Consider the following 45928-nt stretch of genomic DNA (forward strand, 5'->3'; position numbering starts at 1 on the left):
GCATCTGAGAATGGCGCAGCACTGTGCCAACGCTCTTGCTCTCGCGCAATTCCTACAAAAGCACCCCGCCGTCAGCTGGGTTCGGTATCCGGGATTGGAAGACGACCCGGAATACGATCGCGCACGCAAGTATCTGTCCCGCGGCAGCTGCGGCGTGATCAGCTTCGGCCTCAAGGCGGGGCGGCAGGCCGCCCAGGACTTCATGCAAAAGCTCACCATCGCCGCCATCGAAACGCATGTTGCCGATGCGCGCAGCTGCTGCCTGCACCCGGCAAGCACCACGCATCGTCAGCTAAGCGACGAGGAGCTTGTCGCCTGCGGCATCGCCCCCGAGCTGGTACGTCTATCCTGCGGCATCGAATCGGCCGAGGACTTGATTGCCGATGTTGCCCAGGCGCTTGATGCGATTGCGGCGTAGGAGGTTGAGCCATGCCCATCAAGATACCCAACACACTGCCCGCCGTTGAAGTTCTCAACCGGGAAAATATCTTCATCATGCGCGAAGCGCGCGCGCAAACCCAGGACATCCGTCCGCTGCGAATTGCTCTTGTGAATCTCATGCCCGACAAGATCACAACGGAGACGCAATTTGCGCGGCTTCTGAGCAATACGCCGTTGCAAATCGAGCTTGAGCTCATTCACATGAGTTCGCACGTCTCGAAAAACACCGCGCACAGCCACCTCAAGAGCTTTTACCGCACCTTTGCAGATGTGCGTGATCAAAAATTCGACGGCATGGTGATCACGGGAGCGCCCGTCGAACGCATGGCCTTTGAAGACATCGACTATTGGTCCGAACTCACGGAGCTGATGGATTGGAGCAAAACGCACGTCTACAGCACGTTGCACATCTGCTGGGCCGCGCAGGCAGGCCTCTATCATCATTTCGGCATTCGCAAGGTTCTGCTTGAACAGAAACTCTCGGGCGTGTTCGCCCACGAAGTGGTACGTAAAAGCAATATGCTCTTTCGCGGCTGCGACGACTTGTTTTTCTTGCCGCACTCGCGTCACACGACCATCGACGAAAAGGCGGTTCGCTCCGATTCGCGACTCAAGGTGCTCGCACAGTCCGACAAAGCCGGCATTTTTGCCGTTGCCACCGACAAAGGCCGTCAGATTTTCTTTACGGGACACGCTGAATACGATCTCGAAACGCTCGACGCTGAATATCGCCGCGACATCAAGGCGGGACTTCCCGTACCGGTCCCCGAAAACTACTATGTCAACAGCGATCCGACCGCCGGTCCGCGCATGACATGGAGAGCGCACGCTCACCTGATCTTTGCCAACTGGCTTAACTACTTCGTGTATCAGGAAACGCCGTACGATCTGCAGGAGATCGGCTAGAGCTCAATCACAAGCCGATCAGACGCTGCGGATGCGTGTAGATGTTGGCGCGCTTGTCGCGGCAAAACGCCGCCAAAGTGAGATTGCAGCGTTGCGCCACTTCAACGGCCAAGGCCGTGGGCGCCGACACAGCAAAGAGAATTTCCACGCCGCAGGCGGCCGCCTTCTGCACCATTTCGTAGGAGGCGCGGGAACTCACAAAAAGCGCGCCGTCGAGTTCTTTCGTACGCGCTCGGCAGCCGAGAAGCTTATCGAGCGCCACATGCCGGCCGACATCTTCGCGTCCGAACGCGACCGTACCGTCGTGTCGCAACCAGACAGCCGCGTGCGTGCCGCCCGTGAGACTTCGGAGCTCTTCGGTCTGAGCGATACCGGCCAGACCCGCGCCGTAGTGCTTTAAATCAAAGCGCTGTGTAAAGGAAAGCGCCTTGAGCGGGCGCATGACCCCCTCGAGACTTTCGGTGCCGCAGATGCCGCAGCCGGTGCGGCCGGCCATCGTACGGCGATGTTCCTTGAGCTTCCAAAATGATTCCGACGAAACCGTCAGATGAACTTCGTAGCCGCGCCCGCAGCCGGGCTGCACTTCGATGTCGTAGACATCGGAAACGTCCTGCACAATGCCTTCGGCCAATGAAAAACCGAGCGCAAAGTCTTCGAGGTGCTGCGGCGTGACCATCATCACCGTGTGCGAAATGCCGTTGTAGACGAGCGCCGCAGGCACTTCGTCAATGACGAAGTCCGACTTGCGCGAGCCGTCCAAACTGAGAACACTCACCGCCTGCGCGCCCGTCGGTGCGGTCAGCTTTTCGCCATCAGCAGGAAGCTGCATGTCGTTCATGGGTCGACTCCGCGCTTTTTAGGCGTTACCGGCCTTCGAGGCATCTTTCTGAGCCTGCCCGCGCGTTTGTGCGTAGGCAACCATCAGCTCGGCACAGCGCCAAGATTCGAACTCCGGATCAAAGTCTTCGCTTTCGGCACCGAACACCGTGGCCACGGTCGAGTCACAGGCACTGCAAACATGCAGGCGGTGCTTGTCGTCGCCTTCGAGATGCACGTACTGCAATTCGGACGTCGCTTCATCGCCGCACACCGCACAGCGGATACGTTCAAACTGCCAGTCCGCACCGCAGCAGGCACAGTACAGACGCTTGACGTTGCCGCGGTTTTGCGTGGCGCCGACCGCCGCCATAGAAGCACGCGTACCGCAGACCGGGCACGTAATGCTGCGCTTGAAGTGCACCGTATCGGGCACCATGCGGTCAAAGGCACGGCTGGCCTCAGTCGCGGCATCGTCAAGAAAAACGCGCATGGCAAAAGCCGTGACGGGCACGAAATAGAGTTCGGCAAGCGTCAGATCCATGCCGGCCTCTTCAATGCGATCCCACAATGCGTCGGGGTACTTGGCAAGAGCGTCAAGCGTGTCCTGTGTAAAAAACGCTTCCGGCTCGGGAATGTTGAGGCACGGATCGCCCGAGGGAATACTTTCGTCTGCCACCGCACGAATCGCAGCAAAGACGCGCAAAAACTCTTCCCGCGGAACGTGAATGAAGCGGCTTGCAAAGAGTGGCTTTTTGCCGTGCAGCGCGTCTTGCATTTCTTCGGGCGTCCACTCCACCTCCGGCACCGTCACCTCGGCTTTCAGGCGCGCGGCTTCGTGCAGCATCGCCAAAAACTGGTCTTCGGCGGGATTGATGTTGTATTTGGCAAACAAACGATCGAGTTTTTTCAAGCTAAGCATGGTGTTTCGGTCGTCGCCGACCGCAGTGCATCTCTAGAAAAAAGTGCGTGGGCGCTGCGACACGCTCACGCACAGTCTTGTGGCGGATTATGCGGCAAAAACGATGGTTTTGCGCTTACTTTCCGCCTTTTTTGTCGGGCTCTTCGGTGACATTCTTGCCGAGCGCAAGCTCTTCATTGGCCCAATAGCCCCAGTGATAGGCGGCGTCGGACTCGGAAACCTTGCCATCGCCGAACATCAGACGGATCGTGCCGCGATAGGGCTGGAAGATACCCGCGCCGAGGTAAATGTGTGCGATGCCCACGAACACCGTCAGGAAAAAGAAGATGTCGTGCACAAGTTTGGCAACGAGAACCGTTTCGGGTGCAAAGTCAACCTTGCCGGAGCCGTCAGGCAAGAGTCCCGTGTTAAGCCACAAGATCATGCCGGAGACAGCCATGAAGACACCGAAGATCACAAGCGCGCCGTCAGCCAGACGCTGCGCTGACTTCACGTGGTGCTGCGGCGGCATATGCACTTTGGAAGGTGCAAAGAGGTACAGCGGGAACTTCACGGCCCAGGCCACGTCGTCCTTGTCCCACTTGCCGAAGATGTCTTCCTTGAAAAGATGCACGAAACCCTTGGGGCTCTTGAGAATGGCAAAGAGCGGCACCAGGATGAAGGGTACGGCGAGCACACGGTGCAGCATACGCATGGCGTACGTGAAGTCGCCGCCCATGATGCCGCCGCCGAGCGAGGGCACGAACACAAACAAACCGGTGAACGCAAGCAGGATGCAGGCGATCGCAGCCACCCCGTGCGTGACACGAGTCAAAAGCGAATGACGCTGAATGTAGCGGGTCATGTTCTTTACTCCTAGTGGGATCTATTGAGAGTCGCGCTTGAGAGCCGCCACTTCGCGATCGGCCTTTTCGCGCTGCTCCGGCGTCCAGTGCTTCTTGGCTTCTTCGATCGTCATTTCTTCTCGACGATAGCCGCGTGCGGCAACCAGAGAAACAGCCAGACCGGCGACCACCGCGGCGGTACCCACGGCCGTGACCGTGCGCATTGCCGTTCCCATGGTGATCACGTCTTTCTTCACGGGGTTGGTCGGCAAGCCGTAGGCTTCATGCCCGTGCTTGCAGACGGTAAGGGTGTGCAGACCGCCCATTTCGTTGACACCGTAGAGTTCGGCCTTTTCAAAACCCTTCTTCTTGAGGAATTCGACACGCTTGAGACCCTTTTCGATCATTTCCTCGCGCGGTCCGAAGCAAAGCGCCTCGGGCTGGCAGGTCTTGACGCAAGCCGGGATGCCGCCCTCTTCGAGACGATCCAGACACAGCGTGCACTTGTCGATGCGCTTGTCCGTCGGACGAAAACGCGGCACGTCAAAGGGACAAGCCGACTGGCAATAAGTGCAGCCGTTGCACTTGTCGGTATCAAACGCCACCACGCCCTTGTCGGTCTTGTAGAGCGCGCCCGACGAGCAGATTTCCACACAAGCGGCGTCCGTGCAGTGGAAGCACGAGCGGCGGCCGATGGCGAAATTCAAGGGCTGAAACTTGTTGCCGGATTCATGTTCGGCAAACGTCATGATCAGACGCGTGTCGCCGTTCAAATCCGCAGGCGACTGGTAGCTGCCGGTAAACGGAACCGAGTTGAGTCCCGTGGGAGCGGGCAGTCCGTTCCATTGCTTGCAGGCCACCTGACAACCCTTGCAGCCCGTGCAGTGCGAAGCGTCAAACAAGATGGCGACTTCTTTACTCTTAGCCATTATTTTCTCCTTGTCTCACGGGTCAGGCGACGGGTTCCAGATTCACCAGGAACGCCTTGTATTCCGGAATCCACGAATTCGGATCGCCGACGTTGGGGGTAAGGTCGTTGACATTGTCACCGGTAGCAAACTTCGTCGCCCACGAGAAGTGGTGCGGCATGCCCACAACGTGCGTCACCTTGCCGTCGATCATCATCGGCTTCATGCGCTTGGTTACCATGGCAGCAACCTTCACGTCGCCGCGGTTGTTCCATACGCGTACCATCTGACCGTTCTGGATACCCTTTTCCTTGGCGAGCTCTTCGCTGATTTCGATGAAGTTGCACGGAATCAGTTCATTGAGCCACGGGATATTTCTCGTCTGCGTGCCGCTCTGCCAGTGTTCGACCACAGAGTAGGTCGTCACCACGTACGGATAATCCTTGGCATTGCCTCGCTTGACGGAGGGATCTTTGGTAAAGAGCGCGCACGGGTTGCCTCCCGCGCCGTTGAGAAGATTCTTCACCGGCGTTTCATGCGGTTCGAAATGTTCAGGCAACGGACCGTCTCCCATCGGATAGGCAAAGAGTCGGGCCTGCTGTTCCCACGTCATGAAGAACGCGTTGCGATCGGGCGGAGCGGCTGTCACGAAGTCACCCACGTCGTTTTGCAACCACTTGCCGTCCTTCCATTCGACGAGCACGCGATCGGGATTCCACGGTTTGCCGTTTTCGTCGGCCGAAGCGCGGTTGTAGAGAATGCGGCGGTTGGCGGGCCACGCAAACGACCACTGTGGGAAGAGACCGAGCCCCGTCGGATCGTCCTTGCTGCGGCGCGTCATTGGCTGCTTCATCGGATCCATCTTGGTGGCTTCATTGTTGTAGTAGCCCGAGAAAATCCAGATGCCGCAGGCGGTGCTGCCGTCAGCCTGAAGCGAACCGTAGCTCGGAATCAGCTTGCGGGTCTTGACGTCGTAGCCGTTCATCGCCCAGCACAGCGCACGGATGTCTGGCTTGCCGTCGATCGTGTAATCCATGTTGGTCTTGAGGATCTGATCGGGACAGGCTCCGCCTTCCTTTTCATACAGCGCACGGATTTCGCGCCACAGCAGCAACAGCTGATCGAAGTCAGGCTTGGCCTCTCCGGGCGGCTCGACGGATTTCTCTCGCCACTGGATCCAGCGGCCGGAGTTGTTGATCGAACCCGTCTTTTCATAGATCAGCGCAGCGGGCAGGAAATAGCACTCGGTCTTCACTTCTTCGGGCTTCATGTCGGGAGCGCGCCAGAAATCAGCCGTTTCCGTAAAGAACCAGTCGGTCACCACAAGCCAGTCGAGCTTGGCCATGGAATTGCGGGCGTGCTTGGCGTTGGGCGTGGAGTGCGCCGGATTCATGCCCCAGCAGAAGTAGCCCTTGATTCTCTCGTCGCGCATCTGATTGAACGTCATGATGGTCGAGTAGTGCGCATAGTCATAGCGCGGGCTGATCTTGGGCAGCAGGTCGTAGCAATAGTCGTTTTCGACCGTTGCATTGTCGCCGAACCATTCCTTTAAGGCCGAGACCCAGAACTTGGGCTTGTTGCTGTAGTAACCGGCGGCATACGTTTCCACCGACAGGTAGTCGGCAAGCGTCGGGTGGCTCTTGCCCGTAGGCCAGGAGAGGTAACCCGGAGCCTGATGCACGGAAGCACCCACGTCGGTCGAGCCCTGCACGTTGGGTTCGCCGCGCAGCGCGTTGATGCCGCCGCCGGCGATGCCGACGTTGCCCAACAAAAGCTGCACGACACACATGATGCGGCAGTTCTGAGAGCCGTAGGTGTGCTGCGTCTGGCCGAGCGCGTAAAGGATCGAACCGGCCTTGTCAGGACGGCCCGTTGCGGCATAGGTCTGCCAGATCTTAAGAAGCACGTCATGGTCCATGCCAGTGATGCGTTCGACCATTTCGGGCGTATAGCGGGCGTAGTGAGCCTTCATGACGTTCAAAACGCAGCGTGGATCCTGCAGCGTTTCATCGCGCTTGAGCACCTTGAGAGCCGGCGTCTTGAATTTCGGCGTACCCGGCTTATTGACCCAAGCAAAGGCCGTGCCTTCGGCCGTGTTCCACAGCTGCTTCTTGTCAGAGTCGTAACCCCAGGATTCGTTGTCGTACTTTTGCTTCACCGGATCCCAGCCCGAGAAGAGACCCGTATCGGGATCGAACTTGTAGTCGTCGCGAAGCAGGCAGGCAGCGTTCGTGTAGCTGAGGATATAGTCCTTGTGATAGAGCTCGTTTTGCAGGATGTAGTTGATCATCCCGCCGAAAAACGCAATGTCGGTGCCCGGACGCAACCGACCATAGATGTCGGCCTGGGCCGCCGAACGAGAATAACGCGGATCGACCACGATCCAGGTGGCACCGCGGTCCTGTGCGCGTTCCACCCAACGCGAACTCAGCGGGTGGTTTTCGACATTGTTGGAGCCGATCGTCAGAATGACGTCGGAGTTGGCGAAATCGCACCAGTGGCTCGTCATGGAACCGCGGCCGAAACTCGGAGCGAGGCCCGCAACGGTCGAGGAGTGACACACGCGCGTCTGGTTGTCAATCGCAACGATGCCGAGCGAACGGGCGAACTTCTGAACGAGCCAACCTTCCTCGTTGTTGAGCTGGGCAGCACCCAGACTTGCGATGCCGTCGCAGCGGTTGACCGTCACGCCGTCTTCGGTTTCCACGAAGCTCGCATCACGGGTCTTTTTAACATGACGAGCGATTTCCTTAGCAGCCTGATCCCACGAAATGCGTTCCCACTTCGTCGAGCCAGGACGGCGCACCATAGGATAGATCACGCGGTCGGGATGAGCAGACACCGTACGATCGGGATTGACGATATTGCGAAGGCCCCACATGGCGGCGCCCTTCGGGCACAGACCGCCGAGGTTGACCGGATGATCCGGATCGCCTTCGAGATTGATGAGTTCGCCGTTGCGCGACGAGCAAATCGTGCCGCAGCCGCCGGAGCAGTAGCAGCAGATGTTCGTGACTTCCTTGACGCTTTCAAGCTTGTAAGGCTTTTTCAGACAGTCGGCTTCGGCTCGTGCTGAGCCGGAAGCAAAGGCGACAGCGCTGCCGCTTCCAGCAGCCAGAAGAGATCGCTTGAAAAAACTTCTGCGGGATAGTTCCATTGGGTTCTCCTAGTCTCGGTCTGCTGTCTGCGAACTGCCCCGAATCGTTGCTCTCGTCAATGCGCAACGCTGGGCGCACGTGCTGAATCAGTCTCATGCAGCAGATGGCCGAAAATTTATGACCCGAGCTGATTGTCTTTCTGCAAATTGCACGGGTTGCCCGTGAGTTTCTCGAACTCCGCCCATAGCGTCAATTCTCCGAAAGGCGAGCCAACTGATGCATTTTTCGTTATTACTTAAAGTAAATAACGATTGTTTTCTACCCTGCTCTACCTCTGTCGACTCCCGCGCTATGCCGCATTCATCAAGCCTCAGCGCTATTTCACCGAACAGTTCTTCTCGGAACTCGCCCACCGTTGGTAGTAGTTCTTTGCGTCACGTTTTCCCTCTCAACGGATAGGATCGCAACGTTGCGTAAGCCTGCAGAACTACTTCGAATGCGTTTGCAAAAGCGGCCTATTTGACCGGCAGGCCAAGCTTGAATTCCTGCCGCGCGGTAAACTTCGCACCTGTTGTTTCTTTCGCGGCCGGACTTCCCCGTGTCCGCATTACTTTCAATAGGATTGAAAACTCTCATGCGAGTCTTAACCGGCATCAACACCACGGGCACGCTTCACCTCGGAAACTACTGCGGTGCCATACGCCCCTGCGTGCAGGCTTCCAAACGCGACGACGTGGAAAGCTTCTTTTTCATGGCCGACTTGCATGCGCTCATCAAATGTCACGATCCCGACCGCATTGAAAAGAGCCGCATGCAGATTGCGGCAAGCTGGCTTGCCTGCGGCCTCGACCCCGAACGCGTGACGTTCTACCGTCAAAGCGACATCCCCGAAATTCCGCTGCTCAATTGGATGTTGAACTGCGTGTGCTCCAAGGGGCTCATGAACCGTGCGCACGCCTACAAGGCTTTCCTGGAAGCCAATCAGGACGCGGGCGAAGACCCCGACGCCGGCGTGTCCATGGGTCTTTTCTGCTACCCGGTTCTGATGGCCGCCGACATTCTGATGTTCAACGCCGACCGCGTCCCAGTGGGACGCGATCAGATTCAACACCTGGAAATGGCCCGCGATATGGCCACGCGCTTTAACAACATGTACGGCCGAGGCAAGGAATTCTTCGTGCTGCCCTTCGAGCAGATCGATGAAAACGTCGAAATTCTCCCGGGCCTCGACGGCCGCAAGATGAGTAAGAGCTACAACAACGTCATTCCGCTCTTTGATGGCGGCGAAAAGGCGCTGCGCGAAGCGATCGGCCGCATCGTCACCGACAGCAAGCTGCCCGGCGAACCAAAGGATCCGCAAAGCACGTCGCTCACGCGCATCTACGAAGCCTTTGCCACGCGCGAAGAGTACGACGCTTTCTGTCAGGAACTGCGCGACGGTCTGGGCTGGGGCGAAGCCAAGAAAAAGCTCATCGACAAGATCAACGGCGAAATCGGTCCGATGCGCGAAAAGTACGAATACTACGTTTCGCACCCGGCCGAACTCGAAGCCATTTTGCTGGCGGGCGCTGCCAAGGCTCGCAAGATTGCCTCGCCCTTTATCGAAGAGCTTCGCCACGCCGTGGGGCTTCGCAGCTTCACGATGTTGCGCAACGAAGAAGCCAAGGCCGAAGTGAAAACCACCGCCAAACCGCTCGGCGTGGTCAAACAATACCGCGAAACCGACGGTCTCTTTTACTTCAAGATCACTGAAGGCGCCGAAACGCTTCTGACCTCCGTCGGCTTTGAGAGCGGTCGCGACGCCGGCATGGCCGTGGGCAAACTCAAGGCTCAGGGACTCGCCGACACCAACAACGTTGTGTTGTCTGCCGGCGTGACGATCGAACAGGTCAATGCCGTTCTGTCTGCCATGCGAGCGGCCGATGAGGAAAAGAAAAAGGCCAAGGCAGCCAAGAAGTAAGACATTCAGGCAAAAAAGATCCTGCCCCTTGCTGCTGCAAGCCCCGGCAGGATCACGACCCAGGGAAAAACTTGTTTCCCGCAGTCTGCAGGGCACTCCGTCGGAGTGCCCTTTTACTTACCTCATTCAGCGACGGCAACCATCACGGACGAAGCCTTGATCACGGCGTAAGCTTCGCCGCCGACTTTAAGGCCCAGGCTCTGAGCAGAAGCCGTGGTGATCGAGGAAACGATCTTTTCCTTGGCTTCGGTTTCAATCGTCACTTCGGTGGTCACAGGACCTTCCTTGATGGCGATGATGGTGCCCTTGAGGCAGTTGCGAGCGGAAATTTTCATGATGTAACTCCTTAAAAAAATCAAGTTGAAAATTTCCAGCGAAGTTATATCGCATGTTTCTTTTCTCCGTCCTGACCGTCAGGATTGCATCATGCAGAAGCGTTATACCTTAAATGAATAACGAATGCAATACGCCGTCAGACGGAGTTTGTATCGCAATGCTCAATTGCGTTTGACGATAGGCGCCGCATCCCTCAGTTTGAGCACGCAGTGGTACACCACCAAAAGCGCCAGCACAATAAGCGCTGCGGCCACGACGAACTGCAAACCATGAATCATCCAAACAAACGTGCCGTCCATCCAGGCACCGATGATGCGAATCACTGCCTGAACAAGTGCGGTCATCGTCACGGCAAACATGATGGTCATGGGAGCGTAGAGCATCCAGCCCTTGCGCCCGGTGGACTTCAGGAACACCGCCAAACCCGTGAGCACCAAAGCCGAGAGCAGCTGGTTGGCAGAACCGAAGAGCGGCCAAACACTCATGTAACCGGCGATGCAAAGCGCGTAACCGGCCAAAAGTGTGAGGCACGTCGAAAATACCGTGTTCGTAAAAAGCTTCTGTACGGCCGTCTTTTCCTTGCCGGGTTCAGGCATGAAAAGTTCCTGCAGTGACATACGGCCGATGCGAGCCACAGCGTCCACCGAGGTGAGCGCCAAAGCCGAGACGCACATTGTGAGGATGCAGGCCGCGATCTGATGCGGCACGCCGAAGATTTCGGTCAGAAAAGCCGCCACAGACCCCGAGAAAGTCTGAAAAGGCGTACCCGACGGCAAAACGCCGTTCGAAGCCGCAGCGCAGACCACGATAAGCGAAACGACACCCAGCACCACCTCTACACACATAGAGCCGTAGCCGACCAGACGCATGTCTTTTTCACTCGAAATCATCTTGGAGCTGGTACCGGAACTCACCAGCGAGTGAAAGCCCGAAACGGCGCCGCAGGCAATTGTCACGAAAAGAATCGGGAAAAGATCAAGCCCTTTGACGGTGAATCCGGCAAAAGCAGGCATGTTGAGCGTCGGATTCTGAATGCATACGCCGATTACGGCCGCAATAATCATGCCGATCAGAAGAAACATCGACAGATAGTCACGCGGTTGCTTCAAAAGCCACATCGGCATGACGGAAGCGGCAAAGAGGTAGGCAAACACCACGTAGCGCCACGTCACGGCGTCGGCGTAGACCGGGAAATAGATGCCCGCCGTCACCATGACGACCATGAGTACGATGCCCACGCCAAGCTGCACGCCGGAGCTCGGCTTACAGTACTTGAGATACAGCCCGAAGCCGACAGCCACGAACATATAGAGCAACGAAATCGAGGCAGCAGCCGCATTGGGCATGATCTGCGAGCCGTCTTTGGCAAAACCGTTGAAGGTATTGGCCACCATGTCACAGAAAGCAGCGATCACCAAAAGCGTGAAGAGCCAGCAGAAAAGCAAGAAGAGCTGACGGCCCGTGCGGCCCACGTAGGATTCAATGATCATGCCGACGGACTTGCCGCCGTTTTTGACGGACGCGTAAAGCGCCGTGAAGTCCTGGACGGCCCCGAAGAAGATACCGCCGACAATCATCCACAGCAGCGCGGGCGCCCAGCCGAACATCGCCGCAATGATGGGACCGGTCACGGGACCGGCACCCGTAATTGACGTGAATTGGTGAGCAAACACCGTCCAGCGTGAAGCCGGCGAAAAGTCTTTGCCGTCGTTTTTCTCAACGGCCGGCGTCGGGCGGTTCGGATCAATGCCCCACGTCTTTTCAAGCCAGCGCGCGTATCCGAAATAACCTACGGCCAACGCCACGATGGCAATCATCATGATTCCGAGTCCGGTCATGATTTACTCCCTAAACTCTGTTGTTATTTTCTTTGACACCTTTTTTCTGAAAGTTCCGGCGCCAAGCGCTTATCTTACGCCGAACAAAGAATTACACTTTGTCGCATCGTTCATATTCTTCTGAGGTTTTTCCCATGGCTTTTCGCTCTCCTTCCTTCGATGCCGTTCAAGAAGTATCCATCGGCAACGTTGTTCTGGGTCGCGCTCCCGTCAAGATCATCTCAAGCGTCTGCGCCGCGACGGCCGAAGAAATGATTGAGCAGGCCAAGGCGATCGAAGCCTCCGGCGCAGACATCATCGAGTGGCGCGCCGACTACTTTGCTGATGGCACCTCGTGGCAGGAAGCTGTCGCCGCCATGAAAGCCGTCGTCACCAAACCCGTCATCTACACATTCCGCAGTCAATCCGAGGGCGGCGTGCGCACCGAACCGATGTCGAGTACAACCTGGCGAAAGAAGGTGTTGGCTGCTATTGATTCAAAACTGTTTGATGCTGTTGACATCGAATTCGATCGCGGTCGCGCTGAGTTTTTGGTTGAAGCGGCGCGCAAGGCCGGCATTGCCTCGGTCGTGAGCTGGCACAGCTTTGTGCCGGGTGAATACGATGAAGAATTGGGTTATTTCGGCAAGCTCGAACAGATGTCCTACACAGGAGCCGATGTGCTCAAGATCGTTGCCATGCCCGACAAAGGCATCGACATCGCCCGCTTTATCGAAGAAGTTTCTGTCATTCGCGCCGAGTTCAACGCCCCGCAGCCGCTTATTGCCATGTGCATGGGTAAGACCGGGGCCGTCACGCGCGTGGGTGCCGCCGCCTTCGGCTCCTGCGCCACCTTCGCAAGCGTTGTGAAGTCGTCGGCTCCGGGCCAGCTTGACGTGGAAACCACCCGCAAGCTCCTTGATCTGTTTGCGGAAGACAACGCCGAGTAAGTTTGCGTTCTGCTTTTGATTTGAGCAAAGAGGCGCCCAAAAGTTACGGCGTCCCTTTGTCGTTCATTCCTATAATCTTTTGATTTGTTAGCGCATGCTTGGAAAGCACCGGCGCTGAAATTTATTTCGTTTTACTGATCCTGAAAATGAAGACCTACGATTTTGCCTACGGCCGCGGCCGCAAAGAGTTTTCCATTGACGAAAGCCTTGTCATCAAGGAAGTCCGCACCGAAGAATTCACGCCGATGAGTGACATCAAGCAAGGCGTGCTTGATGCTATCTACAACCCGATCGGATGTGAACCTATCGACAAGATCATCAAGCCGGGCGATACGGTGGCCTTCATCTGCAACGATCCGACGCGCGTGGCAAACAGCTACGACTTCATGCCGGTGCTCGTCAATGAATTCAACAAGCTCGGCGTCAAGGACGAAGACATGCACATCGTCTTCTCTCTGGGCACGCACCGCGACATGACGCATGAGGAAATGGTCGAAGCCGTAGGCGAAGAAGTTTCCTCGCGCCTGAAGATGTACAACAGCACCGCCACCAAGGACGAAGACTTCGAATACTTCGGCACGACGAGCCGCGGCACTCCCGTGTGGATCAACAAGCATCTGTGCCACGTCGATCACGTCATTCTGACGGGCACCATCGTGCACCACTACTTCTCGGGCTACGGCGGCGGCCGCAAGGCCATTTTGCCGGGTTGCGCCGCCATGGAAACGGTGCGCGTCAATCACAGCTTCATGCTCGACAAGAATGCCGGACTCGGCCGCACCGTCGGCAATCCTTGCTATGAAGACCAGATGGAAGGCGTCGCGCTCTTTGCCAAGGGTCGTTCGCTGTTCCTCTTCAACGCCATTCTCAATGCCAAGCACGAATTCTTGCGCATGTTCGCGGGCGACTACATCGCCGCTCACAAGGAAGCCTGCAAATTCGTCGATGAAGTCTACGGGTGCGTGATCCCGAAGCTCGCCGACCTCGTAATCGCCTCCTGCGGCGGCTTCCCGAAGGACATCAACGTCTACCAGATGCAAAAGACGATGGACAACGCCATGTGCGCCGTTCGCGAAGGCGGCGTAGTGGTTCTTTTGGCCGACTGCGAGGAAGGCTCGGGTTCCAAGGTGCTCGAAGAGACCTTCCGCCGTCTGAAGACTCCGGAAGCCATCAAGGCCGAACTCGAAGCCAACTTCCGCATCGGCGCCAACAAGGCTTTTGCCATCACGCGCCCGATCTCGCACGCCCGCTACATCCTCGTGACGCGTCTCGATCGTCAGCTTGCCAAGGACATGCTCTTTACGGGCGCCGTCGACACCGTCGAGGAGGCGCTTGAAATCGCCAAGCAATATGTAGGTGACAAGCCTTCGATCATTCTGATGCCCGAAGGCAGCCTCACGGTGCCGCGCGTCGAGTAACACGGCCTCGCAGTTTATTGCCTGATCCTCTTTTTCGGCCCGTGCCGAGACTTCTCCAAAGTCCGCACGGGCTATTCTTTCGGAAAAGAAATTTCTCCGCCTTTGTGTCATGACAGAAAAGAGTACGCCCTGCATTCGATTCGACACCGATCGACCCAAGCGCATCGGCCTGCCCGAGGCAGTCTTTTGCGAAGGCAAGCCCCGCCGCGCGCTGCACACGCTGTTGCAGCGGTTTGCCCAAGAAAAGAACACTCCGATTCTCTTTACGCGCCTATCGCAAGACGTTTTCTATTCTTTTGAAGAGGAAATCACCCGCGCCTACGACTACGACGCGCTCAGCCGCACAGCGTGGAACGCACGGATGCCGCAACGCCCCGAGGGCCGTGCTGCGATCGTTTCGGCGGGCACTGCCGACGGCGCCGTCGCGCGCGAAGTCTCGCGCACCCTAACCTATCTGGGCTGGACGTGCGAGCGATTCGAAGACTGCGGCGTAGCCGGCTTGTGGCGCATCCAAAGCGTAATCGACGAGATCAACAAGGCCGACGTAGTTGTGGTGGCTGCGGGGCTCGACGCGGCACTTGCCAGCGTCCTGGGCGGTTTGACGAGCCGTCCGCTCATTGCGGTTCCCACCTCCGTGGGGTACGGCGTTGCCGAGGGAGGTCACGCGGCCTTAAGCAGTATGCTTTCGTCCTGCGCTCCCGGCCTTGCCGTCATGAACATCGACAACGGCTACGGCGCAGCCTGCGCGGCCGCTCGCATTCTTAACGCCATTTATCCTCCAAAAAACTGACAATGCCTCTTAGCACTACTGTACTGAGCCGCCCCGTTCTGACGGTACGCGTACACGCCGGTCTGAACGCAGCCAGCCTTCTTGCCGGTCTTTTTACCGTTGGCGGCATAGGTCTTTTTTCAAGCGCCGACGAGCTTTTGAAATTGCACTTTCCCAAGACGCAGGCCTCACTTGAAGTCGCGCCCGTCTCCGTCAACGGCATCAGCGGCGTGACGGCGCGTTTCGAGGCTCCTGCCGAAGGGCATGTGCATCGCACTCCTGGCGACATTCTTCATTACTACGCCTCGACCTCGAACCTGTCGGAAGCCGCTTTCGAAGTCGCCCGCCGCATTTGGCACAACGTGGCCACAGCCGAAGCCCGCGTACACAACAGTCCGCTTGAATCGGTGCACTTTCACGAAGTGGGCCGAATGACCAATATTCTGGCGGTGGGCCTGATTGCCGAAATGTTCACGTCGATCAATCCGGCGGCTTTTGTAGCCTCTCCCTTGCCGCTAGCCGACGGTACGGTGCGTTGCGCGCACGGTGCAGTCCCCAATCCGGCACCTGCTACTTTAGCTCAGCTCGAAGGTGTAGCCGTACGTCCCTACAACGGTACGGGCGAAACGGTGACCCCCACCGGAGTGGCTATTCTCAAGGGACTCGGCGCGCAATTCGGTCCCTGGCCCGAAATGTACGTCAAGCGACAGGTCACCGCCTTTGCTCCCGGAAAAACGTTTGAAGGAGCCAACGGTTTGGTGTTTGCTCTCGGGCAGCCGCTTTAACGCGCTTTCCGGCAACGACAAAGACGGCGCATTGACTTTGGGTCTTTGCGCCGTTTTTGCGTTGTCAGTTAACCGTCATCAGAACGGCAGCTTCACCGTCGGATCCACTGAGAGGATGAACGCGGCGAAACGCTCCTTGATACGCTCAAGCGCTTCAGGCGTGTCGCCTTCCACGCGAATCACCGCCACAGGAGTGGTGTTGGACGAACGGGCCAGAGCAAAGCCATCCTTGAATTCCACACGCAGACCATCGATCAGAATCACGTCTTCGGCGTCGTCAAACTTTGCTGCCTGACGCAGCTTTTCAATAAACGCCTTGTTTTCGCCTTCCTTGGAAAATTCGATATGCAGTTCGGGCGTGTTGACGGCCGTGGGCAGCGCATCGAGTACGGCCGAAGGATTGTCGCTGCGGCTGACGATTTCAAGCAGACGTGCAGCGGCATAGAGTCCATCGTCAAAACCTGGCCAACGGCCGTCGTTAAAGAACAAATGACCGCTCATTTCACCCGCAAACGGAGCTCCCGTTTCGCGCAATCGAGCTTTCACAAGCGAATGACCCGTTGCGCTGATCGTAGGAACGCCGCCTCGTTCTCGAATCCAGGGCACCAGAGCGCGCGTGCACTTGACGTCGTAAATGATCTGAGCGCCAGGATGGTGCTTGAGGATGTCTTCGGCAAAAAGCATCATCTGACGATCAGGATAGATGATATTGCCCGAGCGGGTCACGACGCCCAGACGGTCGGCATCGCCGTCAAAGGCAAGACCAAGCTCCGCGTCGCCGGCCTGCACTGCGCGAATCAGATCGTTGAGGTTGGCGGGCTTACTCGGATCGGGATGGTGATGCGGGAAGTTGCCGTCGATTTCGAAATAAAGCGGCTCGATGTCCGCACCGAGTCCCTCAAAGAGGCGTGCGGCAAGCGGGCCTGCCACGCCGTTACCGCAGTCAACTGCAACCTTCATGCGGCGAGCAAGCTTCACGTTGCCGCAAATTTTTTCAAGATAGGCGGGCGTCACGTCGACCGTTTCGATCGTGCCCGGCACTTCGGCCTTGATCACGTCGCCGGCTTCTATGGCGTCGGCAATCGCGGCAATTTCATGTCCGAACAACGTCAGGCCGCCCAACATCATTTTCAGTCCGTTGTATTCCGACGGATTGTGCGAACCGGTCACAGCAACGCCGGAGCCGCAGCCGAAATGGTGCGTAGCGAAATAGAGCACCGGCGTGGGCTGCATGCCGATGTCCTTGACGTTGACGCCCGCAGACACGATACCCTGCATGAGAGCTGTCGACAGGGACGGTCCGGAAAGGCGACCGTCGCGGCCCACGCACATGGTTTGGATGCCCTTGCGAGCGGCCCAGGTGCCGAGCACTTCGCCGACGCCGCGCACAACGTCTTCGGTCAGCGTTTTTCCGACGATGCCGCGGATGTCGTAGGCCTTGAAGATAGAACGATCAAGCTGCATAGAAATTCTCTTTATGTGGATGTAACGGCTCACTCGCCGGTTCGGAGTTCCTTGCATTGTAGGCAGTTCTGCCTATGGATGGGCGCAAACTTGTTTCTCGGCGTTGCGCTTTGTGCAAGATTGCTTCCGTTCGTCGTTCATATTCGGCAACAGCGACAGGCTCAAGGCCGCGCAAAGAAAGCATAGAGGCATTAAAATATTGCCTCATTGTGTAATCAGAAGACCGTGCTTTTTGTTGTGCGGCACGGCCCGACTCGGGCCGAAACAAAGAAAAACAGGAAACCGGAGCAATTATGCGTACCACATACAGTGGCTTGGTCGATGAAAAACTCATCGGCCAGACCGTCACCCTCTATGGGTGGGCTCATCGTCGTCGCGACCACGGCGGCGTGATTTTCATTGACTTGCGCGACCGTGAAGGCCTCGTGCAGGTGGTTTGCGATCCGGACCGTCCCGAAGTGTTCGCTACGGCCGACAAGGTGCGCAACGAGTTCTGCCTCGCCGTGGTCGGCGTTGTGCGTGCTCGCCCCGAAGGCACCAAGAACGAACACCTCATCTCGGGCGGCGTCGAAGTGCTTTGCCAGCAGCTCGAAATCCTCAATCCGTCGTTGCCGCCGCCCTTCCAGCTCGACGACGACACCGTGAGCGAATCGGCTCGCCTTACCTATCGCGTGCTCGATCTGCGTCGTCAGCAGATGCAGCGCAACCTCAAGCTGCGCTTCAAAGTGGCTCAGGCCTTCCGTCACTTCCTTGACGAAAACGGCTTCATCGACATCGAAACGCCGTTCCTCACAAAGTCCACGCCCGAAGGCGCCCGCGACTACCTCGTGCCTTCCCGCACGATGGACGGCCACTTCTTCGCTCTGCCGCAGTCGCCGCAGCTCTTCAAGCAACTTCTGATGATTGCCGGCTTCGACCGCTACTACCAGATCGTCAAGTGCTTCCGCGACGAAGACCTCCGCGCCGACCGTCAGCCCGAATTCACCCAGGTTGATATCGAAACGTCGTTCCTCAAGGAAGAAGAAATCCGCGAGATCATGGAAAACCTGATCCGCCGCGTCTTCAAGCAGGTTCTCGACGTTGATCTCGCTAAAGAAGGCGAACGCTTCCTCGTGATGCCCTACAAGCAGGCCATGGCCGACTACGGCTCCGACAAGCCCGACCTGCGCGTCAAGCTCAAGCTCGTCGAAGTCACCGACATTGTCGCCAACAGCGAATTCAAGGTCTTCACCTCCGTGAAGTCCATCCACAACGGCAAGGTTGTCGCTCTGCGCGTTCCGGGCGCCAGCGCCATGCCGCGCTCCGAAATCGATGGCTACACCGAGTACGTCAAGATCTACGGCGCCAAAGGTTTGGCCTACATCAAGATCAACGATGTCACGGCAGGCCGCGAAGGCATGCAGGGCCCCGTGGTGAAGAACCTCTCCGACGAAGTGGTCGCCAAGATCGTTGAAGTCACCGGCGCTCAGTCCGGCGATGTGATCTTCTTCGGCGCCGACAAGGCCAAGATCGTTTACGATAGCCTCGGCGCTCTGCGTCTGAAGATCGGTCACAGCGAATTCGGCAAGAAGAACGGTCTCTTTGAAGAAGGCTGGCGTCCGCTGTGGGTTGTTGACTTCCCGATGTTCGAATACTCCGAAGACGAAGACCGCTGGGTGGCCTGCCACCATCCGTTCACCTCGCCCAAGGACGAATGCGTGGATCTGCTCGAAACCGATCCCGAAAATTGCTTCGCCAAGGCCTACGACATGGTCTTGAACGGTTGGGAAATCGGCGGCGGTTCCGTCCGTATCCACCGCGCCGATGTCCAGAGCAAGGTCTTCAGTGCTCTGAAGATTGGTCCGGAAGAAGCCAAGCTCAAGTTCGGCTTCCTGCTTGACGCTCTGCAGTACGGTGCGCCTCCTCACGGCGGCATCGCCTTCGGTTTGGACCGTATCGTCACGATGATGGCGGGTGCCCCCTCCATTCGCGACGTGATCGCCTTCCCGAAGACGCAGCGCGCTCAGTGCCTGCTCACCGGTGCTCCGAGCCCGGTCGACGAAAAGCAGTTGCGCGAACTGCACATTCGTCTGCGCAACGAACCCAAGAAGGATTAATTTCCTGCGCGCGGGTGCATGAATCGCTTCGGTGACGCATGCACCTCAGACAGCCCGACAGAGCTTTCCTTTGCCGGGCTGTTTTTATGTGCAAACGGAAACAAAATCACGCGTTCGTACGCTGCGGCAGCCGTTATACTTTTGTTCGAACTAATCCTTAGCCGTTGATTTTTATTCCAACAAAATCAACGCCTTTCGAGAACAATGGCCCTCACAACGACAAAACAACGACGAGCCATCGGGGAGCGACTCGCCCAGGAGCGCCGCAGACTCAACTACACCGAGTTGCAGATTGCCCAGCTTCTCGGGGTCCAGCTGGAGGTGTACCTTCAGTACGAATCCGGAGAAGATGATCCCGGAATCTTCAGCATGCAGCGTCTCTACTCCATCGGCTTTGACGTCATGTTCATCATCACCGGTGATCGCTATCGTCCGGTGCAGGAAGAAAGCGAGCTTTTGAACCGCTTCCGCGAGTTATCGCTGCGCGGCAAAACGTCCGTTTTCATGACGCTTGATGCACTTGAGAGATTGGCACCGAATCTCAAAGAGAACATCAAAAAGAAAATCCGCGACACGTTGCGCTGAACCGCAGCCGACCACCAAAGCAAAACCGCCGAAAAATGGGAAAGTCATCTTCCGTTGTCCGGCGGTTTTATTTTTTGTTCAAATTGATTGGATCAGTCCTGCTTGGGTTTCGATGGCGTCGGTGCTTTCTCCTGCGGTGCAGCTTGCTGCGGCATTTCATCTCCGGACTTATCCGACTCAGCCTGCGGAGCAGACGCCGCAGCCTGAGCAGCCGCCTGAAAAGTCGCGAGGATTTCCTTGAAACTTTCGAGCCAATCGTGCGCACGCTTGAGCCATTCGTCCGGCTTGTCAGCGAGAACCTTCAGCGCGGCACGCACACCAGCCGGATTGATGATGTAGAGGATCGCGGCCAAGCAGATAAAGACACCCGCGGCAATCAGAAGCGCCGCCACAGAAACGGCAGCCAGCGCCACAAGCCCAAGCGCCATGGCAAAAACGGCAAATTTCTCTACCCAAGAACGCGACATGACCTTCCTTTTGTTCAGAGAACACGGCGATGCTGCCACAAGTGCAACAAGACGAAGGCGGCAAAACCCCAGCCCAAATAACCGTGCCCTGTCTTATTGAAAGCCAAAGACGCCACGGACGCGGAGCCCAGTCCCAGCATGATGCGGTTTTGCGCCATGCGTCGGGCGCGCTTGGTGTTTTTCACGTCCGGCACGATCACCTTGGCAACGCTGTCCAACGCCGTCTGACCAATTTTTTTGGCGGGCTCCAGCGCCTCCTTCGCACAAGTCGTTAAAGAACAACCTTCGGACTGAGGCGCGTGCGTGCCTTCCTCGAGAGCGGAGTCATCACCCGCTTCGACCATTTCGAGCCACCCTTGCAGATGGTCCTTCATGGTTTCCACGTCAAGCCGCAGCGGATCCCAAAGCAGCAATGCGCTGCCCACGGACGGATTAAAGCTCACCGATGTTACACCGTCGACGGCCATAACCATCGCCTCGATCGCCTGACGCTCCTCACCGTCGAGTCCGACTAAAGCCGGGTGACGGACGCGCATGCGGCCATTTGCGAAACTTCTGACATACGTTTCCAATTGCATTGTCTTTGCCTTTCAGAGTCGGGAGGTTTCGTCCAACAACCCTGCCAAATGCTCGGTGTGTGGCTGCTGCAGGAGCACCTCTCGCACCTTTTCGATCACATCATGCCATTCGATACGGCCATTGTCAGCCGGACGCATGGCGTTCAAGCACACGCCGATCGTCGTGAGATTGTGCAGCACCGCTCCCATGGCGGGCTGCAACAAACCCGTGACGCCTCCCGCCATAAAGGCGGAATTTAGCCCCACCGAAGTCACGAAGTTTGTTTTTACGCGTTTCATCACGGCTCGCCCCAGGTCAATGGCGCGGGGCAGATCCTCTAGCGTGTTGCGGGTGAGCACCACATCGGCCACCTCCTGCGCAATAGCACTGCCTTCACGAAGCGTTGCGCCGACATCTGCCGCAGAAAGCGCAGGACTGTCGTTAATGCCGTCACCCACCATCAAAACCTTGCACCCTTCTGCCTTGAGCCTCTGCACATAGCCCGCCTTATCGGTCGGCAGGACTTGCGCGCGGTATTCGTCCACGCCAATCTGGGCAGCCACAACGGCGGCCGTGCGTTCATCGTCGCCCGTAAGCATCACGACACGCTTGATGCCTCGCTTCTTAAGTTCGGCAATTACCCGCGCCGATTCTTCCCGAATCGGATCCACAATGCCGAGCAAACCAATCAGTTTTCCCGCGCAAGCAATGTAGAGAATCGATTTACCCTCGCGAGCAAGCCGTTCCACATGCGCTCTGGCCGTTGAACAGTCCACACCTTCATCGTCTTCAACAAAATGCCGAGACCCGATGATGACTTTGGCCGAATCCACGCTTGAGCATATGCCGTGTGCCACAACATAGTTCACTTGTGCATCGTGTTTTTCGATGAAGTGGTCCAAATCGCGGTCAACAGCGGCCTGCACCACAGCTCGGGAAACAGGGTGCGGGAAGTGTTCTTCCAAACAGGCCGCCAAACTCAGCAGTTCATCTTCATCACGCGCCGCATCCAACGTCACAACGTCGGAAAGCTTCGGAGAAGCTGCCGTGAGCGTACCCGTTTTGTCAAACACTACCGTATCAACTTCTGCCAACGCTTCCAGATAGCGACCGCCCTTGATGAGGGTGCCGTTTTTCGTTCCCGTTTTCATACCGGCAAGAATGGCCAGCGGCGTTGCCAACCGCAATGCACAGGAATAGTCCACCATGAGCACGCCGGCAGTACGCGTCAGGTTGCGGGTCAAAAGAAACACAAGACCGGCGAGCGCAAAGTTATACGGAACGATGGCATCGGCCAGGCGTTCGGCCTTACCCTGGATGCCCGCCTTGCTCTTCTCGCTGGTTTCGATAAATTCGATAATTTTGGACAAACGTGTTTCACCGGCCAATTTGGTTGGCCGAATATCAATCTCTCCGTCTTCAACTACCGTACCGGCATAAACCTGTCCGCCGTGCGTACGGTGAACCGGCAACGGTTCACCGGTCATCGTCGCCTGATTAACGTCGGCTTCGCCTCCCACAACCGTCCCGTCAACGGGAATCGTACTGCCGGCACGCACCACGATTACGTCGCTTTCGGACACTTCCACAAGAGGCACTTCGACAATAGTTTCACCTTTGCGCACCCAGACCCGATCAACCTTAAGAGCCAATTGGTCGGCCAAACTCTCAAGCGACTTCTTGCGAGTGTAGTTTTCAAGCATTTCGCCCAAGCCCAGCAACAGAGCCACCAGGCCGGCAGTCTTGAAATCTCGTCTCAGCAGAGAAATGCCGATGGCAGCAGCGTCAAGCACCTCCACCGTCAATTTTCCGCGTCGCAACTGCTTGGCCCCTTCGATTAGGAAGGGAATCGCGCCGAGTACCGCATTCAGTGCGTTAATAACCAACGGCATAAAGGGGCGCACCACCACCCAACGAACCAGCGGAGAAAAATCAAGCTCTCCCGACTGCGGCTCTCTGACAACCTGGCTGAGTCGCTGCAACGGACGCGATAAAACACGAAGCAGCGGCATCGATCGCATAGCTCGTACCACGGTCGCCAAAGCAGGAGCCCCGGTTGTGGGCACCGACTCCTTGTCTTGCGTTTCGGCTTTCGCCTTTTGCAGAGCCTCTACGTGAGCCTTGCGCGCATCGCGCATCATCGGCGGCACCGCCGCAAGTCCCTTCAGGTACTCCGCCACCGGCACCAAGCCACACGCATCATCGTAAAAAACAATCACCGAGCCCGTGCGCGGATTGACCTTCACGCCGGAAACGCCGGCGATCACCGACACATCGTCGGCAATCAATTCGGCACTTGCCGTCGTCATCGTGCCGGTCGTGATCCACCGCTGACGGTTACCGACTTCATGAACTAATTTAAAAAACATTCCTTATGCGTCCGAAAAGATGGACGAAACCGCTCGCGGTACGAATCAGGCCGGGGTCTTTTCAACGGCGGAATCTTGAACGGCCTGGGCCGTTTCCTGAGCTTCCTGGGCCGCCTTCTTTTCCTGATTCTTAAGTTGAGCTTCGGCTACGACATCTTCAATATCTTCCTTTACGCCTTCGGCAACGGACATCAGCTTGTCGCGCAGAGCGATGCCGCCCGCCACGAGATCAGTTGCCAGCGGTTTGACACCCTGCACGCGACCGCGGGAAATCGCCATCGCACCGAGAGCGCCGAGGGCAACGCCACCGAGGAAAATCAGGCCGTACTTGGTGTAGTTGTTCATTTTTATCTTCCTTTCTCAAGAGTCACAGTCGTGAAACGCGCGTGTTCTACAGTTATGAATCACGCGCGCACCTCGGGGCAATTTTTTCATGATCGTTTTTCAGAGTGCATGGCTCATTTTTTGTATTTTCGGCGATTTTCTTTGACTTAATCCAAAGAAACCTCACTTTCCAAGGTGAGTCGTTCAGTCCCGCGCTTGTGAGAAGAAGGCGAACGAATGGCTGCATACTTGCACCTCAAAAACAACAGTTTCTCAAAGTGGATACGATGTAACGCACAGGGCTTTGTCAAATGTGGCAAACTGACAGTCTGTTGAGCTCTCAAACTATGTTCCTTTCTTCTGTGCCTCGTATTGCGCGTCTCGTGCTCGCGCTTGTCGTTTTGATCTTTGTGTTGGCGGTTGCGGCCGTCGGCACTCTCTTTTATGTGCTCGACGGAAAGGCGGTCAAAGAGACGATTGACACCTACGCCAAAGAAGCTTTGAACGCATCCGTCGAATACGGCGGCCCCATTGAGCTCAAGCACCTCACCTCGCTGCACGTACAAATTCCGTCGCTACGCTTCGTTGATATCGAAAGCGGTGAAGCGATCGGCTCAATTGCTGGCGCTCAGGCCGAAGTTGCTCTCTGGTCGTCGCTTCTCGGCGCCGTCAACGTCAAAACCATCGCCATCGATGGTGCGCAGTTTTCGCTGTCCGTGCCTCGCGCCAGCGGCGACGCGCTTTTTGAAGAGGCGTTCGGTTCCGTACGCTTTCCGGAAAACCTCCGTGTTTCCAACTTCCGGCTGAACAATGCGCAGATTGCGCTCACGACGGGCTCGGCCGAGTCGGCCCGTCAATGGAAAATTTCTGCGCTCACGCTGTCCTCAGGACGCTTCTCGCCCGAAATGAATACGCCGTTTGAGATGTCGGCGCATTTTGAAGCCGTCGGAAACGACGGACAGCCCCAGACGCCAGCCGTTGAAAGTTCCGTGCCGACAACGCCGGCCGCTGAACCTGCCCCGGCAAACCCCGTCGAAGAAAGCACCCTGACTCCCCCGACCGAACCGGCAGCTTCCCCTCAAAGTGAAGTGCCGCAGGACTTCGTTGCCGAGCCCGCACCCGCTGATCAGGCGCCTGCAGCGGCGACCGTCCCCGAGACTGAAGCCTCGGCAGGCGAACCGACAACACCTGCTGAACCCACTGATGAGCCCCCTGCTGAAACAACGTCCCCGGCCGCAGAAACATCCCCCGAGCCTCAGGATACCTCTTCCGAACAACAGCCCGCTCCGGCCACTGAGGAACCCGCCTCCGAGTCCGCCACAACGGCTTGGAACATCCGCCTCATCAAGGACGCTCACGCTCAGGAAACGCTTGCCGAGACCGGACAAATCTTCGTAAGTTTCGACCCCTCGACGCTTGCCGGTGACTTGTCTGCCAAAGGCATCCTGACCATCTCCGTGACTGATCGTTACGTGATGGTCGAAGACGTAAGCTTTGCGGGCGAACTCAGCAACAAGGGTTCGGCCTGGACCACGGTAGCCAAGGCCGACCGCGTGCGCTTCAAGGGTAGTGAAGTCTCCGGCAGCAACCTCTCGGCTTCACTTTCCAAGCCCGACGATACGACCGGCGATATTCATCTCGGTGCAGTGGATTTCCGCGTGCGTCCCGGCATCATCGAAAGTCCCGAAATGCGCTTCTCGCGCACCGAAGAGCGCGGCAGCCGTGTCAATACATTTGAAGTAGCAAGCTCCGTGCGCGCAGACTTTGTGAAAAAGACCGCCGATCTTGACAACCTCATCGCTCGCGTGAGCATCACGGGAGACGCGGCTCTGCCAACGGACTTCAACGCTTCCGTTTCAGGCTTCATCAAAGCCGACTGGAACGAGAACACCGCCCAGGTAGGCTTGTCGGGCGACTTTGCGGGCGCCCCCATCTCCTTTAACGGAACTGTTCGCCGAACCGCCGGCGTACCCGAGCTCGAAGGCGAACTGATGATCGGAGAAATCAACCGCGACACTCTTCCCGGCGAAGAAATGCTCGCGTGGATGCGTCACTTCGACTTCTCCGGCGCTGTTCGTGTCGGCCGCATTGCCGTAGCCGGCATTACTGGCACACAGTTAAGCGGCACTCTCTCCGTCAAGAACGGAAGGGCCGTTGTCGATTCCCTCGTCGTCAATACCGCCGAGGGACGCCTGTTTGGCACGTTCGAGCTCGCCGAAGACACCTCATGGCTTTTTAACGGCCGCATCGATGGCATCGCGCTCGACAAGTTCATTGCTCCGGTAGCAGGTGCCTCTCCCGTAGCTGGTGTAGCCAACGGCGATTTGACGATTTCCGGCAAGGGCTTTGCGGCGGAAAATCTAGCCGGTACCTCCAAACTGCGCGTGCTGCGTCCCTCTTATCTCGGTCTGGACGCTGCCGCCGTTCGCAACCATCTGGTAACGAACGCCGAAACTGCGCTCATCACGCGTCAGGGCGCGCGCACCGATCTCGATGAAGCCACGCTGTCACTCACGCTCAACGGCAACGCTCTGTCGTTGAAAGACATTGTGGCGCGATCGGTATACATCCGCGCTCGCGCCGATGCGCAGCTCGATCTGGCAACCGGCACGCTTGACGGCAACAGCAGCATCAACTTTGCGCCGCAACAGGGCATTCCGTCGATTCACCTGACGGCGGTCTTCAACGGCAAGAGCGCCGCTCCGGCATGGAGCTTCGATTGGCAGAAGTCTTCCGAAGCCTTGCGCCGCGCTCAGGGTAAGCCGATCGTTCCCTCGAAGAAGGAAGAAAAGAGCATCTGGCAAAGTGTCAAGGAATTCTTCAGTTTCTAGCCGATACTCTTTGAACTCGAGAAACAACAACCCCCGCTTTTCTCTCGTAGAAAGCGGGGGTTGTTTTGGGCTGAAAGTAAACCGGCTTAGTAGTCGCGACCGGCGTACTTGTCAGCAAGCTTATTGAGATAATCGATCACTTCAGGGCCCGTCCAGTCCACGAAGCCTCGAACGAAGCCAATCAAATTGCCCTGACCGTCAAGCATGAAGAAGCTCGGCACCACATCGAGCGGCACATCGTCGCCGATCACCTGCTTGGCGTCGATCAGCGTTTCGAAATCTTCTCCCAATCCATGCTTCTTCATGAACTTCTGCACATTCTTAACCTTGTCATCGACCGACACGGACAGAATGTGGATGCGGCTCTTGGGATCGTGATTGAACTTCTTCTGTAGCTCGTGCATGGCCGGCATCGTACGGATGCACGGTTCGCACCAGCTCGCCCAGATGTCAATCAACACCAGTTTGCCCTTGAAGGAATCCAACGCCACCTGCTTTCCCTTCAGATCCGGCAAAACAGCCTTGGAAAAGCCGCGCGTATGTCGCATTTCCAGGAAGTCGCGCAACTGACCGGGTTTGCCGGCAATCGGCTCACCGTTTTCGACGATCTTCGTCTGGAAGGCAGGTATATGATCCGTGACCGGCGCCTCAGCCGCCACAGCCGACACAGATAGGCTCGTAGCCAGAGCCAAGCTAAGCAGAAGACGTTTCAATTGATACTCCTGAGAAATAACAAGTCAAAAATACATTACGAACGTACAGCCGGCTTTTTCTTACGCCGCATGCTACGCCAGAAGACGAACGCTCCGACGACAACGGCAATCCAGGGAGCGGCCCACAGAAGAAAAGTCGTTGCGTTGAAATCCGGCTGATAACGAACGGCCTCGCCGTAGCGCTCAGCCATGTAATCGAGAATTTCGCCGCGTGTGGCGCCTTCCCGAAGTTTTTGATAAATGAGAGCCTTCAGTTCGCCGGAAAGCGCAGTTTCGGACTCAAAAAGCGTGTTGTTGGCCGAGCTCGGATCACGCAAAAGTTTGGAAACTGCAATGGCTTCGTCGTAGAGCTCGCGGCCTGTCAAGCCCTGTTTAGTCTGCTCGACTTTTTGTTCCGCGGCCTGCGCCTGGGGCACGATGCAGAACCCCGCCGACTGCGTCCCCTGAGTCGTCGTTAGAGTGGCCACGGATGCGACGGCAACGCAGCCTAACGCCACGAGTGTTCGTTTAAGCCAAAGCATTCTTTTCCTTCTCCTTGCGGCGGTGTACGCACAACAAAACTCCCGCGACCATCATAAGCGCTGCAGAAAGCCACAGCCAGCTTGCAAGAGGCTTTACAGACAAACGAACCAGCCATTCGGTGTCGGAAAGTTTGTTACCCATCGAGACGTAGAGATCGCGGAGCATGCCGTGATTGATGCCCGCGGCCGTCATCTGCATGCCGCTTGAAACGAACGTCTGGCGCATCGGGAAGAGATCCGTGAGGTGACTTTCGTCTGTCGCCTTGAGCACTTCTATGTGCGCAGCGTCGCCAAAGTAGGCGTGCGTGTTGACCTTGTAGGTATCGCGGTAGACAAAAATCACGTCGCCCACCGGTTTACCCGCGCCCGGCCCCATTCGCACGAGTGCTTCCTGTTCGTACTGAGCGATTCCGGTCGCGCCGACAATGGCAACGGCAACGGCCGCGTGCGCAAGAACAGCACCGAAACTTGGTCGTCCGGCGCCGCGAATGACAATCGAAGCCACGCTGGTAGCCACCAGCCAGCCTGCCGCGGCAAATGCCGCAAACGTCATGACAAGTTCCTTGGGATCGGTCGCAAAAGCAACTGTCCCGCACCCCAACGCTACAGCCGCACAGACACTCGCCGTGAGTTTCACGTTTTTAGAAGCAAGAATCTGCGCACCGCCGGCCGCCACTGCGGCAAAAAGCGTCATCGGCGCAAAGAAACTGTTGAAATAAGGAGCTCCCACCGTAAGCGTACCCAAGCCCAGCATGTCGTAGAAAACCGGATAGAGCGTGCCGACCAGCACCGCGGCGGAAGCCACGCACAGCACGCACACGGCTAGCGTGAGCGCCATATCGAACGCATTGGGCTCGTCGGCTTCGCGGCCGTCGGCAGCCTGTACGGCATCAATGCGCAACGTATAGAGAACCAGCCCGGGAATCATCACGAGGATGCAGGCAAACAAAAGCACGGTACCGCGTTCCGGATCGGACGCAAAGGCATGCACCGACTGCATCAGACCGCTTCGAACAATGAAGGTGCCAAGCAGACACAGTGCAAAGGAAACGATGCCGAGCATTACCACAGTCCTGAGCATACGGGCGCGCTTTTCAAACAGGATCAGAGCATGCAGCAAGGCGCCTACGGAAAGCCAGGGGATAAAGGAGGCGTTTTCCACCGGGTCCCAGAACCACCAACCGCCCCAACCGAGTTCGGTATAGGCCCACCAGGAACCGAGAGCATTGCCTGCAGTCAAAAAGATCCAGGTCACGATGCCGATGCGCTTGAGCGAGGAAACGGCCTGGGGCGACATGCGCTTTTGCCACAGCACCGCCACGATCACAGCAAAAATCACTGCCAAACCGGCGTACGCAGCAAAGATCACCGGCGGATGCAGAATCATGCCGATGTCCTGCAGAATCGGATTGAGGTCTCGTCCTTCGGAGGGAACGGCCGGGAGGTTGCGCAGGAAAGGATTGGAAACCGTCAACACGAAGGCGCAGAACACGCCGATCACGGCAAGCATCGTGGACTGAATGCGCGCGTTCAGGGCTTCGTTTTTACGCTGGGTAAACGCAACTAGGCAGGTGGCCAACGCCATCAGAAGAATCCACAGCAACATGGAGCCTTCGTGGCTGCCCCACAGGGCTGCCGCCTTATAGATGACGTCAAGCTTGGTGTTGGAATGATCAGCCACGTAGGCAATCGAGAAATCATCGATCAGAAAGGCACGCAGCAAAATGCCGGTGGCAACGGCCAGACACAGTGCCGCAACGGGCGTGCAGACACGCCAAAGGCCGGCAGCCGCCTGCTGCCCCTTTACAAGCCCCGCCCAGACGGCAACCGCCCCGAAAAGCGAGCAGGCCGCCGCCAAACACAACAGATAGTGGCCGAATTCCGCAATCACGCTGAAAGCACCTTTCGTTTCTTCACACCGACAATTCGGCGCACATGGACATACCGACAGACTTTAACGGGCAAACCTTCACGGACGCTGAAGCCTCAGAAGCGTTTGGCTGCAAAAATGCCGCGAGCCAGCGCGAAAAGAGCCACCGCCCATGCCGCGAGCACGCCTGCCAGAGCCGCAATCGGAACCGTGGTCTGTACGCTTCCGAAAAGCGACTGATTGAGCAGACGGAAGCCGCTGGCAGGATTAGCAAGCATCAAGGCGTTCAAAACGCCTCGCGGCAAGCCTCCCGTAAAGGATACGGCCGCAACCAGCAGCCCCAGGTCGTAGAGAAGCACGGCGGCAAGCCAAATCAAAATCAGGATGGCAAGCGCCTGAGCCTTCGTGCGCACGGCCAGACTCACGCAATACGCCGCAAACATGAAGACGAGACCCAGAAGCCAGGCCGACCCCGCCGTCACCGTCAAAGCTCCGGCCAATTCGCCGACACTGTAAGGCACGGCCGCAAATGAAGCGGCAATGGGCATCACGGCAAAACCAACCGTCAGAACGACGAAGAGTGCCGCCCCTTGCCCGACGGCTTTACCAAGTAAAAACGCCGTTCGCGTCACCGGATAGGTGAGCATCAAAATCAGCATGCCGCCTTCGAGTTCGCCCACAAACGCGTCGTAGCTCAGAAGTATCGCCAGAAGCGGCAGCAAAAAGACCGTGAGGCTCACAAGTGAATTCATGACGACCGAAAGCGGCGGATACGCAAAGCTGCCGCCAATGGCCGCCGTACCGTAGAACACCGCCAGCGCCAAAATTGCAAAGAGCAGACCGCCGGAGAGCAGCCAACGACTTTGCAGGCAATCTAGAAATTCCTTTCGGGCAACCAACCAAATGCTTCTCATGCCGATGCCTCCGCCGTTTGAGCCGCAGGCACGCAATATGCGCGGAAGATTTCAGAAAGTCCCGCTCGGCGAATGTCAAAATCAAAATCCTTCGTCTCTTCGGTAAGCACGCGCACCACTTCGGCCACATCATGGTCGGGCACGCGCAGCAAGTCTCCGTCGAGATATTTGGCAGCCGACGTCGCCGCCACCGCCGCCGCGTCAAAACCGCGAATGACGGCGGGCAGATTGGCCTCGCGACGCAGTTCGGCTACAGAGCCGCTTGCACGCAATTTGCCGCCCGAGAGCATCAGAACCAAATCCGCAAAGGGTTCGATCAAGCTGAGCTCATGCGTACAGACAATCACCGTGCAACCCTGACTGCGCAGTTGCGCAAGTTGCGCGTACATCCAGGATGATGCCTGAGGATCGAGACCAACCGTAGGTTCGTCGAGAATCATGATCTTGGGCTGAGCCAAAAGCGCCTGCGCCAACCCCAGACGCTGCCGCTGACCCTTGGAGCACTGGTTCATGCGGTTGCGTCGCACGTGCGACAAGCCGAGCGCTTCCAAAAGCTCGTCGACTCGTGAGCGAGCGACGCCTTTTAAATCCGCAAAATATTCAAGATGCGCCTGCATGGTCATCTGTTCGTAAAAACTGATGTTTTCCGGCAGATAACCGATGCTAAGCGGATCACTGCCCGGCGCGCGTCCCAAAACCGACACTTTGCCCTCGGCAGGTTGAATCAGTCCCAGAATGGTTTTGATCAATGTGGACTTGCCCGCACCATTGTGCCCGATCAAGGCGGTGAGCGTTCCTGCCCGCAGCCGGCAGCTCACACCGTCCAGCACTTTGCGCCGACCTCGCCAGAACCCGACGCTCTCAACGCAAATCGTTTCCTGCATGCCGCTCATTGCGCCGCTCCTTTGACAACCGGAGCCGTCATCAGCGGGTGACTGTCCGTCACACCCTTGCCGCGGTCAATTTCTAGGCGCGCCGCAAACCAGCGCAACAGCGCCGTGACTGGGCTTTGCATCAAAAACCTCGCTTCCGGATAGATCCAAAAAATACGGTCCAGACTGTCGTTGGGCTGATAAGGCGTATCGGCAATGCCGTTGCCGTCGGCATCCCAGCTCATGAATGTGCTCCAATAGTTGCCCCGACCGTTTTCACTCCACTCTAACGGAGCCTTGCCGACGTAGCGCACCTGAATCGTGTTCTTGTCAAACACATTTTCAGTGACGATCGTCTTTTCCCCACCGAGTGCCACACCGATGCCAATGTCGGCTCCCGTAAAGGCGTTGCCTTCGACGCGGCTTGCGCCGGGACCGTAGATGAAGAGTCCCTTGCCCTCAGTATCAAGCGCCGCCTTTCCCTTGGGGTTGTGTACACCCTCAACTAGGTTGCTCCTGACGGTACAACCTTCGCAGACGTTAAGCAGGATGCCGAACTCGATGTTGTCCCGCGCGGTATTGTCGCGGCACATGATTCGCTTGCTGCTCATCAGGGCAAAACCACCCACGGAATTTACAGTCACGTTGTCGTAGCCGATGTCATTGCGGGTGTACATCCAATGGATGCCATATTGGGTGTTGTCGAAATGGTTGCCGACAGCCTCCGTCGCATCGGTGTTTTCAAAGTAAAAACCGTCGCGAACGTTCTTGACCTTGTTATTGATGAGTTTGGAGTGCTTGACGTAGTTGAGAAAGACCCCGTCACCGCGATCCAGGATATGCCGGCGCGAGTTGCCCGTGATTTCGCAGTCGCGAATCTCCAGATTGTCCAGTCGATCGGCACGGATGCCGAAACCAGAACCGAAAAGCTTGAGATTCGTTAGCTTCACACCGGTACAGCCGTCCATCACGCGCACACCACTGTCTCGCTTGTAGAGATCCCCGCCGTAGTTTTTGATGGTCAGATTCTCAACCGTCGTCCGGGAACGGCGAATCGTGATGCCCGAGCCTTTTCCTCCGGCATTGATCACAGCGCCGTCTTCTCCCTTCAGACTCAAAGGTTCGGTAAGAAGCAGATTGACCTTGTATTCGCCCTTGGCAAAGATGATCGTGTCGCCCTCTTCGGCATTGTCCACGATGTCTTCCACGTCGTCGGCAGGCGTCACGCGCCATACCGCGGCATCTGCCGCAGGCACGCTCAAAGCCAGAAAAATAGCCGCCAAGGGCGTCAAACGCAAAGACATCGTGGTGCCGGTACTACTTGTCAAGCAGCTCAAGCGTCACGTCCTTGTAGGCGTACAGCTTGCCGCCGTGCTTTTTGATGAATTCCTGCGCCTTATCCTGAGAGGTAAACGCCACGGGCTCATTGCCCATCACGCCGTCGACGTCGTGGCCGTAAACATAAACAGCCTTCGTCGCATCAACAAGCGCGGCATCGTCAGGCTTTTCCCAACCGGTCTTACCCATGTCATGGATGAAGAAGCCGATCAGGCGACGCGCGTTTTCCGGTTGCAGCGCAAAAGTAAAGGCATCGCGCCCGGAACAGAACTTCACGGCTTCGCCATCAGCTCCTTTGATGAATATCTCGGCCTTGGGGCCGGGATAGTGCACGATCACCATGCCGCACATCTTGCAGCGGTCGTGCGCTCCGATAGGAACAGCCTTGACAACCTCTGTCGTTTCTTCCGAGCAGCCGATAAGCGCCGTGCAGGCTATCGCCGCCAGCGCCAGTCCACGGACAGGAGACATCAGTATTTTTCTCCGCAGCCAAGTGCTTCAGGCGTCAAATCAGCAAAGCTCATCAGTTTGCCGCCATTGGCCTTCTGGAAGGCTTCCGCGGCTTCCTTCGTGGCAAAGGGTGCCAGAGAGGGTCCCATCACGGCCTTAACCTTGGAGCCGTAGACGAACCACGCCTTGGTGGCGTCAATCAGCTTCGAGTCGTCGGGATTTTTCCAATCTACGGCGCCGGCGTCATGCATGAACACGTGAACGACGCCGGTCTTTTTCATGGCCGCCGCATAGCCGCAGGCCGTGCCGCGAGCCGAACAGAATTTCTGTACGGATTTGTCTTTGAGAACGAGCAGTCCCTTGGGGCCAGGATACTTCTTGATCACCATGGCGCAGGAAGAGCACTGATCGGTTTCGTTGAAGGGACCGGCAACAGCGGCGGTGGACAGGCTCACGGCAACAGCCGCGCCAAGGCACAGTTTAATCAGGCTTTTCATAGGACTATTTCTCTGGATGGTTTGCACGGATTTGCGCTTTCGACGCGCGGTAAACACTCCGTCTTCTGCGATTTACGCCGCGCAATTGCAAAAACGCCGCCGATAACGGCGGCCCGTTCAACAGGACTGTTATATCAGCCTTTTTTGTGTTTTGAGAAGCGCAACTGCAGCGGAGTTTTTCCGCCGCAGTTGCTAAAGACTTAAAGTCTTATGGGATCCTCAGCAATCAGATACCGTAGGTCTGACCGGCGTAGAGGATGAAGAGTCGCAGGCACATCATGCCGACAACGCTGCAAAGACCGGTCAGGTAGAACGTACCCGAACCCTTAGCCTTGCAGAGCACCACCGGGATGACAAAGCCGATACCGACGACACCAACCCAGAACAGCGTGGCCCAGGTACCCGTGCAGAAGGCCTGAGCTGCGTGCTGAGCAGCCGCATTGCCGGTAAACAGCGCCACAGCGATCATGAAGATGCACAGAGCTTCGGCAGCCATGATCGGCCACTCGGCGCCGTGCAGCACCTTCTGATCGGCGCTGTGCTGATCTTCACCAAACATGCCGGCGGCAACCATCTTCGCAGCGGCGGTACCGGCGGAAAGACCGGAAGCCACAAAGAGGGCCGGAAGCACAGCCTGATTGATCAGCGGGAAGCGGATCAGCGCGCTGATCAGGAAGCCCGTGTATGCGCAGATCGTCAGCGCAAACACAAGCGTGATCCACTGAAGGCCGCAGCGATGGTTGTCAAACCAACCGATAAGGCCGTCAAGGAACCCGATCTTGAAGCTGTCGCGAACCGCAACCAGCGTGAGGATGCACACCAGCGGGATGTAGACAATAAGCGCAATAACGCCCAAGCTCATCACGGAGGTGAGGTTGTAGTACACCAGGATCCGCCAGAACCACAGCGGATTGGTCAAGTCAGCAACCAGGCAGACCATACCGAGAATGATGGTCACGGCGCCGATCAGCGACGCGGCCTTCAGGATCGGAGTGTTCTGCGCGGTCTGCTTCTTATAAAGGTTGAGCATGATGGCAACGGCCACCGCGCCGCCCGAAATACCTGCCAAAAACAGGTACACGGCAATCGGCCACGGCCAGCTGATGCCTTGCGTCAGACCAAGTGTAAAGTTCATGGTGATATCCATCTTTACACTCCTTTCTTCACAATGGGAATGTAGCGAAGCTGCGGCTCAGTGCCGAGTTCCGGACGGATACGAACGGAATCCTTCACGGCGAGCAACTTGCTCACATACGACTTCGGGTCGTTGATGTCGCCGAAGATCAGCGCATCGTACTTGCAGCTTTCCACGCATGCCGGCTGCTCGTTCTTTTCGAGGCGGGTATGCAGGCAGAAGTCGCAGTTGTCAGCGACCTTGGTCTCTTCATTGATGAAGCGCACGTTGTACGGACATGCCACGATGCAGTATTTGCATCCGACGCACTTGGAGGTGTCCATCGTAACGATGCCCGTCTTGGGATCGCGATGGGCGGCGCCGGTCGGGCACACTCTCACGCAGGGAGCGTTCTTGCACTGCTGGCAAGAAACGCGGATGTAGCGGCGGTTGGGCTCGTAGCCGCGATCGGTTTCGAGCTTGCTGCCCTGCAGTTCCAGTAACAGACGCGAGCGGCCTTTCGGCAACTTGTTGGTCTCGTTGCAGGCAATTCTGCAGTCTCTGCAGCCGACGCACTTGTTCTGGTCAAAGACCATCACATATTGCGGCCGGTTGCCGCCGTCGGACTTGCCAGCAGCTGCCGCCCCACCGAGAGGCGACAGGAGCAGCGAGCCGGCTCCGGCACCTGCGAGGAATTTTCTCCTGTCAATCTTTTCGCTCACAATATTCTCCACAGACAGAACCGAATTTCTTATTGCTAAGACAAAGGGTTCCGCCGATTAGTCTTGCAACCGAGCCCTGGACTCGGCATTGGCGATGGCATTTCTGAGCGCTCTTTGCTGAGCGGGTGCAACGCCCGCATCAAGCAGCATCTTCCAGTGGCTGACGGCTTCGTCATAACGTTGATGCATAAACGCATCCTCCCCGAGGAGCATTCGCGTCTGCACATCCAACGCATTGATCGACAAAGCGCGCTCGATCACACGGTGAGTTTCGGCAGTTATCACTCTGGCGTCGCGATAGTACATCGCACGCGCGAGTCTCCCGAGTGCCTCCGCACTTTCTCCACCCACCCTGATGAATTCGTTGAAAACCTCAACGGCCTCACCGTATTGGCCGGCTTCGTATAGCGCTTCGGCCAGCTCCGACTGCGCCCGCGCATTGTTAGGCATGTTTTTTACCATGCGACGCGCTTCGGCAATCTTTGCTGCGAGCATGTAGTTCGTCTCAACCCCCGTTTGTTCGTTCTGCCAGTCGGCATACCTACCGAAACCGGCATAAACGGCAACGCTTGATGCGAGTACAAGAACTGCAAACCCAACCGTTAGCGGCATTGAGCGGTATCTGACGCGGTACGCATACACCCCGAGCAGAAATGCAAAGAGCGCTGCAGTCAGTGCGATCAAAACGTCCAAGCCGTTCACGAAAATGCCTTCACTTTGTTAAAGAGCTTGTTTATTGCTCAGAAAGTCAAGTCGTCATCACCAGCACAATTATTTGTGCGGGTTGGGCATACCGTTGATCACGGTCTTACCCATGCCTTGGTGGGCTCCGACTTTTTCGACCTTGATAAGTTCCAGTTCAAAGATCAGCGGAGATTCCGGGGGAATCTGACCGGCACCGAATTCGCCGTAAGCAAGGTTCGCAGGAATCGTGAAACGGAACTGCGCACCTTCCTTCATCAGCTTCAGGCCTTCTTCCAGACCCGGAATAATGCTCATGACCACGAAACGGGCAGGCTGTTTGGCCTCATACGTGCTTTCAAACACCGTGCCGTCCATGAGTTTGCCCGTATAACCGACAGTTACCACGTCCTCGATACGAGGCGTTGCGCCGGAACCCTTTCTGAGCACCTCATACTGCAGGCCGCTCTTTGTAACCGTCACGCCCTTTTTCTTGGCGTTTTCGGCGAGGAACTTGGTGGCCTTGGCCTTATTTTCCTTGGCCATTTTCTCTTTGGCAGCCACATCCAGCTTATTGAGCTTTTCAGCGCGGCTGTTGAGGAACTTCAGCATGTCTTCGTCAGAAAGTTTGCTTTTTCCGCGAATCGCATCCTGAAAGCCCTGTTCAATAAGAGCCATGTCAGCCGACAAGCCGAGCTTGCTCTGCTTGTAGATCTGGTCAGAGAGGTAGTTTCCGACTGATGCCCCCATGCTGTAGGACTCTTTGGCCTGCTGCGTGTCAAGTTCGCCAGCGAAAGCAACGGTACCGGCACACATCAGAGCAGAGGCCGTCAGCACGATTTTCTTGAGGGATTGCATTGTGGTTTCTTTCTTCAGTTAATACAGTTCACCCGCAGTACGCTTCCAAAACTGAAATCGCGCACTGCACAAAAGCTTGCTTGGCTTATTGCCGCTTCCTTAAGGAAGCTCGACTTGCCGCCCCGTAAGCTTCCAGCCATAGATTCCATCGGGCATCTGCCACACATTGGTGTAGCCGAGCTTCATGGTCTCATAGGCTGCAATCTGACTGGAGCTGCACAAGCGATTTGCGCAATAAAACACTATCAGCGTGTTCTTATCCTTGGGAAGGAGCTTCTTCCAGTTGCCGACGTTAAAAAACACCGCCCCCGGAATGTAGCCTTCAGCCCAGAGCTCAAGCGTATTGACATCAAAGATGCGCACACCGGGCTCCATAAAGAGCTGTTCGGCCTCGGGAATCGAGACTTGTCTGACTTTGTAGACATATTCCTCGGCCGCCTCCAAAGGAGCATCCCCGCCGGCAAAGCCGAGCGTCGGGATTGCAAGAAGCGCACAGACCGCAAGATTTTGCAGTTGTTTTTTCATTTCGTGTTCCAATGAACCTTTTTCCTTCTGACCCTCGAAGCGAAGGGAGTTTTGAGTCGCTCCCTTCGCTCGAGAATAGGAGATCAAGGTTTACTAGTCGCTTAGATTACTTCTTGGCTTCAGTCTTGATGAGCGGGAAGTTGCCGTTATCAAGAATCTTCTGAGCCTGCGTCAAGTAGGCGTTAGCGGTATCAACGCGCTGCTTGAGGTAATCGGGAGCGTGAACACCCCAGGAACCGTCTTCTTCAACCTGCTTGGTGATGTCGGCAGCCTTGTCGACGAGCAGCATGATTTCGGTCTTGGCTTCAACCGTGAGCTTGGTGACTTCCAGAAGCTTGTTGATGCGTTCCAGAGCGGCCTTGGCGGTCTTGAAGCCGTCCTTAACCGGGTTCTGCCACTTCATGACTTCACCGTAGATGACCTTCTGGTCACCGTACTGCAGGCCCTTTTCGAGCTCGGACAGGAACAGGCTATGGCAGCCCTTGTTGTCCATCACGCCCTTTTCAGCGTTGGCCGTACGGGCGCAAGACCACATCAGGTCAACGTAGCCGTGGCCTTCTTCGTCACGTGCAACGTGCCAGCCCTTGGAGTTGGAAGCACGAGACTGACCGGCACCCGGATTCATCATCTTCTTTTCAGGATCAACTTCGATCTTGAAGAGGTGAGAACGACGAACGGCGTCGAAACCAGCCATGTCAGGACGCTGGATGGCCGTGAAGTTTTCGCAGCTCATCGTGAACGGCATATGGCAGTCCACGCAGTCCATCTTCTTGTGGGTGTTGGTGTTAGCAACAACGTCGGCCTGGGTCTTATGGCAGTCCTGGCAGGTCTGACGGATGGCGGGCTTGGTGTAGTAGTCCTTCCAATCGTTGCTGGTCACTTCGTGCGGATCGTGGCAGGTCACGCAGCGCATACCCTTTTCATAGTGCTTGGACATCATGAGCTGAGAGCCTTCGGTACCGCAGGACGGGCAGGAAGACTTCGTCTTGATGTTGAAGCCCTTTTCAAGCTTGCCCTGAGCGGACGGGAGCTTGTAGTCGCTTTCGACGAAGTTGGAGCGCTGGTGGCAGCGTTCGCAGTTCGTCTGGAAGCCGTTGGATTCAGCGCCAACCAAGTGGCCGCCGGCACCGTGGCATTCTTCGCAGGAAATACCGCGAGAAATCGTGTGCTTCTGCAGTTCCTTGGCGTTGCCGAGAGCCTTGAAGAATTCGTCCTTGGACTTAAAGTCAAACTTGAACGAGTGGCAGACTTCGCAGTAGGAAGTTGCGGACTGGAACAACAGAGTCTGTTCGTAGGTCGAACCGTAGGAGGTCATACCCCACTGGTGCGAAGCCGACGGACCGAACTTGCTCAATTCAGTCGGGAAATCAGGAATAACCTTCTGGATTTCCTTGGCCTTTTCGGGGGTGAGCCACTGTGCCCAACCGCGGGAGAACTGGTTGCCGCCGGCAACGATCGTACCGGAGAGGTCACTCAGAAGACCGTCACGGACGTGGTAGGAACCACGAACCAGCCACTTATCGATGAAGCCGTACTTCGTACGCGGCGTACCGACGGTCACGTAAATGTCTTCAGGCATGATGCCGTCAGGCAGAATCGAAGCCTGAGAGCCATAAAGCTTCTTCTTCAGATCGTTGTTGACTTCGGGGTGTTCGCCCGGGAAGCGCAACGTCTGAGCATGACGCGATCTCTTCCACTTCTGGTACTGGATCGCATGGCATTCACCGCAGCGTTCCGGACCGACGAAACGGTTCGGGAAGTCCAGCACGGACTTGGCAGCCAAGCGGTACTGCGAAGCGCTCGGACGGCCGCCGGCAAGCTTCGAATAGGTCTGAGCGTTACCTTCCGTCAAGAATTCCGAACCACGGGTCGAAATCTTGTACACACCCTTGATAGCGCCCTTTTCAGCGTACTTGAACACCGGGTGATTCTGGAAAAGGTAGTCCCACATTTCCTTTTCTTGGACGATGTAGTCCTGGAGCGTCTTGACGCCCATTTCCTTTTCAGTCGTAGACGGATTGTCCCAAACCTTCTGCGTAATGGTATTCACGGTCTTGGTGCCGAGGCCGGGGCCCGTAGAGGCAGCTTGTACACCAGACGCAACCAAAGCAGCGGAGCAAAACAGCGTTGCAGCCGCCGTTTTGATCATTTTTGTTGTCATCTCAATCTCCTAAATCTTTTTTAAACCCCTGCCGTCGGGGGAGACAGCAGAAGCGCCGCAATACCTTGAGGCATCGCGAGCACTGTAAGACTACCTTAAGACTTCCTTCAGGTAGGTTGGAGTTTTGTCGCAATCCAAAGGGAGATTGATTAAAGTCGAACCAGCCTCAGCGTCTCTTGCGTGTTGACTTATGTCAACAAAAAGTCGACTGTTAACAATTAAGACTACTCACTAATGAGTAGTGAAATTATAAATGCCTTCTTTTGGGACATCTCTTCGTCATCCTGCTGAGGGTTAACCCAGGAAATACGAAGATTGCACATAAAGTCTTGCTCTAACAGACTTTCCGCATTGTTTTTGACTTAGGTCAAAGGTCCTTGTGTCGAATTTCTTCCACAACAACGGCATCTTCGACAACTGTCACGCGCTTGATGCCAGTGCGGGCCGTTCCGGTCTTAAGGTCAGGTTCGTCCTGCACCGTCTGCTGCTGGGGCTGCTCCTCTTGAGGACGTGCGCGGCGACGCAGCATTTCTTCAGCCTGCTTTTGCATCTGAGTAAAAGGATCGCCGTAACGCCAGCGGCAGTAGGCACCGTAAAGCGCAATGCCCGCTACGATCAAAAGAGCGATCACGAAGAGACCGCCGATCACGGGCAGCAGCAAAATGCCCAAGCCGATAATGCCTGCTATGACAACGGCGGAGACCAGGAAGGTCACGATGGGATTGACAGGACGGCCGTTGATGTAGAGAGCCATGCTCGCAGTTCCTTGTTCTGTAGAGGTGCTTTGGAGAGTGCGCTCAGTGTACCGATGCACACCTGGCAAGTGCGTATGTTTCTATCGCAGTTGGCAACCGTTTGTTTCGGATGTCTATTCTTATATGGAGACGCGCCATAGCTTTTTCCAGTACTTGCCGATTGTCTTCGTCGATGATCGACCGGTAAAGGTCCCGACTTTTGTCATATCTTCCTCACAAATCCTTTATCATTCGCTCTCCAACGAAATTTCGAGATCCGACAGACCTAGCGGTTTGTGTCGCCGTGCGTCTATCGCCGCCCACTCCAGTCCGCCTTCTTCACCATCTTACCGAGGCCTTCGGCTGGCAGTCCGAACACCGTGAAATAACAATAAGAAACGCACGACGGGATCGCACTTGACTGTTATTGATATGGATAAGACCAGCAACGTCCTGCCCGACGTCCAGAATCTGATGGACGGGCGCAATATTCCGATTGACCGCGTCGGCATCCGCGGCCTCACCGTTCCTCTGCAGGTGCAAAGTATCAAGGGTGCTCAGCCCACCGTCGCCAAGGTGTGCATGTGCGTGGGACTTCCCGCCGACAAGCGCGGCACGCATATGTCCCGCTTCGTCTCGCTCATTGCCGACAACCACGAACCGCTTTCGAGCGACATGATGCGCGAGACACTCGAAAAAATGCTCACGCTTCTGGAAGCTGAAGAGGGTTACATCGAAATTTCCTGCCCCTTCTTCGTCACCAAGACGAGTCCCATGTCCAAATTAAAGAGCCTCATGAACTACGACGTACGCTTCCTGGCCGAACGAGTCGGCGGAAAGACACGCGTCATTCAGGAGGTCACCGTTCCGGTCACGAGTCTGTGCCCCTGCAGCCGTGAAATCAGCGACTACGGCGCCCACAATCAGCGCTCTCACATTGTTGTGGCGCTGGAACTGTCCGAGCCCATTTCGCTCGAAGAGCAGATCCGCTTTGCCGAAACGTCTGCCTCGTGCGAACTTTGGAGCCGTCTGAAGCGCAACGATGAAAAGTTCGTGACGGAGTTTGCGTACGATCATCCGAAGTTCGTTGAAGACATCATCCGCGACGTTTGCAAGCAGCTCAACGCCGACGATCGAGTGCTCTGGTACCGAGCCGAAGCCGAGAACTTTGAATCAATTCATAACCATTCCGCTTACGCAACGATTTCTCGCGACAAGCGTCTCGCGTAAAATTCAGGAACATCTCTGGCAGACAGGCGGTCGATTCGACCGCCTCTTTGTCATGTCTACGGCCGACCTTTTCAAATAGGCTTTCACCCGCTTCATTTCAACGAAGACAAAAAAATGATCGAAGACCAGAAACAGGCTCTCACTGAACTTCTGACCCGCGCACTGTCCGCTTGCGGCCTTTCCCCGGAACCCATCCGCCTTGAACGCCCCAAGCAGGCCGGCCACGGTGATCTTGCCACCACCATCGCACTGCAATGCGCCAAGAAAGCCGGCAAGAATCCCCGCGAACTCGCTGCGGCTCTGGTCGAAGCCATAAAGCAGGACGCCGCTTTCAGCGACATCCTCTCCGACGTTGAAATTGCCGGCCCCGGCTTTATCAATTTCCGCTTCTCACAGGAAGCCAAGGTGCGTGCCGTTCGCGATGTGCTGCGCCAGGGTTCCGCTTACGGCACTAGCAAAGCTTTTGAAGGCAAGAGCGTGCTTCTCGAGTACGTCTCGGCCAACCCCACCGGCCCGCTGCATCTGGGGCACGCTCGTCAGGGGGCTCTGGGCGACGTGCTCTCCCGCATCATGGCCACGCAGGGCTACCGCGTGATGCGCGAGTTCTACTACAACGACGCCGGCGTTCAGATTCACAATCTCACGATTTCCGTACAGGCCCGCGCCAAAGAACTGGCCGGCGAACAGACCGCCGAAGATTTCCCTGAAAACGGCTACCACGGCGACTACATCGTTGACATCGCCCGCGACTACTGCGCTAAGAAGCCCGTCGTCACCACCACCGGCGAAACGATCGAGAGCACGGGCGATACGGCTGATCTTGAATGCATCCGCCGCTACTCTGTGGCTTATCTGCGCAACGAACAGGACTCCGACCTCAAGCAGCTCGGCGTTGCCTTCGACAACTTCTATCTCGAAAGCTCGCTGTACACCGACGGCCGTGTGCAGAAGGCCGTTGACGCCATGGTGCAAGCCGGCTTCACCTACGAAGCCGACGGTGCACTGTGGCTGCGCACCACCGATGAAGCATTCAAGGACTTCAAGGACGACAAGGATCGAGTGATGCGCAAGAAGGACGGTTACTACACCTACTTCGTGCCTGACGTAGCCTATCACCTTGCCAAGTTCGAACGCGGTTTTGATCGCGCCATTAACATTCAGGGGTCGGACCACCACGGTACCGTAGCTCGCGTACGCATTGGCCTGCAGGCCGCCTCGAAAACGCTCGGCATCAGCATTCCCAAAACCTTCCCCGAGTACCTCTTGCACAAGATGCTGCTGGTGGTCAAAGACGGTCAGGAAGTCAAAATGAGCAAGCGTGCTGGCACCTACGTCACGCTGCGCGACCTCGTCGACTGGGTCGGCCGCGACGCCGCCCGCTTCTTCCTCGTTTCGCGCAAGTCCGATGCCGAATTCGTGTTCGACATCAATCTGGCCTGCTCAAAGTCCGACGAAAACCCTGTCTACTATCTGCAGTACGCTCACGCCCGCATCTGCTCGGTCCTGCGCCAGGCTCAGGAAAAGGGCTTTGCCATTCCGGCCGAAGCCGAAGCCGCAGAGTTTGATTTGTCTAGCCTAACCGGCACGGCCGCCACCGCTTTGGCAGCCAAGTTTGCCGGTTACGGCGAAACGCTCGCCGTTGCGGCTCGTGATCTGGCTCCGCACCTCATTTGCGTGTACCTGAAGGAACTTGCCGCTGACTTCCACACGTTCTACAACGCCGAACGCGTGCTCGTCGACAACGAAGCTGAACGCAACGCACGCCTGGCCTTGTGTATGGCGGCCCGCCGCGTCCTTGCCAACGGTCTGGAAGTTCTCGGCGTATCCGCTCCCGAACGTATGTAAAGAAAACGGAACAAAGATGACGATACGTAAATATTCCGGGGCAGCGCTTTTCTGGTCCTTTACGATGGGCGTCGTAACGGCACTCATCCTTGCGGCTGCCGTTTTCATCTTTATTTCGAATGCTCCGATTCCGTTCGTCAACAAGATTCAGCAGGTGAGTACCTCGGTCGACGAAAAGCTTCTTGACGGCAAGACTATTGATCCGAACAAGAAGCTTTACGCCTCCGGCCAGGGCAGCGAACAGACCGAAAGTCAGGTTGCTTCCGTCACGGCCGGCAACACCGATGCTGCCGAAGTGGTTGCAACCGATCGCTACTGGGTAAACGCCGGCACCTTCTCCGAGTTGCCGGATGCCGAAAAAGTGCGCGGCCAGATTGCCTTTACAGGCAACGACGCTCAAATCGAGTACCGTCGTGAAGCCGGCAAGCGTGTCTATCGCGTTCGCCTCGGTCCCTTCGACAACGAAACGGCTGCCGAAGAAATTCGACAGACCCTGGCCGACAACGGCATTCAGGGCACTGTCATGCATCAACCCAACTAATTTTCGTAAGAGACAAGGACTATCGACCATGATTTCTCGCCGACTCCTGATTTCTTCTGCCGCCGCCGTTGGCGCGGCCGGCTTTTCCGGTTCGCTTTTCGCTGCCGCTCCGGATCCCGTTCTCGGCAAAGACTACATCGAGGTGCGTCCTCCTCTGGAATTTCCCAAAAAACCGATCGTCGTTCACGACTTCTTCGCCTACACCTGCCCGCACTGTCTGACCTTTGCTCCGGTCATGGAAAAGTTCATCGAGTCCGTTAAGGGCAATCCGGAAGTGAAGGTCGTGCCGGTTCCCGTAGCTTGGAACGACGATCTCGCCATCTTCCCGCATACCTACTACGCCTTTGAAGCGCTCGGCCGCATGGGCGATCTGCATATGGAATTCTGGACCTGGGTGATCCGCGGCTCTCACGACTGGAGCTCGGCAGCCGACATCGAAAAGGATGTTCTGCAGTGGGTCGGCGAGCATGGCCTCGATCAGAACAAGTTCCGTCAGACGCTCGGTAGCTTCTCCGTTGTGAGCAAAGCTCGCCAAGCCACCCGCACCTGGAAGAACTACGGTGTGGACTCCACGCCTTGCGTAGGCGTTGCCGGCCGCTATATCACTGCTCCGCATCTCGTTGGTACGCGTCAGGGTACGGTCGACACCGTGCAGTGGCTCATCAACAAAATCCGTCAGGAAAAATAATGCGCGTTTTCATCACTGGGGCTTCCAGCGGCATCGGCGCTGCGATGGCCAAGAAGTTCGATGCCATGGGCGCTCAGCTGGGTCTTGTCGGCCGCAGTCAGGAAAAGCTTGACACCGTGCTTTCGAGCATGCAAAACGCTCAGGCACACACCACCTATGCGCTCGACGTCACCGACCGCGCAGCACTCTTTGCCGCGGCTCGGGACTTTGACGGCAAAGCCCCCGTGGACATCGTGCTAGCCAACGCCGGCATCTCGATCGGCGTCAAAACGGAATACGAAGAAGATCTGGACGTTCTTGAAAAGGTCTATCGCACGAACGTCTTTGCTATGGCCGCAACCTTTCACCCCTTCATCGAACCGATGAGCAAGCGCGGCGGCGGCCAATTTGCCGGCATCGGTTCCGTCGGCGGCATCCGCGGTCTTCCCGGCAGCGAAGCCTATTGCTCCAGCAAGGCCGCCGTGATCAGCTATCTGGAAAGTTTGCGCAACGACGTGCGTAAGTACGGCATTTCCGTCACAACGATCTGCCCGGGCTTCGTGCGCACCCCACTCGTTGCAAAGAACCCGTACAAGATGCCCTTCATTCTGGAGCCGGAAGAATTCGCCGAGCGCGCCGTCAAGGCGATTCTCGACAAGGATTCCTATCGTGTGATTCCCTGGCAGATGGCCTGGGTGGCTCGCCTCCTGAAGATTCTTCCCGATTCCGTCTTCGACTGGGCCTTAAGCGGTCGCGGAGAAAAGCCGCGCGCCAAAGAGCTCGGTCTCTGACCGAATTGCCTGCACTTCAGCCCGGTTGCCCTTTGCGCCGGGCTGAATTTTCTTCAGCAATCGATCCAAAACAGCGCAAACGGGACGGCAAAGAAACCATTGCCGAATGATCCCACCACATCTCCAGCTTGACGTCCTCCCCTGATTGAAATCAGAGGATTCCTCCGGAGTTGCTCACGCAACGCCGAGAGGTTGGTTCTCGCTGTTGGCGCCGGAGTTTCGTGCAAAAGGCACGTCGGC

42 protein-coding genes (1 of these 42 running past the window's edge) are annotated in these 45928 nt (G+C 56.8%); 15 read left to right on the forward strand and 27 right to left on the reverse strand.

Annotated features, from left to right (window positions below; genetic code table 11):
* Together DW133_RS01630 and metA are read left to right on the forward strand one after the other, a co-directional pair.
* On the forward strand, window positions 1–418 hold the 3' portion of the coding sequence (locus tag DW133_RS01630; protein WP_118274556.1) for an O-acetylhomoserine aminocarboxypropyltransferase/cysteine synthase family protein. Its footprint begins 872 nt before the window's first position; the window shows 418 of its 1290 coding nt (coding positions 873–1290); its start codon lies beyond the left edge, outside the window; it ends in the stop codon at window positions 416–418.
* Between the two features lie 11 nt (window positions 419–429).
* On the forward strand, window positions 430–1347 hold the full coding sequence (gene metA / locus DW133_RS01635) for a homoserine O-succinyltransferase (RefSeq protein ID WP_118274558.1): 918 nt from the start codon (window positions 430–432) through the stop codon (window positions 1345–1347).
* Window positions 1348–1354: 7 nt separating this feature from the next.
* On the opposite strand, the gene fdhD is transcribed toward metA, so the two are convergent.
* From fdhD to DW133_RS01660, 5 genes are all read right to left on the reverse strand, one after another.
* Window positions 1355–2185: a formate dehydrogenase accessory sulfurtransferase FdhD gene (fdhD, locus tag DW133_RS01640; protein ID WP_118274560.1), complete on the reverse strand. Its 831-nt coding sequence runs from the start codon at window positions 2183–2185 to the stop codon at window positions 1355–1357.
* Window positions 2186–2203: 18 nt separating this feature from the next.
* Window positions 2204–3085: a formate dehydrogenase accessory protein FdhE gene (gene fdhE / locus DW133_RS01645; protein WP_118274563.1), complete on the reverse strand. Its 882-nt coding sequence runs from the start codon at window positions 3083–3085 to the stop codon at window positions 2204–2206.
* Window positions 3086–3200: 115 nt separating this feature from the next.
* Window positions 3201–3929 carry a cytochrome b/b6 domain-containing protein gene (locus DW133_RS01650; RefSeq protein WP_118274565.1) on the reverse strand — a complete coding sequence of 243 codons (729 nt, stop codon included), beginning with the start codon at window positions 3927–3929 and terminating at the stop codon, window positions 3201–3203.
* Window positions 3930–3950: 21 nt separating this feature from the next.
* A complete protein-coding gene (locus tag DW133_RS01655) occupies window positions 3951–4838 on the reverse strand; it encodes a 4Fe-4S dicluster domain-containing protein (protein ID WP_118274567.1) in 888 nt (295 codons plus the stop codon).
* A gap of 22 nt (window positions 4839–4860) precedes the next feature.
* Window positions 4861–7974 (reverse strand): molybdopterin-dependent oxidoreductase, encoded by a 3114-nt coding sequence (locus tag DW133_RS01660; RefSeq protein WP_118274569.1) that lies wholly within the window; start codon window positions 7972–7974, stop codon window positions 4861–4863.
* Between the two features lie 575 nt (window positions 7975–8549).
* Here DW133_RS01660 and DW133_RS01665 point away from each other — a divergent pair.
* The gene (locus DW133_RS01665; RefSeq protein WP_118274571.1) at window positions 8550–9875 is read left to right on the forward strand and encodes a tryptophan--tRNA ligase; all 1326 of its coding nucleotides are present in this window, start codon (window positions 8550–8552) and stop codon (window positions 9873–9875) included.
* Between the two features lie 122 nt (window positions 9876–9997).
* On the opposite strand, the gene DW133_RS01670 is transcribed toward DW133_RS01665, so the two are convergent.
* Together DW133_RS01670 and DW133_RS01675 are read right to left on the reverse strand one after the other, a co-directional pair.
* Entirely contained in the window at window positions 9998–10210 is a 213-nt protein-coding gene (locus DW133_RS01670; RefSeq protein WP_118274573.1) for a molybdopterin-binding protein, read from the reverse strand.
* A 162-nt stretch (window positions 10211–10372) separates the two neighbouring features.
* A complete protein-coding gene (locus DW133_RS01675; protein ID WP_118274575.1) occupies window positions 10373–12049 on the reverse strand; it encodes a carbon starvation protein A in 1677 nt (558 codons plus the stop codon).
* A 134-nt stretch (window positions 12050–12183) separates the two neighbouring features.
* Here DW133_RS01675 and aroD point away from each other — a divergent pair, with 134 nt between their 5' ends.
* From aroD to larC, 4 genes are all read left to right on the forward strand, one after another.
* Entirely contained in the window at window positions 12184–12978 is a 795-nt protein-coding gene (gene aroD, locus DW133_RS01680) for a type I 3-dehydroquinate dehydratase (RefSeq protein WP_118274577.1), read from the forward strand.
* Window positions 12979–13124: 146 nt separating this feature from the next.
* Window positions 13125–14396: a nickel-dependent lactate racemase gene (gene larA / locus DW133_RS01685; RefSeq protein WP_118274683.1), complete on the forward strand. Its 1272-nt coding sequence runs from the start codon at window positions 13125–13127 to the stop codon at window positions 14394–14396.
* 109 nt (window positions 14397–14505) lie between these two features.
* Window positions 14506–15186, forward strand: coding sequence for a nickel pincer cofactor biosynthesis protein LarB (larB, locus tag DW133_RS01690; protein WP_118274579.1), 681 nt, complete (start codon window positions 14506–14508; stop codon window positions 15184–15186).
* Between the two features lie 2 nt (window positions 15187–15188).
* Window positions 15189–15950, forward strand: a complete 762-nt coding sequence (gene larC / locus DW133_RS01695) for a nickel insertion protein (protein ID WP_118274581.1) — start codon at window positions 15189–15191, stop codon at window positions 15948–15950.
* Window positions 15951–16028: 78 nt separating this feature from the next.
* Here the strand turns inward: larC and DW133_RS01700 are convergent, their stop codons facing one another.
* Window positions 16029–17414, reverse strand: coding sequence for a phosphomannomutase/phosphoglucomutase (locus tag DW133_RS01700; protein WP_118274583.1), 1386 nt, complete (start codon window positions 17412–17414; stop codon window positions 16029–16031).
* A gap of 293 nt (window positions 17415–17707) precedes the next feature.
* Between DW133_RS01700 and aspS the strand changes: the two genes are divergently transcribed.
* Both aspS and DW133_RS01710 read left to right on the forward strand, forming a co-directional pair.
* Window positions 17708–19510 carry an aspartate--tRNA ligase gene (gene aspS / locus DW133_RS01705; RefSeq protein ID WP_118274585.1) on the forward strand — a complete coding sequence of 601 codons (1803 nt, stop codon included), beginning with the start codon at window positions 17708–17710 and terminating at the stop codon, window positions 19508–19510.
* Between the two features lie 204 nt (window positions 19511–19714).
* Window positions 19715–20095, forward strand: coding sequence for a helix-turn-helix domain-containing protein (locus DW133_RS01710; protein ID WP_118274587.1), 381 nt, complete (start codon window positions 19715–19717; stop codon window positions 20093–20095).
* A 92-nt stretch (window positions 20096–20187) separates the two neighbouring features.
* Here the strand turns inward: DW133_RS01710 and DW133_RS01715 are convergent, their stop codons facing one another.
* Genes DW133_RS01715 through DW133_RS01730 form a run of 4 tightly spaced genes read right to left on the reverse strand, consistent with a single transcriptional unit; the run spans window position 20188 to window position 23834 of the window.
* Window positions 20188–20562 carry a hypothetical protein gene (locus DW133_RS01715; RefSeq protein ID WP_118274589.1) on the reverse strand — a complete coding sequence of 125 codons (375 nt, stop codon included), beginning with the start codon at window positions 20560–20562 and terminating at the stop codon, window positions 20188–20190.
* A 14-nt stretch (window positions 20563–20576) separates the two neighbouring features.
* Window positions 20577–21140: an HMA2 domain-containing protein gene (locus DW133_RS01720; RefSeq protein WP_147408837.1), complete on the reverse strand. Its 564-nt coding sequence runs from the start codon at window positions 21138–21140 to the stop codon at window positions 20577–20579.
* Between the two features lie 12 nt (window positions 21141–21152).
* Window positions 21153–23489, reverse strand: coding sequence for a heavy metal translocating P-type ATPase (locus DW133_RS01725; protein WP_118274593.1), 2337 nt, complete (start codon window positions 23487–23489; stop codon window positions 21153–21155).
* A gap of 45 nt (window positions 23490–23534) precedes the next feature.
* Window positions 23535–23834 carry a DUF6110 family protein gene (locus DW133_RS01730; protein WP_199588771.1) on the reverse strand — a complete coding sequence of 100 codons (300 nt, stop codon included), beginning with the start codon at window positions 23832–23834 and terminating at the stop codon, window positions 23535–23537.
* A 326-nt stretch (window positions 23835–24160) separates the two neighbouring features.
* Here DW133_RS01730 and DW133_RS01735 point away from each other — a divergent pair, with 326 nt between their 5' ends.
* Window positions 24161–26644, forward strand: a complete 2484-nt coding sequence (locus DW133_RS01735; protein WP_118274597.1) for an AsmA-like C-terminal region-containing protein — start codon at window positions 24161–24163, stop codon at window positions 26642–26644.
* A gap of 86 nt (window positions 26645–26730) precedes the next feature.
* On the opposite strand, the gene DW133_RS01740 is transcribed toward DW133_RS01735, so the two are convergent.
* The 15 genes from DW133_RS01740 to DW133_RS01810 all read right to left on the reverse strand — a co-directional run bounded on the left by DW133_RS01740 (window position 26731) and on the right by DW133_RS01810 (window position 40634).
* A complete protein-coding gene (locus DW133_RS01740; protein ID WP_118274599.1) occupies window positions 26731–27357 on the reverse strand; it encodes a TlpA disulfide reductase family protein in 627 nt (208 codons plus the stop codon).
* A gap of 35 nt (window positions 27358–27392) precedes the next feature.
* The gene (locus DW133_RS01745) at window positions 27393–27878 is read right to left on the reverse strand and encodes a cytochrome c-type biogenesis protein (protein ID WP_118274601.1); all 486 of its coding nucleotides are present in this window, start codon (window positions 27876–27878) and stop codon (window positions 27393–27395) included.
* The gene (locus DW133_RS01750) at window positions 27865–29769 is read right to left on the reverse strand and encodes a heme lyase CcmF/NrfE family subunit (protein WP_158571087.1); all 1905 of its coding nucleotides are present in this window, start codon (window positions 29767–29769) and stop codon (window positions 27865–27867) included. Before DW133_RS01750 ends, DW133_RS01745 begins: the two co-directional genes overlap by 14 nt.
* Before the next feature lie 95 nt (window positions 29770–29864).
* On the reverse strand, window positions 29865–30662 hold the full coding sequence (locus DW133_RS01755) for an ABC transporter permease (RefSeq protein WP_118274685.1): 798 nt from the start codon (window positions 30660–30662) through the stop codon (window positions 29865–29867).
* On the reverse strand, window positions 30659–31555 hold the full coding sequence (locus DW133_RS01760; protein WP_233542073.1) for an ABC transporter ATP-binding protein: 897 nt from the start codon (window positions 31553–31555) through the stop codon (window positions 30659–30661). Before DW133_RS01760 ends, DW133_RS01755 begins: the two co-directional genes overlap by 4 nt.
* Window positions 31552–32838, reverse strand: a complete 1287-nt coding sequence (nosD, locus tag DW133_RS01765; RefSeq protein WP_118274605.1) for a nitrous oxide reductase family maturation protein NosD — start codon at window positions 32836–32838, stop codon at window positions 31552–31554. Before nosD ends, DW133_RS01760 begins: the two co-directional genes overlap by 4 nt.
* A 13-nt stretch (window positions 32839–32851) precedes the next feature.
* Window positions 32852–33343: a nitrous oxide reductase accessory protein NosL gene (locus DW133_RS01770; RefSeq protein ID WP_118274607.1), complete on the reverse strand. Its 492-nt coding sequence runs from the start codon at window positions 33341–33343 to the stop codon at window positions 32852–32854.
* Window positions 33343–33819: a nitrous oxide reductase accessory protein NosL gene (locus DW133_RS01775; RefSeq protein ID WP_147408838.1), complete on the reverse strand. Its 477-nt coding sequence runs from the start codon at window positions 33817–33819 to the stop codon at window positions 33343–33345. Before DW133_RS01775 ends, DW133_RS01770 begins: the two co-directional genes overlap by 1 nt.
* 226 nt (window positions 33820–34045) lie before the next feature.
* Entirely contained in the window at window positions 34046–34966 is a 921-nt protein-coding gene (gene nrfD, locus DW133_RS01780; RefSeq protein ID WP_118274611.1) for an NrfD/PsrC family molybdoenzyme membrane anchor subunit, read from the reverse strand.
* A 2-nt stretch (window positions 34967–34968) separates the two neighbouring features.
* Window positions 34969–35655 (reverse strand): 4Fe-4S dicluster domain-containing protein, encoded by a 687-nt coding sequence (locus DW133_RS01785; RefSeq protein WP_118274689.1) that lies wholly within the window; start codon window positions 35653–35655, stop codon window positions 34969–34971.
* 57 nt (window positions 35656–35712) lie between these two features.
* On the reverse strand, window positions 35713–36357 hold the full coding sequence (locus tag DW133_RS01790; protein ID WP_118274613.1) for a tetratricopeptide repeat protein: 645 nt from the start codon (window positions 36355–36357) through the stop codon (window positions 35713–35715).
* A gap of 69 nt (window positions 36358–36426) precedes the next feature.
* Window positions 36427–37194 carry an FKBP-type peptidyl-prolyl cis-trans isomerase gene (locus DW133_RS01795; RefSeq protein WP_118274615.1) on the reverse strand — a complete coding sequence of 256 codons (768 nt, stop codon included), beginning with the start codon at window positions 37192–37194 and terminating at the stop codon, window positions 36427–36429.
* Window positions 37195–37293: 99 nt separating this feature from the next.
* A complete protein-coding gene (locus tag DW133_RS01800; RefSeq protein WP_118274691.1) occupies window positions 37294–37719 on the reverse strand; it encodes a rhodanese-like domain-containing protein in 426 nt (141 codons plus the stop codon).
* Between the two features lie 106 nt (window positions 37720–37825).
* On the reverse strand, window positions 37826–39880 hold the full coding sequence (locus DW133_RS01805) for a cytochrome c3 family protein (protein ID WP_118274617.1): 2055 nt from the start codon (window positions 39878–39880) through the stop codon (window positions 37826–37828).
* A 367-nt stretch (window positions 39881–40247) separates the two neighbouring features.
* Window positions 40248–40634, reverse strand: a complete 387-nt coding sequence (locus DW133_RS01810) for a hypothetical protein (RefSeq protein WP_118274619.1) — start codon at window positions 40632–40634, stop codon at window positions 40248–40250.
* Between the two features lie 412 nt (window positions 40635–41046).
* On the opposite strand from DW133_RS01810, the gene folE2 reads away from it, so the two are divergent.
* The 5 genes from folE2 (at window position 41047) to DW133_RS01835 (ending at window position 45688) form a co-directional block, all read left to right on the forward strand.
* Entirely contained in the window at window positions 41047–41844 is a 798-nt protein-coding gene (gene folE2 / locus DW133_RS01815; RefSeq protein ID WP_118274621.1) for a GTP cyclohydrolase FolE2, read from the forward strand.
* A gap of 114 nt (window positions 41845–41958) precedes the next feature.
* The gene (argS, locus tag DW133_RS01820) at window positions 41959–43689 is read left to right on the forward strand and encodes an arginine--tRNA ligase (protein ID WP_118274623.1); all 1731 of its coding nucleotides are present in this window, start codon (window positions 41959–41961) and stop codon (window positions 43687–43689) included.
* A gap of 16 nt (window positions 43690–43705) precedes the next feature.
* Window positions 43706–44230 carry an SPOR domain-containing protein gene (locus tag DW133_RS01825; protein WP_118274625.1) on the forward strand — a complete coding sequence of 175 codons (525 nt, stop codon included), beginning with the start codon at window positions 43706–43708 and terminating at the stop codon, window positions 44228–44230.
* Between the two features lie 28 nt (window positions 44231–44258).
* Window positions 44259–44918, forward strand: coding sequence for a thioredoxin domain-containing protein (locus DW133_RS01830; RefSeq protein ID WP_118274627.1), 660 nt, complete (start codon window positions 44259–44261; stop codon window positions 44916–44918).
* The gene (locus DW133_RS01835) at window positions 44918–45688 is read left to right on the forward strand and encodes an SDR family oxidoreductase (RefSeq protein WP_199588772.1); all 771 of its coding nucleotides are present in this window, start codon (window positions 44918–44920) and stop codon (window positions 45686–45688) included. Before DW133_RS01830 ends, DW133_RS01835 begins: the two co-directional genes overlap by 1 nt.
* Window positions 45689–45928 lie beyond the last annotated feature (240 nt).

The sequence above is a fragment of the Sutterella sp. AM11-39 genome (assembly GCF_003472385.1).
GTDB classification, from domain to species: Bacteria; Pseudomonadota; Gammaproteobacteria; order Burkholderiales; family Burkholderiaceae_F; genus Duodenibacillus; species Duodenibacillus intestinigallinarum.

Excerpts from the sequence above, each read along its gene's own strand:
- metA (WP_118274558.1), top strand. The coding sequence starts at position 430 with ATGCCCATCAAGATACCCAACACACTGCCCGCCGTTGAAGTTCTCAAC.
- fdhD (WP_118274560.1), bottom strand. The coding sequence starts at position 2,185 with ATGAACGACATGCAGCTTCCTGCTGATGGCGAAAAGCTGACCGCACCG.
- fdhE (WP_118274563.1), bottom strand. The coding sequence starts at position 3,085 with ATGCTTAGCTTGAAAAAACTCGATCGTTTGTTTGCCAAATACAACATC.
- DW133_RS01650 (WP_118274565.1), bottom strand. The coding sequence starts at position 3,929 with ATGACCCGCTACATTCAGCGTCATTCGCTTTTGACTCGTGTCACGCAC.
- DW133_RS01655 (WP_118274567.1), bottom strand. The coding sequence starts at position 4,838 with ATGGCTAAGAGTAAAGAAGTCGCCATCTTGTTTGACGCTTCGCACTGC.
- DW133_RS01660 (WP_118274569.1), bottom strand. The coding sequence starts at position 7,974 with ATGGAACTATCCCGCAGAAGTTTTTTCAAGCGATCTCTTCTGGCTGCT.
- DW133_RS01665 (WP_118274571.1), top strand. The coding sequence starts at position 8,550 with ATGCGAGTCTTAACCGGCATCAACACCACGGGCACGCTTCACCTCGGA.
- DW133_RS01670 (WP_118274573.1), bottom strand. The coding sequence starts at position 10,210 with ATGAAAATTTCCGCTCGCAACTGCCTCAAGGGCACCATCATCGCCATC.
- DW133_RS01675 (WP_118274575.1), bottom strand. The coding sequence starts at position 12,049 with ATGACCGGACTCGGAATCATGATGATTGCCATCGTGGCGTTGGCCGTA.
- aroD (WP_118274577.1), top strand. The coding sequence starts at position 12,184 with ATGGCTTTTCGCTCTCCTTCCTTCGATGCCGTTCAAGAAGTATCCATC.
- larA (WP_118274683.1), top strand. The coding sequence starts at position 13,125 with ATGAAGACCTACGATTTTGCCTACGGCCGCGGCCGCAAAGAGTTTTCC.
- larB (WP_118274579.1), top strand. The coding sequence starts at position 14,506 with ATGACAGAAAAGAGTACGCCCTGCATTCGATTCGACACCGATCGACCC.
- larC (WP_118274581.1), top strand. The coding sequence starts at position 15,189 with ATGCCTCTTAGCACTACTGTACTGAGCCGCCCCGTTCTGACGGTACGC.
- DW133_RS01700 (WP_118274583.1), bottom strand. The coding sequence starts at position 17,414 with ATGCAGCTTGATCGTTCTATCTTCAAGGCCTACGACATCCGCGGCATC.
- aspS (WP_118274585.1), top strand. The coding sequence starts at position 17,708 with ATGCGTACCACATACAGTGGCTTGGTCGATGAAAAACTCATCGGCCAG.
- DW133_RS01710 (WP_118274587.1), top strand. The coding sequence starts at position 19,715 with ATGGCCCTCACAACGACAAAACAACGACGAGCCATCGGGGAGCGACTC.
- DW133_RS01715 (WP_118274589.1), bottom strand. The coding sequence starts at position 20,562 with ATGTCGCGTTCTTGGGTAGAGAAATTTGCCGTTTTTGCCATGGCGCTT.
- DW133_RS01720 (WP_147408837.1), bottom strand. The coding sequence starts at position 21,140 with ATGCAATTGGAAACGTATGTCAGAAGTTTCGCAAATGGCCGCATGCGC.
- DW133_RS01725 (WP_118274593.1), bottom strand. The coding sequence starts at position 23,489 with ATGTTTTTTAAATTAGTTCATGAAGTCGGTAACCGTCAGCGGTGGATC.
- DW133_RS01730 (WP_199588771.1), bottom strand. The coding sequence starts at position 23,834 with ATGAACAACTACACCAAGTACGGCCTGATTTTCCTCGGTGGCGTTGCC.
- DW133_RS01735 (WP_118274597.1), top strand. The coding sequence starts at position 24,161 with ATGTTCCTTTCTTCTGTGCCTCGTATTGCGCGTCTCGTGCTCGCGCTT.
- DW133_RS01745 (WP_118274601.1), bottom strand. The coding sequence starts at position 27,878 with ATGCTTTGGCTTAAACGAACACTCGTGGCGTTAGGCTGCGTTGCCGTC.
- DW133_RS01755 (WP_118274685.1), bottom strand. The coding sequence starts at position 30,662 with ATGAGAAGCATTTGGTTGGTTGCCCGAAAGGAATTTCTAGATTGCCTG.
- DW133_RS01760 (WP_233542073.1), bottom strand. The coding sequence starts at position 31,555 with ATGAGCGGCATGCAGGAAACGATTTGCGTTGAGAGCGTCGGGTTCTGG.
- nosD (WP_118274605.1), bottom strand. The coding sequence starts at position 32,838 with ATGTCTTTGCGTTTGACGCCCTTGGCGGCTATTTTTCTGGCTTTGAGC.
- DW133_RS01770 (WP_118274607.1), bottom strand. The coding sequence starts at position 33,343 with ATGTCTCCTGTCCGTGGACTGGCGCTGGCGGCGATAGCCTGCACGGCG.
- DW133_RS01775 (WP_147408838.1), bottom strand. The coding sequence starts at position 33,819 with ATGAAAAGCCTGATTAAACTGTGCCTTGGCGCGGCTGTTGCCGTGAGC.
- nrfD (WP_118274611.1), bottom strand. The coding sequence starts at position 34,966 with ATGGATATCACCATGAACTTTACACTTGGTCTGACGCAAGGCATCAGC.
- DW133_RS01795 (WP_118274615.1), bottom strand. The coding sequence starts at position 37,194 with ATGCAATCCCTCAAGAAAATCGTGCTGACGGCCTCTGCTCTGATGTGT.
- DW133_RS01800 (WP_118274691.1), bottom strand. The coding sequence starts at position 37,719 with ATGAAAAAACAACTGCAAAATCTTGCGGTCTGTGCGCTTCTTGCAATC.
- DW133_RS01805 (WP_118274617.1), bottom strand. The coding sequence starts at position 39,880 with ATGACAACAAAAATGATCAAAACGGCGGCTGCAACGCTGTTTTGCTCC.
- DW133_RS01810 (WP_118274619.1), bottom strand. The coding sequence starts at position 40,634 with ATGGCTCTCTACATCAACGGCCGTCCTGTCAATCCCATCGTGACCTTC.
- folE2 (WP_118274621.1), top strand. The coding sequence starts at position 41,047 with ATGGATAAGACCAGCAACGTCCTGCCCGACGTCCAGAATCTGATGGAC.
- argS (WP_118274623.1), top strand. The coding sequence starts at position 41,959 with ATGATCGAAGACCAGAAACAGGCTCTCACTGAACTTCTGACCCGCGCA.
- DW133_RS01825 (WP_118274625.1), top strand. The coding sequence starts at position 43,706 with ATGACGATACGTAAATATTCCGGGGCAGCGCTTTTCTGGTCCTTTACG.
- DW133_RS01830 (WP_118274627.1), top strand. The coding sequence starts at position 44,259 with ATGATTTCTCGCCGACTCCTGATTTCTTCTGCCGCCGCCGTTGGCGCG.
- DW133_RS01835 (WP_199588772.1), top strand. The coding sequence starts at position 44,918 with ATGCGCGTTTTCATCACTGGGGCTTCCAGCGGCATCGGCGCTGCGATG.